Below are 57,105 nucleotides of genomic sequence, written 5' to 3'. Positions count from 1 at the left end.
TTGTCATCGTATTTGAAGGCCAAGCCGGCCTCCGCGAGGATGATCCCCCTTGCCCTGAAGCGACGGGACCCTAGTTGGGGCCGTTCGCCGCAGCCGGGTCGACCCGAGCCGGTCCTGCAAGAAATCACCGTCACTGTGACCAAAGCAGATTGCGAGGCTTGATCCCGTGCATTCGCCATTGGACCGCATTCCGGTATCGATCATCATCCCCAACTACAATTACGAACGATTCCTGGGACGTGCCATCGACAGCGCGTTGGAGCAGGACCACCGAAATGTCGAGGTCGTGGTCGTCGACGACGCCTCGACGGATGCGTCGGTGGCCGTCATCGAATCCTATGGCGACAAGATCCGTCCATGCCTCAGGCGCAGGAATGGCGGGCATGGTGCGGCCTTCAATACCGGGTTCGAGGCGAGCACGGGGGAGATCATCCTTTTCCTCGACGCCGACGATTATCTCTATCCGAACGCCGTCTCCGAGGTCCTGGACGAGTGGGACGCGGATGTCGCCCAGGCGCAATTCAGGCTGCATCTCGTCGATGAGGACCAGCAGATCAAGGATGTCTTTCCGCCACCAGAACAGCCGTTCGATTCGGGCGACGTCATTCCGGAATTGCTGCGCAAGGGGCGGTACCGGACGACGGTGACTAGCGGGCTTGCATTCGACCGCGAGGCGTTGGAACCGATAATGCCCATGCCTGAAGGCGATTTCCGGCAAGGCGCCGATGGCTATCTGGCGACACTCGCGCCGCTGCACGGAGAGGTGAAATCCATCGACACCTGCCTTGGTGCCTACCGCATCCATGGCTCCAACCATTCGGTCTTTGCCGAAAAGCTTGCCGAGCGGGCGCGCTGGCGCGTAGAGCATGACTTCCGGCGCCTCGAGGCCTTGTCCGACCGGGCGGCCGAGATCGGCTTGACCGTGCCGCCGGATGCCGGCCTTCACGATCCGGTGCATCTTGAAGAGCGCTTGGCTTCGCTCTGCGTCGACGAGCCCCAGCATCCGGTTGAAACCGACTCCCGGCTGGGACTGGCAAGAGCGGGCGCCACCGCCAGCCTGGAAATGAACGCATCCTGGCGGCGGCGGGCTGCCCTGGCGGCCTGGTTCCTCAGCATCGGAATCCTGCCGCGGCGCATGGGCAATGCCCTCCTGGCGTGGAAGCTGGTCGCATCGTCCAGGCCGGCATTTCTCACGCGGCTGTCGAAAACCATCCGTCGCGTGACGAATTAGGTCCGAGATTGGACATGCCGACCGGTGACGTCGGCTCGTTTGGATTTTCGAGCGCGCTCTTAGGATTGTAACCGTTTCCGGTTTGTTCACATTTCGCTGGCATCGCTTGCCGCCGAGATTAAACTTGGCGCATGGGGGAAACGATTCGCATCATCGGCATCGATCCGGGCCTGAGGCGCACCGGTTGGGGCATTATCGACAGCGTCGGCAATTCGCTGCGCTTCGTCGCGTCCGGCACGGTGCGGTCCGACGAAAAGGAGTCGCTGGCGATAAGGCTCTGCCAGCTGCATGACGGCTTGGCCGAGGTGCTGCACCAGGCGATGCCGCACGAGGCAGCGGTCGAGCAGACTTTCGTCAACAAGGATGCGACCGCGACGCTGAAGCTCGGCCAGGCACGCGGCATTGCCATGCTGGTGCCGGCGCGCGCCGGCCTGGTGGTCGCCGAATATGCTCCCAATGCCGTCAAGAAGGCCGTGATCGGTGTCGGCCACGGCGAGAAGAAGCAGATCCACATGATGGTCAAGGTGCTGATGCCGAAGGCCATCTTCGATACCGACGACGCCGCCGACGCTCTGGCCATCGCCATCTGCCATGCGCATCACCGACCGAGCGCCGCCTACCGCATGGCGGCACTGGCCGGGTAGCGTTGTTCTTGACTTGTTCTCATTTGCACAGTAAGTAATACTTTGAGGTATTACCATGCGTGTGACCACCAAAGGGCAAGTCACGATCCCCAAACAAATAAGGGACCATCTCGGTATAGGGCCGGGTTCTGAGGTCCAGTTCGTGGCTACGGACGAGGGTGCCCGGCTTGTCGCCGTCAACGAAAACATTTCGGAGGAGGAAGCTGACCGCAAATTCAGGGAGGTCCTCGACAAGATGGAGGGAACGCTGGATTTGGGCGGCATGACGACAGACGAGTATATGGAGTGGTTGAGGGGACCGCGTGAAAATCTCGACGTTGATTGACACAAATGTGCTCATTGACGTCTGGGGTCCGGCTGGCCCGCTGACGGAATGGTCATCGTCCGCGATTATCCCCTGCCGACGCGATGGCGCGTTGGTCATCAACAGCATCGTCTGGTCCGAGCTTGCTCCTCTGGTCGCTTCCGAAGCGATTCTGAGGAAAGCAGCCGAAAGACTCGAAATGGACCGCGAGTTCTTGCCGTGGGAAGCCGCATTCCTGGCTGGGGTGACACATTCCCGCTATCGGCGGGCCGGCGGTGTTCGGGAGCGGACTTTGCCCGACTTCTTCATCGGCGCGCATGCAGCCGTTGCCGGGCATCGGCTGTTGACGCGCGACGCGCCTCGCTACCGCGGCTATTTCCCCGATCTCGAAATCATCTCTCCGGAAACGCATCCATGAAGGCCAAGCCATGATCGGCAAGCTGAAAGGCACGCTGGACGAGATCGACGAGGATAGCTGCGTCATCGATGTGCACGGCGTCGGCTATGTCGCGCATTGCTCGGCGCGCACGCTTGCCGCGCTGCCATCCCCGGGCGAGGCGGTGGTGCTGTTCATCGAGACCTATGTCCGCGAGGACATGATCCGGCTTTATGGTTTCCAGACCGGACTGGAACGCGAGTGGTTCCGCCTTCTGATGAACAATGTGCAGGGCGTCGGCGCCAAGGTGGCGCTGGCGGTGCTGTCGACGCTGGCGCCGGCCGATCTTGCCAATGCGATCGCGCTGCGCGACATCGCGATGGTTTCCCGCGCGCCCGGCGTCGGCAAGAAAGTGGCTGAGCGCATCGTCACCGAATTGCGCAGCAAGGCGCCTGCCTATGCGGGCGCGGCCACCGGCACGATCGGCCTCAAGCAGGAGCTCGGCGAAGGGGTCGCGGCCGCGCCGATCACCGATGCGGTATCGGCGCTCGTCAATCTCGGCTATTCGCGCGATATCGCCGCGAACGCGGTTGCGGCGGCGCTGAAATCGGCCGGCGAGGGCGCGGATGCGTCCAAGCTGATCCGCTTCGGCCTGAAGGAATTGGCGCGGTGAGGCAGCGCTTGTCCCGCCACCGGTCCTATGCAAGGAAGGCGGCATGACCCTTTCGCCCCGCCTCATTGCCCCCGACAAGCGCGGCGAGGACGCCGACCAGTCGCTGCGGCCGCAGTCGCTCGACGAGTTCGTCGGCCAGGCGGCGGTTCGCGCCAATCTCAAGGTCTTCGTCGACGCCGCGAAGAGCCGCGGCGAGGCGCTCGACCATGTGCTATTCGTCGGCCCGCCCGGGCTCGGCAAGACGACGCTGGCGCAGATCATGGCGCGCGAGCTCGGCGTCAACTTCCGCTCCACCTCCGGCCCGGTCATCGCCAAGGCCGGCGATCTCGCCGCGCTGCTCACCAATCTCGAGGAGCGCGACGTCCTCTTCATCGACGAGATCCATCGCCTCAATCCGGCGGTCGAGGAAATCCTCTATCCGGCGATGGAGGATTTCCAGCTCGACCTCATCATCGGCGAGGGGCCGGCGGCGCGCTCGGTCAAGATCGACCTTGCCCGTTTCACGCTGGTCGCGGCGACGACGAGGCTCGGGCTCCTGACCAATCCGCTGCGCGACCGTTTCGGCATCCCGGTGCGGCTCAATTTCTACACGGTCGAGGAGCTGGAGCAGATCGTGCGCCGCGGCGCCCGGATCCTGTCGATGCCGCTCGGCGACGACGGCGCGGTAGAGATCGCGCGCCGCGCGCGCGGCACGCCGCGCATCGCCGGCCGGCTGCTGCGCCGGGTGCGCGACTTCGCCAGCGTCGCGGGTGCCGCGCATGTCGACAGGAAGATTGCCGACGAGGCGTTGACCAGGCTGGAGGTCGACGCGCTCGGCCTCGACGCGCTCGACCGCCGCTATCTGTCGATGATCGCGCGCAATTTCGGCGGCGGCCCGGTCGGCATCGAGACGATCGCGGCCGGGCTCTCCGAGCCGCGCGACGCGATCGAGGACATCATCGAGCCCTATCTCATCCAGCAGGGCTTCATCCAGCGCACGCCGCGCGGCCGCGTGCTGACCGCCAATGCCTGGCGCCATCTCGGCCTCGACCCGCCGAAGGATATCGCCCAGCAGCAGATCAGCCTGTTCCAGGAAGAGTAACGCAGATTTGTTCGCCGTTTCGGCGGCGCAATGCCCCATCTGCGCAGAATCTGCGCGCCTCGGCCTAGCTCAGGGCGCAATTGCAGCCTTTAAGCCAGCTTACCTGATGCAATCCCGAGGGCTTGGGGCGATCCATGATCACCAGACGCGCTTTCCTGCGCCTTGTCGGCGGCTCGGCCTTTTCCCTGGTGTCGCTCGGCGCCTATGCGGTCGGCATCGAGCCGATGCTGCTGACCCATGTGAAGCGCTATGCGCTGACGCCGCCGCATTGGCCGGAAGGACTCAAGCTGCGTGTTGTGGCGCTTGCCGACATCCACGCCTGCCGGCCCTGGATGACGCCGGAACGGATCGCAGCACTTGCCGAAGAGGCCAATGCGCTGCAGCCGGACCTTATCGTTCTGCTTGGCGATTACACCGCAGGCACCAAGATAGTGACAGGTTCGGTGCGCGTGGCGGAATGGGCCGAGGCTTTGTCCGGGCTGAAGGCGCCGCTCGGCGTGCTGTCAATCCTTGGCAATCACGACTGGTGGACCGATTTCTTTGCGCAGCGCGCGGAAGCCGGCCCGACCCAGTCGCGCAAGGCGCTCGAGCATGTCGGAATCCCGGTGCTCGAAAACGATGTCGTGCGGCTGGCGAAGGACGGGCATGGTTTCTGGATCGCCGGGCTCGCCGATCAGCTCGCGCTGCTGCCGAACAAGGCCAAGGGACGCGACAGTTTCCAGGGCTTCGACGATCTCCCAGGCACCTTGGCCAAGATTCAAGGGAGCGAGCCGGTCATCCTGCTCGCGCATGAGCCGGACATTTTTCCGAAAGTGCCATGGCGGGTTTCGCTGACGTTGTCCGGGCACACGCATGGCGGGCAGGTACGGCTGTTCGGCTATTCACCGGTGGTGCCCTCGGACTATGGCAACCGCTTCGCCTATGGCCATGTCGTGGAGAACGACCGCAACCTGATCGTTTCCGGCGGGCTCGGTTTCAGCATCCTGCCGGTGCGCTTCGGCGTGCGGCCGGAGATACTCCAAATCGATCTCGGCTAAGGCGTACCGACATTCAGGTGAGGCCGGCCTGCGAATGCCGGCTTCCTGCGCTTCCGGTGCTCGCGTACTTTAAGTACGCTCCGCTCCGGTTCTCGGAACCCGCCATTCTCGACGCGGCCTGACCTGAATCTCGATACGCCTTGGTTTGCTGCCTTACCGAAGCGATCTGATCATATCCATCACGTCGGGTTCCGCCTTCTCGCCGTCGAACGCATCGACGATGCCGAAGGCGCCGCCATAGCTCCATACCGACCAGGAAAAGCCATGCGCCTCGGCGCGGGCGATCATGTCGCGCACATAGGCGGCGCGGTATGCCGCCGGCATGACGAAGCCGTTGCCGTATTCCTTGCGGATCATGCCGAATTCGCCGAGCGTGATATCCTGCGACTTGACGCCGTTGGCCTTCGCCCAGGCGTCGACCGTCGCGAACGGCGCATCCATCACGCCAAGCAGCTTTTCGGGGCTGTCCATTGTCGCCACCTGCTCGTCGAGATAGGCGAGCAGACCACTCCGTCGCGCCCAGGGCGCCTCGGCCCTGATCCGGTCGCGGATCGTGTCCAGCGTCATATCCAGCTGTGCCTTCGGAACGGCCGTCAGCGGATAGGGCAGGCCGGTGACATAGGGGATGAAGTCGCCGGCCCAGCTTGCGCCCTGATGCGTCAGAAGGAACGGATCGTAGGAGTGGAAGGCCCAGATGATGTTGTCGTCCGGGATCGCTTTCGGGTCGACCTTCGCCAGGGAGGCGGCGTTCGAATAGCAGCCGCCGGTGAGCACGAGCGTCAGCCTGGTGGCGGAAGACCGCGCGGCCGCGAACAGCTTTTTCTGGCGCTCGGGCCAAAGGCTGGTGCCGTTCGCCTCGCAATCGACCAGCGGCTCGTTCATCAGTTCCAGCGCGACCTGATTGGGGTCTTCCTTGGCCAGCGTCCGCGCCATGCTGCGCACGACCTCGGCGTAGGCATCGAAGGCGGCCGGGTCGTCCATCACCTGCCCCATGCCGATCTTGCGATTGCTGCCGGCGGGGATCAGATGCAGGTCGACGATCACCTTCAGGCCGGCGCGGTTGATCATGCGCGCCGAGTCGAGGACGCTGGCATAGAGGTCGCCGCGAAGGGCCGTGGTCCGATCCGAAAGAAAGGGCGAGGGATCGACCGGCATGCGCAGGAAATCGAGACCGGCATTCTTGAGCGCCCTGAGATCGTCCTCCTTGATGAATTTGCGCCACTCGGGATAGGGCAGGATCGCCTGGCGCTCGCCCCATTTGTCCTCGGCCGGCCAGGTCACCCACTGGTCGAGATTGAGGCCGCGTTTCATTGAGAACGTCGCTGCCCCAGCCGGCAATGCCAACGCGCCGAGCGCAAGCAGCACCGCCATCAAGGTCTTGATCATAGTGCCCAACAGTGCGATCCCGTTCCCGCGCGAGAAACAGTGCGTGTCGCCGAAAAGTGTGCAGCGGTTTTTGGGACAACGACACGCACAAAAAAATGCCTAAAGCCCGCAGGCTTTAGGTGCCTGTTCAGGCCAGAAAAGGAAAGCGCGATGGATGATCGTGGTGAATCGGCGGCGCTCAGCGCCGGGCTTTCCGGAGCGCTGACGGATTTCGGGCACCGGCTGATGGCCAGGGTCTACTATGCCGACACCGATTTCTCCGGCGTCGTCTATCATGCGCGCTATCTCGAATTCCTCGAACGCGGCCGCTCCGACTATCTGAGGCTGACCGGCGTCCACCATACCGAGCTGCTGGACGGCAAGCATGGCGAGCGCATCGTGTGGGTGGTCCGGCGCATGGAGATCGACTTCCGCTCGCCGGCGCGTATGGACGACATCCTCACCATCGACACGCGCACCGACGATATTTCCGGCGCCCGCATCTTCATGGGCCAGCAATTGAAACGCGGCGGCAATGTGCTGGTCGAGGCAAAAGTCGAAGCGGCGATCGTCGGCGAAAGCGGCCGCCCAAAGCGTTTCCCGAAGGAGTGGATTGCCGCTTTTATGCCCAAGGGGCATTGATATTCAGGTGAAGCCGGCCTGCAAATGGCGGCTTCCTGCGCTTCCGGTGCTCACGTACTTCAAGTTCGGTCCGCTCCGGTTCTCGGAAACCACCATTTTCGACTCGGCCTGACCTGAATCTCAACGCCCCTCGACGCCAGCGCCTCGGCACGATGCGCGGCAATGCGCCGCGCCTTACGTCCTAACCCATCCTTAACCATAACGGTTCATGAAGGATTTGGTGAAGATTGGCGCAATTCCTGCGCCTTCCTTTCACCAATATTTGCCTCGAAAAGGCCGCGAAACGGTGCATTCGGGGCTTATCCCGCAAGCTTCAAGCTTCGCGCGATCGGACCAAAGGGATGCCATGGGCCAGCCGCCAGCGATGCCCGGAAAATCTTAAGGACTTAAGTCATGGAAAACATCGCACTCGCCGATCCGGCAGCGCATCTGTCGATCTGGGCCTTGTTCATGCAGGCCGGCTGGGTGGTCAAGCTGGTGATGATCGGCCTGCTTTGCGCCTCCATCTGGACCTGGGCGATCATCATCGACAAGCTCGTCGCCTATAGCCGGATGAAGTTGGCACTGAACCGCTTCGAACAGGTCTTCTGGTCCGGGCAATCGCTTGAGGAACTCTACCGCACGCTGGCCGACCGCAAGACGACCGGCATGGGCGCGATCTTCGTCGCCGCCATGCGCGAATGGAAGAAGAGCTTTGAAAAGGGCGCGAAATCGCCGCTGGCGCTGCAGACGCGCATCGACAAGGCCATGGACCTGGCATTGACGCGCGAGATGGAACGGCTGGAGGGACGGCTCGGATTTCTTGCCACCACCGGCTCGGCCGCGCCCTTCATCGGCCTGTTCGGCACCGTCATCGGCATCATGACGTCGTTCCAGGCGATCGCCGCCTCGAAAAACACCAGTCTCTCGGTGGTGGCGCCCGGTATCGCGGAAGCGCTGCTCGCGACCGCGATCGGCCTTCTCGCGGCCATTCCGGCGGTCATCGCCTATAACAAGCTGTCATCGGATGCGAACAAGCTCGCGGTGCGCATGGAAGGGTTCTCGGACGAGTTCTCCGCCATACTCTCGCGCCAAATCGATGAAAAAGTAGCCCAGAAGGCCTGAGGAACGATCATGGGGATGTCTGCTGCTGGCGCAGGTGGCACGGGGCGAGGCGGGCGTGGCCATAGGCGCCGCGGCCGTCACCATGCCTTGATGTCCGAAATCAACGTCACGCCGATGGTCGACGTGATGCTGGTGCTTTTGATCATCTTCATGGTCGCGGCGCCTCTGCTCACCGTCGGGGTTCCGATCGACCTGCCGGACACGCAGGCCAAGGCGATGAATGTCGACACGCAGCCGATCACCGTGTCGATCAACGCCGCCGGCCAGATCTATCTGCAGGAAACCGAGATCCCGATCGAGGAGCTGGTGGCGAAACTGCAGGCGATTTCCAAGACCGGCTATGACGAGCGCATCTTCATCCGCGGCGACAAGTCGACGGATTACGGCACCGCGATGAAGGTCATGGCCCGCATTTCGGCGGCGGGCTACAAGAATATCGGCCTGGTCTCGCTGCAGGAACAGGATCAGTAGGCGCGCCAGATGCGGACCGGTCTCACCTCTTCGGTGATCTTGCATGCGGTGGCGCTGGCCTTCGGGCTGTTCACGCTGTCGTCGCCGCCGGCCATGCCGGCCTCCGACGTGGAGTCGGTGGCGGTCGACATCGTGCCGATGGAAGCCATCGCGCAGACGCTGCAGGGCGACAAGAAGGCGGTCATGCATGACAAGCCGGCGCCTGTTCCGACGAAGCGCCCGGATGTCGTTCCCAACGCTCAGAAAGTCGGCGAGAACACCGTCGATACCGACAAGCCGGTGACGGACGAAGCCAAGCCGAAGCCGGTCGAGAAGACGGCGGCGCCGCCGCCGGCGCCGACGCCGACCGAGAAGCCCGCGGTCGAGGACGTGCCGAAGCCGCATGAGAAGCCGAAGCCGACGCCTGCGACGGAAGTCGCGCCGGCACCGACGCCGAAGGAAGAGGTCAAGCCCGAGCCGGTCAAGCAGACGGAGCCGAAGCCGACGCCGGCCAAGGAACCGAAGCCCGCGCCGCAGCCGGACAAGACCGCGGCCATCCAGAAAGAAGAAATCAAGCCCGACGCGGTGGCCGAGGCGATCTCGCAGGATCAGCCGACGGAGGAAGCAAAGCTTCCGGATTCCGCGCCGGCGCCGGAAGCGCGGCCGAAGCCGCAGCCGGCGCAGGCCGAGAGCGCCAAGGCGCCGGATCGTAAGGATGCGGAAAAGCCGGTGAAGGAAGCCTCTTCCAAGAAGAAATCGGACGAGAAGCAGTTCAACGCCGACGAGATAACGGCTCTGCTCGACAAGCAGAAGCCCTCCGGCGGCGGCGCCAAGCGCTCGACCCAGCAGGCTTCGCTCGGCGGCGAAAAGGATCAGGGCCAGAAGCTCTCCAGCTCGGAGCAAGGGGCGCTGGAGGACCAGCTCGGTGGGTGCTGGACCCTTCCCGTCGGCCTCGAAGGCTCCGAGAACTTCACCGTGGTCGTCCGCTTCAACCTGAATGCCTCCGGCAAGCTGGAGGGCCGCCCGATCGTCGAGAAGTCCAGCGGCAACCCCCAGTTCGACGCCAGCGCGGTTCGCGCCGTGCAGAAATGCGATGTCGCCGGGCTGCAGGTTCCCGCCGGAAAGCAAGACATCTGGTCTGACATTCGCGTCAACTTCGATCCGAGAGCGATGCTTGGCCTGTAGCCTGAGCGTCCAAAAATCAGCAAGAGAAGCGAGAAGACATGAAATCCATCCTCAAGCCGCTCCTGATGGTCGCCGCGATGGCGATGGGCATGAGTTCCGTCGCGATCTTGCCTGCCCAGGCAACTCTCGAGCTGAACGTCAACAAAGGCAATGTCGAGCCGATGCCGATCGCCATCCCTGACTTCCAGGGGGGGCTTGGGCCGCAGATATCGGAGATCGTCACAGCCGATCTGAAACGGTCGGGACTGTTCGCGCCGATCGACAAGGCCGCCTTTGTCGAAAAGATCACCAATCCGGATGCCACGCCCCGTTTCGATGACTGGAAGGTGATCAACGCGCAGGCGCTGGTCACCGGCAGCGTGAGCAAGGAGGCGGACGGCCGCATCCGGGCCCAGTACCGCCTGTGGGATATTTTCGGCAACCAGCAGCTGGCCGGCGAGCAGTTTTTCGCCAACGACGCCAATCAGCGCCGTGTCGCGCACATCATCGCCGATGCGATCTATGAGAAGATCACCGGCGAAAAAGGCTATTTCGACACACGCGTCGTCTTCGTCGACGAATCCGGCGCCAAGAACGCGCGCAAGAAGCGCCTCGCCATCATGGACCAGGACGGCGCCAATGTGCGCTACCTGTCGGACGGCCGCTCGATCGTGCTGACGCCGCGCTTCTCGCCGAATCGGCAGGAAATCACCTACATGTCCTATGAGAGCGGACAGCCGAAGGTCTACCTGCTGCAGATCGAGACCGGCCAGCGCGAGCTGGTCGGCAATTTCCCGGGCATGACGTTTGCGCCGCGCTTTTCGCCCGACGGCCAGAAGGTGATCATGAGCCTGCTGCGCGACGACGGCAATTCCAACATCTTCGCCATGGACCTGAGGAGCCGCTCGACGACGCGGCTGACCGACTCGACCGCGATCGACACCTCGCCCTCCTATTCGCCGGACGGCTCGCAGATCGTCTTCACCTCCGACCGTGGCGGTGGCAGCGGTCGCTCGCAGATCTATGTCATGGGCGCGGACGGCTCCAACCCGCACCGCATCTCCTTCGGCGATGGCGTCTATTCGACGCCGGTTTGGTCGCCGCGCGGCGACCTCATCGCCTTCACCAAGCAGAGCGGCGGCGAATTCCAGATCGGCGTCATGAAGACCGACGGCTCGGGCGAGCGCATCCTGTCCTCCGGCTTCCAGCAGGAAGGCCCGACCTGGGCGCCGAACGGTCGCGTCTTGATGTTCTTCCGCGACTCCGCCGGCGGCCCGAAGCTGGTCTCGGTCGATCTCACCGGCCGCAACGAGCAGCAGATCCCGACGGCAAATTACGCTTCCGACCCGGCTTGGTCGCCGCTTCTCGAGTAGGGGATCGAAAAAGGGAAATCGAAGAACTAATGAATTGAAGAACTGAAGAATGGAGAAAGAGGGCAGCTACATCAAGCGTGCGAAGGACTTGGAAGTCTATAGGCGCGCTTATGCAGTTTCCCTTGACGTTCACAGAGCCACGCTCGGCTTTCCAAAAATCGAGCAATATGCGCTGGCCGATCAGATGCGTCGATCCAGCAAAGCGATTTGCGCCAACCTGGCTGAAGGCTTTGCCAAGCAGACCCATTCCAGGCCCGAATTCGCGCGGTTCATTTCGATGGCTCTGGGGTCGTGCAGCGAAATCGAAACGTGGATCTCTTACGCGTTCGATCTTGGCTATGTCACACAGCCGCAGCGCGACGAATGGCTGCAGTTTTATGTCCACATCTATGGGATGCTGGTAAATCTGAGGGAGAGGCTGAAGTGACCCTTTTCCTCAATTCTTCAATTCCTCAGTTCTTCAATTCCCCTTTTTCACAGCCCAGTCGCGTTTTGGCCGCATTTCTGCCTACGGTCCGCACGCAATCCCGCCCTTGGTAAATGCGTGGGCAAAACGGCCGCGGACGGCGGCTCGAAACCAAAAATTAACCCTGTTTCTTGAACGGTGGTTAACCCAAACGTGGTTACTGGGTGATCAACGAAATCACTCATATGCGAAGGAGAGAGGCGGCATGGGCCGTATCGCAGCACTTACCAGAAATCCGGCGATGATCGCGCTGGTGGCGGCTCTCGCCATCACCGGTTGCGCCTCGAAGAAGACCCCGAACAGCGCGGCCGAGCTCGGCCTCAACGGTGCAGGCGCAGCCACCCCCGGTTCGGCGCAGGACTTCACCGTTAATATCGGCGACCGCATCTTCTTCGACACCGATTCCTCGTCGATCCGCGCCGATGCCCAGACCACGCTGTCGCGTCAGGCGCAGTGGCTCAACCAGTATCGTCAGTACGCGATCGTCATCGAAGGCCATGCCGACGAGCGCGGCACGCGCGAGTACAATCTGGCGCTGGGCGCACGCCGCGCCGCCGCCACGCGCGACTTCCTGATCTCCAAGGGCGTCTCTGCCAGCCGCCTGAAGACCATCTCTTACGGCAAGGAGCGTCCGGTCGCGGTCTGCGACGACATCTCCTGCTGGTCGCAGAACCGTCGCGCCGTCACCACGCTGTCCGGCGCCGGCTCGTAGGAGCCGGGTCCCGCTGCCGCCGTTTTGGCGCGACGCCGCAGGCGACAAAAATACAACATCGCAAGGATCAAAGGCGGCCTCAGGGCCGCCTTTTTCATTTGCAACATCCGGAAACAAAATTTGGCCGAAGTCTCGCGTCCTGCTATGAGCGCGAGGGCGCTTGCTCCCCTATTTTGATTTGGAAAGGCGCATCAGGCCAACACACCCACCGCGAGAGACAGAATGCATTTCAGAACGGTCCTGAGCGGCACGCTTGCGCTGCTGCTCGTATCAAGCCTTCCAAGCCTTGCCGCGTCGGCCGACAGCGCCGGGCGGGCTTCCGACAGCGGCTTCACCTTCCATCTGCCGACACTCGGCATCTTCGGCGACAAGAAGAAGCCGGAGCAGGCGCAGATCGCGCAGGATAACAGCGGTGGCATGACCGGTCTGGAAGACCAGTTGCGCCAGTTGAACGGCAAGGTCGAAGAGCTCAATTTCCAGATCCTGCAGATGCAGGAACAGATCCGCAAGCAGCAGGAAGACAATGAATTCCGCTTTCAGCAGCTCGAGGGCGGCGCGCAAGGCGGCGCCAAGCCGGCGGGACAGAAGAAATCGGAGGCCGCGCCCCAGGACGGAAACAGCAACGGTGGCAACACCAATATCGGCGATGCCGGCACCGGAGACACCGGCGCCGGGGACGCTGCAACCGACAACAGCGTCGCCCAGGCCCCGGCGACGCATGCGCCGGCCGACGCCGGCGGGCAAAATAGCGGCGGGAAGACCGTCGGCGACGTCATCGTGGAATCGCAGACTGGCGACCCCGGCAAGCTGATCACCGGCGCGCCGCCGAAGAATTTCGGCACCATCACCGTCGACAAGAACGGCAATGTGGTCAATGCCGAGTCCAACCCACAGGCCAGCGCGCCGGCGCAGGCTCCGATGGCAAACGCACCTTCCGCCGAGACGCCGGCCAGGAAGAACAAGGCCGGCGGCACCGAAGTCGCGGCCCTGCCGTCGACCAACAATCCCGACGAGCTCTACCGCAATTCCTACCAGTTCATCCTGTCGGGCGATTACCCGACCGCCGAGCAGGGCTTTCGCGACCACATTTCACGCTTCCCCAAGGACGCCAAGGCGGCGGACGCGCATTATTGGCTGGGCGAGTCGCTGCTCGGTCAGCAGAAATACCGCGATGCGGCCGAAGTCTTCCTCGCCGCCAGCAAGGACTATCCGAAGGCCAAGAAGGCGCCCGACATGCTGCTCAAGCTCGGCGTTTCGCTGGTCGGCCTGAAGCAGAACGACGTCGCCTGCGCCACCTTCAACGAGATCGGCAAGCGCTATCCGGACGTTTCCGGCGCGCTCAAGGAGCGCATCAAGCAGGAAAAGGCGCTGGCGTCGTGCTGACGCCCGATACCGAAGCTCACCTCTCGGACCGCCTTTTCTCAGACCTGGACTTTTCGAGCGGCGCCGTTGCAGCCGTGTCCGGCGGCAGCGACTCGACCGCCCTTCTTCTCCTCCTCAAGGATCACCTCGACCGGACCGCATCGGGCGCCAGGCTGCTCGCGGTGACGATCGATCACGGCTTGAGGCCGGACTCGGCCGTCGAGGCGCGGCAGGTCGCCAAATTCTGTGGCGAGCGCGGCATCGCGCATCGCATTCTCGCCTGGCGCGGCGACAAGCCTGCCACCGGCCTGCCGGCCGCCGCGCGCGAAGCGCGCTACAGGCTGCTTGCGCAGGCAGCCGATGCCGAACATATCAAGCTGATCCTGACCGGCCACACTGCCGACGATCAGGCCGAGACGGTGCTGATGCGGCAGGCGCGCGACGATGACGGCCGCGGCCTCGCCGGCATGGCGCCCGCCACGCTGCACGACTGGCGGACATGGATCGTCCGGCCGCTGCTCGGCACAAGGCGCGCGGCGCTGCGCGACATGCTGCGCCATCGCGATATTGGCTGGATCGAGGACCCGACCAATGTCGATGCCCGGTTCGAGCGGCCGCGCGTGCGGGCGAAGCTTGCGCAGGGCGAAGGCGAACGGCGCATCGCGGAAGCGTTGGCGCGGTCGCGCCAGGCGGCTCGCGAACGCCAGGACATCGGTCGCCGCGCCGCCATGCTCATCGACGCCTTTGCCGACCGACCAGGTCCGGGTCTCATCCGTCTCGATCGCGATTTAGCCGGGCATGAGGACAGCGAGGCGGCTGTCTATGCGTTGCGCATCCTTTTGGCTGCTGTCGGCGGCCTGTCCTTTCTCGCCGACGAGGCGCGCTGTGCCGCCCTGTTTTCCCGTCTGCGCCTGGGATCACTTTGCGCTACATTGTCGCGGACGGTGGTCGATGCGCGCCGCACCGGCATTTTCCTGCACCGCGAAAACCGCAACCTGCCCGCCGCCGCGCCGCCGGACAACCAGCTTTGGGACAACCGCCGCCGCATCACTTTGAAAGACGGACCGGGCGATTTGGTGATCGCGCCGCTGGGGTCCTCCGCCGCCAGGCAAGCATCCTTGAGCAAGGATGTTCCGCAAAGCCTCTCGCGCGCGGCGCTGGCCGCGGAGCCCGCATTATGGCGCGGCGCCGAACACCTTGATTTTACAGGCGATGATGCCAGATCGCCGGCGATCTCGATGGTTCCGGTGGTGGCTCCTTTCGCGCGCTTCCTGCCGTCCTTCGATCTCGCGCCCGCCATCGCCATGGCGGCGCTTGTCGGTGCACCGCCGCCGCCGGCGCCGCCATTCCTCGGCCATGATGGCGGCCGCGGGTGGGCGAAAGCTTAACCGATACATGCTGTTCTGCTTGGCAAGGGGAGGCGCTCTCCCTATGTTAGGCCCAAGCTCCTCCATCATCGCGGGTCCGCGCGCGGACCCCAACGGGACAATAGATGAATCCGAATTATCGTAACCTCGCGCTCTGGGCGATCATAGCCGTCCTGCTCATCGCCCTGTTCAATCTGTTTCAGACGCCCCAGACGCGCGGTGCCACGACGGATATCGCCTATTCGCAGTTCCTGCAGGATGTCGCCTCCGGACGGGTCAAGAGCGTGACCATCGCCGGCGCCCGCATCTACGGCAACTACACGGACAACGCCAACGGCTTCCAGACCTATTCGCCTGGCGACCCGTCGCTGGTTTCGAGGCTGCAGGACAAGAACGTCACCATCACCGCCAAGCCCGAGACCGACAGCTCCAATTCGCTGTTCGGCTACCTGATCTCGTGGCTGCCGATGATCCTGATCCTCGGCGTGTGGATATTCTTCATGCGCCAGATGCAATCCGGTTCCGGCCGCGCCATGGGTTTCGGCAAGTCGAAAGCCAAGCTACTGACGGAAGCGCATGGCCGCGTCACCTTCCAGGATGTCGCCGGCGTCGACGAGGCCAAGGAGGATCTGGAGGAGATCGTCGAGTTCCTGCGCGATCCCCAGAAGTTCCAGCGCCTCGGCGGCAAGATCCCGCGCGGCGTGCTCTTGGTCGGTCCGCCCGGCACCGGCAAGACGCTGCTCGCCCGCTCGGTGGCCGGCGAGGCCAACGTGCCGTTCTTCACCATTTCCGGCTCGGACTTTGTCGAGATGTTCGTCGGCGTCGGCGCATCCCGCGTGCGCGACATGTTCGACCAGGCGAAGAAGAACGCGCCCTGCATCATCTTCATCGACGAAATCGACGCGGTCGGCCGCCATCGCGGCGCCGGCCTCGGCGGCGGCAATGACGAGCGCGAGCAGACGCTGAACCAGCTGCTGGTCGAGATGGACGGCTTCGAATCCAACGAGTCGATCATCCTGATCGCCGCCACCAACCGGCCCGACGTGCTCGACCCGGCGCTGCTGAGGCCCGGCCGTTTCGACCGCCAGGTCGTGGTGCCGAACCCCGACATCGTCGGCCGCGAGAAGATCCTCAAGGTGCATGTGCGCAACGTGCCGCTGGCGCCCAATGTCGACCTCAAGGTGATCGCGCGCGGCACGCCGGGCTTCTCCGGCGCCGACCTGATGAATCTCGTCAACGAATCCGCGCTGATGGCGGCGCGCCGCAACAAGCGGCTCGTCACCATGGCCGAGTTCGAGGACGCCAAGGACAAGATCATGATGGGCGCGGAGCGCCGCTCGTCGGCGATGACGCAGGCCGAGAAGGAGCTGACCGCCTATCACGAGGCCGGCCACGCCATCCTGGCGCTCAACGTGCCGACAGCCGATCCGCTGCACAAGGCGACCATCATCCCGCGCGGCCGCGCGCTCGGCATGGTCATGCAGCTGCCCGAAGGCGACCGCTATTCGATGAGCTACAAATACATGATCTCAAGGCTGGCGATCATGATGGGCGGCCGCGTCGCCGAGGAGTTCAAGTTCGGCAAGGAGAACATCACCTCGGGCGCCTCCTCCGACATCGAGCAGGCTACCAAGCTGGCGCGCGCGATGGTTACGCGCTGGGGCTTCTCCGACAAGCTCGGCCATGTCGCCTATGGCGACAACCAGGAAGAAGTCTTCCTCGGCCATTCGGTAGCGCGCCAGCAGAATATCTCGGAAGAGACGGCGCAGATCATCGACGCCGAGGTGCGGCGGCTTATCGACGACGCCTATTCGACCGCGAAGTCGGTGCTGACCAAGAAGAAGAAGGATTGGATAGCGTTGGCCGAAGGGCTGCTCGAATACGAGACGCTGTCTGGCGACGAGATCAAGCAACTGATAGCCGGGCACAAGCCCGCCCGCGATCTCGGCGACGACACCCCGCCCAGCCGCGGCTCGGCCGTGCCGAAGGCCGGCACGGGCGGCCGCCGCAAGAAAGGCCCCGAGCCCGAAGGCGGCATGGAGCCTCAGCCGCAGAGCTGAGGGTTGGCAATCGTTACAAACAAACGCCGCGGATCAAACCGCGGCGTTTTCGTTTGGAGGATCCAGGCCGGCTGCCGACCTTACCAACGTGGCGATCGGCGAAGTCGGCGTGAGGGCCGATGTCCCCCACGGAGCGCGAAGATTGGCAGCTTCGCCGACCGCGCTTCCTTGCAGCGTGGATGTCCCTTGAACCACCCCAAACAAAAACCCGCGCACCTTGCGATGCGCGGGCCCATCTCGGAAGATGTGATTAAAAGGTCAGCTCTTCAGCTTGGCATTGCAGAGGCTGTAGTAACCGCCGCCCTTCTGGATCCAGCGAAGGCCGTTCAACGTACCCGCCTCCTTGTTTTCGTGGTAGCCCTGCAGGCAGGTCTTCATCCGGGCCTTCGCGGGCGTTTCGGTCTTGAATTCTGCGGCGAGGGTAGTCGGGAATGTCACGCCCGCCGGCGCTACAGTGGGGATGACCGCCGCGCTGGTTTCCTTTTTCTGCTGCTCCGCGGTTTTGACAGTATCCGCGCTGTCACTCTCCGCGGCCGACGTCGCGCATTTCTCCTTGCGGAAAGCGGCCCAGTCCATGCCGTTCAGAGTGCCGCCTTCCTTGGCTGCCCGATAGGTCTCGCCGCATTCCTTCATCGTCAGTGCGCTTGCAGGCGCGGCGTTCCAAGCGACCAATACCGTCGCAGCCAATGCCGCCGATTTCAAACTGAACATAAGACCCTCCTGATTGATGGTAAGCTCAACCTCCTTTGTATACTGTTTGTTCCCTATATGTTCAAATGGAATCTTTGCGAACTACCGATAAGCCTGGCGATGGCAGTATGGGCGAGTCGATGACGCCGACAGTTCCCCCGATACCCAGATGCGAGCAAGGCCGCGGGCGTCTTCGCCTGCAACAAAAAGCCCGCGCATCTTGCGATGCGCGGGCTTTTTTCTTCGAATAATTAGGCGATCAGCCCTTCAGCTTGGCATTGCAGAGGCTGTAGAAGCCGCCACCCTTCTGGATCCACTTCAGACCGTTCAGCGTGTTGGCGTCCTTGTTGGCATAGTACTGCTCGAGGCAGGTGTGCATGCGACCCTTGGCCGGCGTCTCGTTGGCGAATTTGGGCGAGATGGCGGTCGGGAAAGTGACGCCCTTCGGAGCGGCCACAGTCGGCTTGGCCGGTTCCTTCGTGAAAGTCGCCTCGGTCGGAGCAGGCACGGTTTCGTCATCGGCGGCGCTGGCGCCGCACTCGGCCTTGCGGAAGTCGTTCCACTTCATGCCGTTCAGCTTGTTGGCCGTCTTCGCGGCCTGATACTTGGTGCTGCACTCGGCCATGGTCAGGCCCTTGCCGCCGTCGGCAGCGGCGGTCGAGGTCTGGGTCGTGGTGGCCGGGGCGGCGGCAGCCGCGGCGGTTGCGCCAGGACCGCACTCGGCCTTGCGGAAGTCGTTCCACTTCATGCCGTTGAGCGTGCCGGCGGATTTTGCAGCCTGGTACTTGGCGCTGCATTCCTTGGAGCTCAAGCCCTTGGCTGCATCGTCGGCAGCAGCGGCCGTCTTTGCCTTCTTGGTCGTCTTGGTGTCGGCGGCCTTCGTATCGGTCGCCGCCTTGGTGTCGGTGGCCGCTTTAGTGTCGGTCGCGGCGGAAGCATCGCTGCCGCACTGCGCCTTGCGGAACTGGTTCCAGGTCTGGCCACCGAGCGTTCCCGCGTCCTTGGCCGCGTTATACTTGGTGCTGCACTCGGCCATGGTCAGCGCGTTGGCCGGCGCCGCCATGAACAAGGTTGCGACGGCGAGACCCGTCAAAGCTGCAAGTCTATGAATAAGCATGGCGTTTTCTCCCTTGCTGCCGCCATTAAGTGTCCCTATGCCAAATCAATAGCTCTCAATGTCCGGTTGCGCCAGATGCTTCGAGCGCGGGACCCGTCACAAAGTATGTTGCTCCCGATGGGATGATGAATTGCTTACCGGATCGCCGCGAGCCAGGCCTGCCGGTGGATAGGGGCGCCGAAAAGCCTTGCGCGCGCAGGTCTAGAGCCGGCAGGCCGAAGGTGGTGATAGGCTGCCGAATCACTTGCACCGCCAGCGACAATGTTTTTCTAAGGATTGGTAATATATAATCACGAAATTTGATGATCGGACGCAGCTCAATTGTGGCAATACGGGCGGCTGAAAAACCGACGGGGACTGTAGGCACATGGCAGGTCAGTATTTCGGCACGGACGGTATCCGCGGACGCGCCAACAAATTTCCGATGACGGCCGAGGTCGCCATGCGCGTCGGCATGGCCGCCGGGCTCTCGTTCCAGCGCGGCAATCATCGTCACCGCGTCGTGCTAGGCAAGGACACGCGGCTTTCCGGCTACATGATCGAGAACGCCATGGTCGCGGGCCTGTGCGCCGCCGGCATGGACGTGTTCCTGCTCGGCCCGATCCCGACGCCCGCCGTCGCCATGCTGGTGCGCTCGCTGCGCGCCGACATCGGGGTGATGATCTCAGCCTCGCACAATCCCTATTACGACAACGGCATCAAGCTATTCGGTCCCGACGGCTACAAGCTCTCCGACGAGATCGAGGAGCGCATCGAGGGCATGCTCGAGAAGGATATCGAGCTGGCGCTCGCCGATTCCGACGGGCTCGGCCGGGCAAAACGCGTCGACGGCGTACATGACCGCTATATCGAATTCGCCAAGCGCACGCTGCCGCGCTCAATGTCGCTTTCGGGCCTGAGGATCGTCGTCGACTGCGCCAACGGCGCGTCCTACAAGGTGGCGCCCGAGGCGCTGTGGGAACTCGGCGCCGAGGTGGTGGCGATCAATGTCGAGCCGAACGGCTTCAACATCAACAAGGAGTGCGGCTCGACCCATCCGGCCGGCCTGCAGAAGAAGGTGCACGAGGTGCGCGCCGACATCGGCATCGCGCTCGACGGGGACGCCGACCGCGTCGTCATCGTCGACGAGAACGGAGCGATCGTCGACGGCGACCAGATCATGGCGCTGATCGCCGAATCCTGGCACCAGAGCGGCCGCCTGGCCGGCGGCGGCGTCGTTTCCACCGTGATGTCCAATCTTGGCCTGGAACGTTTCCTCGGCGGCATGAAGCTGCAGCTCCATCGCACCAAGGTCGGCGACCGCTACGTGGTCGAACATATGCGCGCGCATGGCCTGAATGTCGGCGGCGAGCAGTCCGGCCACATCGTGCTTTCCGATTTCTCGACGACCGGCGATGGCCTGGTCTCCGCCTTGCAGGTGCTGGCCTGCATCAAGCGGCAGAACCGACCGGTCAGCGAGCTGTCGAAGAAGTTCGAGCCGGTGCCGCAGCTTCTGAAGAATGTCCGCATCTCGGGCGGCAAGCCGCTGGAGGAAGCATCGGTCAAGGCGGCGATCGAGGAAGGACGCAACCGGCTCGGCACGTCCGGCCGCCTCGTCATCCGGCCTTCCGGCACCGAGCCGCTCATCCGCGTCATGGCCGAGGGCGACGATCCGCAACTGGTCGAAGCGGTTGTCAACGACATCGTCGGCATCCTCCAGGAAACCCGCAGCGCCGCCTGACCCCGGTCGCGCGCAGGCTCCTCTAAACCCGCAAGCCCGCCGCCAGGCGGGCTTTTTCGTGCCGGGCGGGCCGTTCGGGACAACGGCGCTCTCCCTAAAATTGTATAGATTCGTGGTTAATCGGTACGGTTAAACGGCTTTTAACCTTTGCAATTCATTATCCACACCCGAGGCAACCATCTTCGGGCGTCGTCGTCCCGAGGCTTCCTAGGGGTGACAGCATGTTCAATATAAAGAGAATGGCAGTGCTTGCCGCGCTGTTCGCGGGGCTAGCCGGCCCGGCGCTGGCGGCCGATATCGCGGAACCGCCTCCCGTCGAGGAAGCTCCGCCGCCGGTCGTCGAAGCGCAGCCTGTCGATGTCGGCGGATGGTATATCCGCGGCGACATCGATTATCACTGGTCGCGCTTCGGTGGCGCGGATTACATTACCTATGGTGCTGCGCCTCAGACCCAAGGCAGCTTCGCCACCGGCTCCCTGAAGGGCGCCTTGTCAGCGGGCGCCGGCATCGGCTACCAAGTGAACCAGTATTTCCGCACCGATCTCACCGCGGACTGGATGAGCAAGTCGAACTTCCGCGGCTCGACCGTCGGCTTCTGCGGCGGCGGCGTGCCCTGCACTTCCGTCGACACCTCCTCCTATTCGGCGCTGCTGCTTCTGGCCAACGCCTATGTCGATATCGGCACCTGGCATGGTATCACGCCCTATGTTGGCGCCGGCATCGGCGGTGCCTGGGTCAAGTGGGATACGCTTCATAACAGCGATCTCGACGGCGACTTCTTCCATCGCGGCGGCAAAGGCTGGCGCTTTGCCTATGCTCTCATGGCCGGTGCCTCCTACTGCCTGACCGACCGCGTCAAGCTGGACGTCGGCTACCGCTACAGCCACATCAATGGCGGCAAGATGTTCGAATACGCCTCGGACAGCAATGTCGGCCCCGGCTACGATCGTGGCATCAACGTGCATGAAGTGCGCGGCGGTCTCCGCTACCAGTTCGGCGGTCAGTCGGACTGCGCTCCGCCGCCGGAGCCTTATGTGCCGGAACCGGAACCGATCTACACCAAGTAATCGCTTCCTAGATCCTCGAATTCAAAGCCGCCCGGCGCCAGCCGGGCGGCTTTTCGTTTGTGCGACGCCGGTAAATATCGATCGAAATCAATTCGGTAACTGGCTGTTATCCTTAACCGGCACTTAACCACTATGGTTAACAATGGCTCCTTGAAACGGCGCCCGCGTTTTGCGGCTGGCGCCAATTTCAGGAGCCGGGGACCATGATATCCAGATCGCGTATCGCGTCAGCGCTTACCGCAATAATCCTGCTGCCGATGACGCCGGCGCTGGCGGCGGACTACGATCCGCCGATCTATGTCGACCAGGCGCCGGACTACCAGCCGGTCGAGGTCGGTTCGGGCTGGTACCTGCGCGGCGATGTCTCCTATCTGGCGCAGAAGAGCTTCAAAAATGGGGATTTCACCTTCCCGTCGACGATTGCCAGCGAAAGCTTTGGCGAGAGCGAGGACGCGTATTTCGCGAGCATCGGCTTCGGATATCATTTCAACGATTACCTCCGCGCCGATCTCAACCTCGGCTACCTGCCCGGCAACAAAGCCAGCTTCAGCTATGATGACACAGCGACCGCGACGCCGTCGGCCGTGGGGTTCGGAAACCTGAAGAACTATGCGATCTCGGGCATACTCAACGGTTATGTCGATCTTGGCACGTATGTAGGCATCACGCCTTATGTTGGCGCCGGCATCGGTGTTGTTCGCAGCACGCGCAAGCTTTCGGCCAGTTACACCGATATCAATGACTCCGCCAATAGCTTCGCCGTCGAGGATAATAAATCTCGGTACTCTCTCGCCTATACGTTGAATGCTGGCTTTGCCTACCAGGTATCCAAGAACGTGCTGATTGACCTCGGATACCAATATTTCTCTGCTCCCAATGCGGAATACGTTACCGCCGAAAGTCTAACCTCCTTCCCTGTCCACAAAGGCATCAGCAATCATCAGGTCAAGCTCGGGCTGCGCTACGATCTCTGGTAGCCACGCCCCGCGAAGAGGTTCCGACTGCGGGTGCTGAACGGTCCGCCGCTTTCCTTTCGGATCGAGCACCGGTTGAGCGAATATCCCGCCAGCGACAAAAACTTTGCTCTTGACGCCGAAGCCTCGAGCGCATATCGCCGTCCGTGGGCCACCCCTCCCCAACGAGGGGCTACTATCTGGAAGGATAGACCACGATGACGACACCTACCAAGCCCGGACTCCGTCCGGCAAATCCCAATTTCTCTTCAGGTCCCTGCACAAAACGTCCCGGCTGGTCGGCCGAGGCGCTGAAAGCCGCCGCGCTCGGGCGCTCGCACCGCGCCAAGATCGGCAAGGCCAAGCTCGAACAGGCAATCGAGCTGACGCGCGAAATCCTCAAGGTTCCCGCGAATTATCGCATCGGCATCGTGCCGGCGTCGGACACGGGCGCGGTCGAGATGGCGCTGTGGTCGCTGCTCGGCGAGCGCGGCGTCGACATGGTCGCCTGGGAAAGCTTCGGCTCCGGCTGGGTGACCGATGTGGTCAAGCAGCTCAAGCTCGCCGACGTGCGCAAGTTCGAGGCCGGCTACGGCAAGCTGCCCGACCTGACGCAGATCGATTTCGATCGCGACGTGGTCTTCACCTGGAACGGCACGACCTCGGGCGTACGCGTGCCGAACGGCGATTTCATTCCCACGCACCGTAAAGGTTTGACCATCTGCGACGCCACCTCGGCGGCATTCGCGCAAAGGCTCGACTTCGACAAGCTCGATGTCGTCACCTTCTCCTGGCAGAAAGTGCTGGGCGGCGAGGGCGCGCATGGCATGCTTATCCTGTCGCCCCGCGCCGTCGAGCGGCTGGAGACCTACAAGCCGGCCTGGCCGCTGCCGAAGATCTTCCGCCTCACCTCGGGCGGCAAGCTGATCGAGGGCATTTTCAAGGGCGAGACCATCAACACGCCGTCGATGCTGTGCGTGGAGGACTATCTCGACGCACTCCACTGGGCGACGTCGATCGGCGGTCTGGAAGCGCTGATCGCCCGGGCCGACGCCAATGCCGCGGTGCTCGACCGGTTCGTGGAAAGGTCGCCCTGGCTCGGCCATCTCGCCGTCGATCCGGTGACGCGGTCCAACACGTCCGTGTGCCTCTCCTTCACCGATGCGCAAGTGGCGGCGCTCGACGCCGACGGCCAGGCGGCTTTTGCCAAGGGGATCGTGTCTTTGCTCGACAAGGAAGGCGTCGCTTACGACATCGGCTCCTATCGCGATGCCCCGCCCGGCCTGCGCATCTGGTGCGGCGCAACCGTCGAGACCTCCGATCTCGAAGCGCTGCTGCCCTGGCTCGACTGGGCCTTCGCCATGCAGAAGGCGTCGCTCAAAGCAGCGGCCTGAGTTCCGTGGTGGCCCGCAGGCCGCCATTTCCCGACACAGTCCATTTCCACGTCAAGGAGGCCGCAATGGCGCCCCGCGTTCTCGTTTCGGATAAACTTTCAACCACCGCCGTGCAGATCTTCAAGGATCGCGGCATCGAGGTCGACTATCTGCCCGATCTCGGCAAGGACAAGGAAAAGCTCGCCGAGGTGATCGGCCAGTATGACGGCCTCGCCATCCGCTCGGCGACCAAGGTTACTGAGAAGCTGATCAATGCCGCCGGCAGGCTGAAGGTCGTCGGCCGCGCCGGCATCGGCGTCGACAATGTCGATATCCCGGCGGCAAGCCGCAGGGGTATCATCGTGATGAACACGCCCTTCGGCAATTCGATCACCACGGCGGAGCATGCCGTCGCCATGATCTTCGCCCTGGCGCGCCAGATTCCAGAGGCCAATGCCTCGACTCACGCAGGAAAATGGGAAAAGAACCGCTTCATGGGCATCGAGATCACCGGCAAGACGCTGGGCGTGATCGGCTGCGGCAATATCGGCTCGATCGTCGCCACGCGCGGCGTCGGCCTGAAGATGCATGTGATTGCCTTCGACCCGTTCCTGTCGGACAGCCGCGCCGAGGAGCTCGGCGTCGAGAAGGTCGAGCTGGACGAGCTCTTCGCCCGCGCCGACTTCATCACCTTGCACACGCCGCTGACCGACAAGACGCGCAACATCATCGATGCTGCCGCGATCGCCAAGATGAAGGACGGCGTGCGCATCATCAATTGCGCCCGCGGCGGATTGGTCGTCGAGGCCGACCTGGTTGCCGCGCTGAAGAGCGGCAAGGTGGCCGGCGCGGGCATCGACGTCTTCGAGGTCGAACCGGCGGAGAACAACCCGCTGTTCGGCATGGAGAATGTCGTGGCAACCCCGCATCTCGGCGCCTCGACTACCGAGGCGCAGGAGAATGTCGCGCTGCAGGTCGCCGAGCAGATGAGCGACTATCTCATCAAGGGCGCGGTCTCGAACGCCATCAACATGCCTTCGATCACCGCCGAGGAAGCGCCGCGGCTGAAACCCTTCGTCAAGCTCGCCGAGGTGCTCGGCGCCTTTGTCGGCCAGGTCACAGAGGACCCGATCAAGGAGGTCGAGATCCTGTTCGACGGCTCGACCGCGACGATGAACACGCGCGCGCTGGTGAGTGCCGCCCTTGCCGGCCTCATCCGGCCGCAGGTTGCCGACGTCAACATGGTGTCGGCGCCCATCATGGTGAAGGAGCGCGGCATCATCGTCGCCGAGGTCAAGCGCGACAAGTCGGGCGTGTTCGACGGCTATATCAAGCTCACCGTCAAGACCGAGCATATGACGCGCTCGATCGCCGGCACCTGCTTCTCCGACGGCAAGCCGCGCTTCATTCAGATCAAGGGCATCAATCTCGACGCCGAGGTCGGCCAGCACATGCTCTACACGACCAATGCCGACGCGCCCGGCATCATCGGCCTGCTCGGCACCGTTTGCGGCGAGAACGGCGTCAACATCGCCAACTTCCAGCTCGGCCGCAACCGGCCTGGCGGCGATGCGATCGCGCTGCTTTATCTCGATGCGCCGTTCCCGGAAAAAGTGTTGGAGCAGGTGCGGGCGCACAAGTCGATCGATTCGGCGAAGCGGCTTCGCTTCGATGTCGGCGCCGAGTGAAGCCTGACATGAGGAAAGGCCCGCCGGCACCAGTCGGCGGGGCGTTGATGAGATAGCCGTCACTGATGGTTGTTTGGCGCGTGACGAGAACCATCATCCCGTTTGCAGCGCTACTCGGCTGCCGCTGTATTCGGCGAGCGCAATGCCGCCAAGGACAAGCGCCAATGCGAGGGCCTGATAGGGTTGAAACCGCTCGCCGACGATCATCACCGAAAGCAGCGTGCCGAAGATCGGCACAAGGTTGATGAACAGCCCGGCGCGGTTGGCGCCGATCAATTCGTTACCCTTGATGTAGAGAACCTGGGAGACGACCGAAGCGCCCAGCGCCGTGTAGAGCGTCAGCGCCCATCCATACGCGTCCGGCATGACGGCGCGGCCGGCCGTGATCTCCCAGACGAAGAAGGGCACGGATGTCAGCAGCGCGGCGATCGACAGCGCCAGCATGAAACTTTGCCAGCGGATTGCCGGCTTGAGGCGCAGCCCCACCGAATAGAGGCTATAGCAAAGCACCGCGACAAGCATGATGGCGTCGCCGAAGTTGAGATCGAGCTTCAGCAACTGGCCGAGGTCGCCATGGCTGGCGGTCAGCGCGACCCCGACGATGGTGAGCACGACGCCGACGATCTGCAGGGGCCGCACCCGCAGCCTGAACAGCAAGAAATTGGCAAGGATGATGACGATCGGGATGGCTGCCTGCTCGATCGAGACGTTGATGGCGGTCGTATAGTTGAGCGCGGTGTAGAAGATGACGTTGAAGATGGTGAAGCCGCAAGCGCCGAGGCCGGCAAGCAGCTTCCAGTGTCTGCGCGCTTCGGGCCAATCCTCGCGCAGTGTCCGCCATCCGACGGGAAGCAGGATCAGCACGGCCATGACCCAGCGCAGGAACACCAGCGTCATCGGCGAGACATGGCCGACGGCAAGCTTGCCCGCCACTGAATTGCCGCCCCACAAGAGCATGGTCGACAGAAGGAACAGATAGGCGGCTCGATGCATGGAGGATCCGGCCCTGCAGGGTATTCGAGGGTTCAGACCGGCCTAGAGCGCCGGCGGCGGCAAGTAAATGATGCGGAAGGCGGAATTTGTTGTGCCTGGACCGAGGTAGACGTCACGCCGGTGGCGTCATTTTGGTCCGGCTCCTGGCTGGAGCATGGTCGCTTCCGAAAGCCGGCACCCGCTTTTGCGTCGCCGACCTTCGGGTCGGGGGATCATGCTCCAAGGATGGTTTCGGCGGCAAAGAAAGGGTCGCGCGGGCCGGCGCTTGACGCTATAGAGGCCTGTCGTTTCAGGCCGCTCGCGCGGCATTTCAAGGGAAAAGAACATGGCCAATGTGGTGGTCGTCGGCTCGCAGTGGGGCGACGAAGGCAAGGGCAAGATCGTCGACTGGCTGTCGGAACGGGCCGATGTGGTCGTGCGCTTCCAGGGAGGCCACAATGCCGGCCATACGCTGGTCGTCGACGGCAAGGTCTACAAGCTGTCGCTGCTGCCCTCAGGCGTGGTCAGGCAGGGCAAGCTTTCGATCATCGGCAATGGCGTGGTTTTCGATCCGCATGCCTTCGTCGCCGAAGTCAAGAAGCTCAAGGAGCAGGGCGTGGAGGTCACGCCGGAGCGCCTGAAAATAGCCGAAAACACCGCGCTTATCCTGTCGCTGCACCGGGAGCTGGACGGATTCCGCGAAGACGCCGCCTCGAATTCCGGAACCAAGATTGGCACGACCCGCCGCGGCATCGGCCCCGCCTACGAGGACAAGGTGGGCCGGCGCGCGGTGCGGGTGATGGATTTGGCGGATTTGGAAACGCTCCCCTTGAAGGTCGACAGGCTGCTGACGCATCACAATGCGCTTCGCCGCGGGCTCGGCCATCCGGAGGCGACGCATGAGGCGATCATGCAGGAGCTGACTTCCGTGGCCGCCGAGATCCTGCCTTACATGGACCGCGTCTGGAAAGTGCTCGACGACAAGCGGCGCGCCGGCGAGCGCATCCTGTTCGAGGGCGCGCAGGGCACGCTGCTCGACATCGACCACGGCACCTATCCCTTCGTCACCTCGTCCAATACGGTCGCGGGGCAAGCTGCCGCCGGTTCCGGCGTCGGCCCCGGCGTCATCGGCTACGTGCTCGGGATCACCAAGGCCTATACGACGCGCGTCGGCGAGGGACCGTTCCCGACCGAGCAGAAGAACGAGATCGGCGAGTTCCTCGGCACCCGCGGCCACGAGTTCGGCGTCGTCACGGGACGCAAGCGCCGCTGCGGCTGGTTCGACGCCGTGCTGGTGCGCCAGGCCGTCGCCGTCAACGGCATCAAGGGCATCGCGCTCACCAAGCTCGACGTGCTCGACGGGCTGGACGAGATCAAGGTCTGCACCGGCTACAGGCTTGACGGCGAGACGATCGATTACCTGCCGGCCAGCCAGGGCGCGCAAGCGCGGGTCGAGCCCATCTACGAGACGCTGGAAGGCTGGAAGGGAACCACGGCCGGCGCCAGGAGCTGGAACGATCTGCCGGCGCAAGCCGTCAAATATGTCCGCCATATCGAGGAACTGATCGGCGCGCCAGTGGCGCTGCTCTCCACCAGCCCCGAGCGGGACGACACAATACTTGTGACAGACCCGTTTCAAGACTAGTTTCACAGCCCTTCCCGGCGCTATGGCTGATTTGCGGCCGGCGGGAAAAGAATGCAGGTCACCTGACGCATGGCAGATTTCGTTAGTATTCTGAAAAAGCAGCTCGATAAGAAGGTGGATCCTTCGTTTGAGGTGCGCAAACAGATATACGACGGTGCCCGCACGGTGCTGGCGAAGAAGCTGGCGGAGTATTCCCCGCCGCTTGCGCCCGATGTCGTCAGCAAACAGAAGCGCTCGCTGGAAGATGCCATCTCCAGCGTCGAGCGCGACTATGTCAAACGCGTCCCGGCCGAGGATCCGCTGGCGGAGCTGGAGCATATTTTCTCCTCCATCGACCGCAACAGGAACCAGCCGAACCACTCCCGCCAACCGGCGCCGGCGCCTGCATCCGGGCCTGCGCCTGCCAAGCCGGATCCGTTCAAATCCGAACCATTGAAGCCGGCGGCTCCGCCCGCCAGGACGGAACCGAGCTGGCAAAGCGCGCCGAAGGCGGAGCCCGCGCCGCAAAGCCCTGCGAAGGCCGAACCTGCCTGGCAGAACACGGCAAAGACCGAGCCAAGCTGGCAGGCCGCGCCGAAGGCGGAGCCTGCCTGGCAGAATGCGGCGCCACCGATGCCGTCGCCGCGCGAAGACGATGTGGGCCTGGCGGACGATGCCGACGATGGCGACGTCTTTGCCAATGACGAGCAGCCGGCGGCCGACACCTTCCAGCGCCTGCGGCCACAGCCGCAGGAGCGCAAGCGCGGCTATGGCGGCTTGATCGCCGCCGTCATCGCGCTGCTGGTGCTGGCGGGCGGCGGTTACGGCATATGGCTGAACAAGAATGCGTTCGGCTCGCTCTTCGGCCTTGGCGGCGGCAGCAAGACGGTCTCGACCGAGCCGCTGGCGAAGCCGGCTCCGGCCAAACCGGCCGCCGATACGGCCGCGGCGCCGGCCCCCCCCGGCGCCAGCGAGCCTGCCGAGACGACCAAGTTTACGCAGCGCCTGACGCCCGATGGCAAGGAAACCGATCCCGGTCCCGCCGGCGGACAGGCCACGATCGGAGAAGGCGAATCCGTCGCGGCGCTGACGTCGCGGCCGCCGGCCGCGCCGGCAACGGCGCCGGCGACGATCCCGCCTGCTGCGGCAACGCAAACGCCTGGGGCGCCCGCCGGGGGAACCACGCCGGCTGCGCCGGCGACCGGCGCAGCCAATCAGACGCCGCCCGCGGCAGGAACCACACCGCCCGCGGCTGGAGCAACGCCGCCGGCCGCAGGCACGACGCCGCCCGCGCCAGCGACGGCCGAAGCGACCGTGCCGGTCGGGCAGAAGGCGATCTTCTATGAGGAGCGCACCAGCACCCAGCAGGGCACTGCCGAGCCCGGCAGCATCGTCTGGTCGCTGGTGCAGGAATCACCCGGCGGCGACCTGCCACCGGAACCGGCGATCCGCGCCGAGGCGACGATTCCCGGCAAGAATATCCAGCTGCGCATGACGATCCGGCGCAACACCGACCAGACGCTGCCGGCCAGCCACATCATCGAGATGATCTTCCTGACGCCGGAAGGGTTTGACGGCGGCGGCGTCGACAACATCCTGCGCATCGCCATGAAGAGTTCGGAGCAGGACGCCGGCAGCCCGCTGATCGGCATCCCGGCCAAGATCGCCGACGGCTTCTTCCTCGTCGCGCTCAACGATACCAAGGCCGACGAGGACGCCAATCTGACCCTGCTCAGGGGTCAGGACTGGATCGACGTGCCGGTGGTCTACAAGACCGGACGCCGGGCGCTGCTCACCATGGAAAAGGGCATCCCGGGCGAGAAGGTCTTCGACGAGGCGCTGAAGGCCTGGGCGGCGAAGACGTCGGGGTGAGGTGAGGCAGTTTAAGCCGCCGCCGCTCAGAAGCCCTGAAACAGCATGTCGAGCGCAGCGACGATCTCGTCGTGGGGGCTTATGAGATTGGTTCGATTTTCACCGAGTTCGGTCGCAGCCACTGTCGCGATCAGGTGAGTGGCCATCACCATCTTCCGCCCGTTGATCTCGAAGACCGGATGCAGCTTGCGCATCGGCGAAGGCGTCTAGGTCAGCGGCAGAGCGGAACGACGACCCTAGTCTTGAAGTGGTCGAGCAGGTCGGATTGAACGTCGAGCAAATAGCCGCCTTCGATGCCGCTGGCGAAGACATCATAGCGCGCCATCAGAATTGCCGATGCTCGGCGAGCGGGATGCCATGCTTGTCGATATAGTCGTTCCAAGCGTCCATCGTCGCGCGGTTTTCAAGCTTCCATAGCCGCGTCTTCTCGGCAGCGACCGCTTCCGCTATCCCCGCCTCCGCCGCGCGCGATACGTTCACGTTGAGTCGCTTGGCTTCCGCCATGAGCTGAGAATCGATCGACAGATTAGCCGGTTGGCGGACCGCGTTCGCTGCTATCTTGCGCATGACGGCGTCCTCATTATGCGCATATCTTATGCGCACTTGCCGCCTTTGCAACGAAGACGGTACTACCCCTCCATCTCCTCCCGCAGCATCTCCAGTTCCAGCCACTCTTCCTCGAGCGCGGCGAGCGTCGTGCGCTCCTTGTCGAGCGCGGCGATGGTCTTCTGGAAGGAGACCGGGTCTCGCTCGTAGAAGGACGGGTCGGCGATGTTGTTCTCCAGCCGCGAAATCGAGGCTGTCACCGCCTCGATCTTCTTGGGCAGGGAATCCAGCGCGAATTTCTGCTTGAACGAGAGCTTTTTCGCGGGACCCTTCGGCGCTGCCTGTTCGGCCTTCGGCGCGACCTCGGCGGCCTCGGCTTTCGGCCTCGCCTTGCGGTCTTCCAGTCTGGAACCACCGCGCTGTGCCAGCATGTCGGAATAGCCGCCGGCATATTCGATCCAGCGGCCGTTGCCCTCCGGCGCGATCACGCTGGTGACGGTACGGTCGAGGAAGTCGCGGTCGTGGCTGACCAGGATCACGGTTCCGGCAAAGCCCGCGACCAGCTCCTGCAGCAGCTCCAGCGTCTCCATGTCGAGATCGTTGGTCGGCTCGTCGAGCACCAGCAAATTCGCCGGCCGCGCCAGCACGCGGGCCAGCAGCAACCGCGCGCGCTCGCCGCCGGACAGCTCGCGCACCGGCGTGCGCGCCTGCTCAGGCTTGAACAGGAAATCCTTCATGTAGGAGACGACGTGGCGCTGTTCGCCATTGACGAGCAGGTTCTCGCCGCGGCCGTCGGTCAGGTAATGCGCCAGCGTCTCCTGCGGGTCGACGGCCTCGCGTTTCTGGTCGAGCGTCGCGATCTCCAGATTGACACCGAGCCGCACGGTGCCTGCATCCGGCGCCAACTCGCCGGTCAGCATTTTCAACAATGTCGTCTTGCCGGCGCCGTTGGGGCCGACCAGGCCGACGCGGTCGCCGCGCTGGATGCGGGTCGAGAAGCCCTTGACCACGGTGAGATCGCCAAAACTCTTGTCGATACCCTTGGCCTCGATCACCAGCTTGCCGGATTCGACGGCGTCGCTTGCCACCATGGTGGCGGTGCCCTCGGCACCGCGGTGGCTGCGGAAACGCTGGCGCATGGCCTGCAATTCGCCGAGGCGGCGCATGTTGCGCTTGCGCCTGGCGGTCACGCCATAGCGCAGCCAATGCTCCTCGCGCACGATCTGGCGGCCGAGCTTGTGCTGTTCGCGCTCTTCTTCTTCCAGCACCTGGTCGCGCCATTCCTCGAAATGGGCAAAGCCCTTGTCCAGCCGCCGCGTCTGGCCGCGATCGAGCCAGACCGTGGCGCGCGAGACGCGCTCGAGAAAGCGGCGGTCGTGCGAGATCAGGATCACCGCCGACGAGGTGCGGGCAAGCTCTTCTTCCAGCCACTCAATCACCGAAAGATCGAGATGATTGGTCGGCTCGTCGAGCAAAAGGATGTCGGGCTCGGGCGCCATGACGCGGGCAAGAGCGGCGCGCCGCGCCTCGCCGCCGGAAAGGTCGTTCGGTCGTTCCTCACCGGTGAGGCCGAGATGTTCCATCAGATAGGTGGCGCGATGCGGATCGTCGGCCGGGCCGAGACCTGCCTCGACATAGGCGCGCACGCTGGCGAAGCCGTCCATGTCCGGCATCTGCGGCAGATAGCGGACCGTGGCCGAGGGCTGACGGAAGACCTCGCCGTCCTGCGGCTCGATCATCCCGGCGGCGATCTTGAGCAGCGTCGACTTGCCCGAGCCGTTGCGGCCGACCAGCGCGATCTTCTCGCCGGCGGATGCGCTGAGCGCCGCGCCGTCGAGCAGCGGCGTGCCGCCGAAGGTCAATTTAATGCCATCGAGATTGAGGAGTGGCGGCGCCATATCAGCTTTCTGGAAGAGGATAGGGGTGGGCCAGCAGCAGCGCCCGGCCGCGCTCCAGCGCGATGCCAAGCTGCCCTTTGACCTCGTTTGATATAGTGAGCGAGGAGCCGAACGCCACCTCGACGCGGTCGAGCGGCCATTTGGCGCCGGTGACCGTCAGCCCGGCGAGCTCGGAGAAGCCGAGCACCGAAAACAAGGTGCCGTCAGCATAGTCGAAACCGGCACTGCCGGGCAAAACCGGAACGCCTTCCTGCGCGCCGCTCGTCAGGAGCACGGTGGTGCCCGCCTCGGCCAGCCGCATGGCGAGCGCCAGATGCAGGAAGGCGTGGTCGGCGCGCTTGCCGCCGAAGGCTCCGGCCAACAGGAGGCTGGTCGCGCCGCGCTGAAGCGCTTCCGCTATGGCGAGCTCTCCGTCGGTCATGTCCTTTTCGGTCGGGAAGATCTTTCGCGGAACGGCGGCCAGATCTACGGGCAGGTTCGCCGGCACCGAGTCGAAATCGCCGACCCAGAGTTCCGGCACCAGGCCAAGCATGCGGGCATGGCCGATGCCGGCATCGGCGGCGATGACGCGCGAATCCTCGATCTGGCGTTCGAGCCGGGGCGTGCGAATGAGCTCGCCGCCAAGCAGAATGGTGAATGTGCCCATGGGCGTCGCCCTTACCAGCCCACCGGGCGAAACGGAAGTCGGATGCAGTGCGCTTCGGGCCCGCGTCCTGCCTCAGAACATTAGCTGCCCGGCAAACTTCCGCTTGCGCGGCGCTTCGGCCGCGCTTATCTCTCGAAGCGCTCTAACGGGGTGCCGGACGTGATCCGGCTGAGAGGCAATCGAGCCAACCCGCTGAACCTGATCCGGTTTGTACCGGCGGAGGGATTAGACGTTTCGGACCATCCGGCGCCTCAATTCCTTGTCACTCGAACGAAGGAGGCGCCGATGCGCGCAATGCTGTCTAATCTCATTGTTGCAACCGGTCTTTTATCGCTCCTGGCCGGCGTCGCGCCTGCCGAGGCAAAGGACAAGCTCACCGTTTACACCTATGAGAGCTTCACCGCCGATTGGGGTCCGGGACCGGCGGTGAAGAAGGAATTCGAGGCCGAATGCGGCTGCGATCTCGAATTCGTCTCGGTGGCCGACGGCGTGGCGCTGCTCAACCGCGTCAAGCTGGAGGGCGCCGGCACCAAGGCCGATATCGTACTTGGCCTCGACACCAATCTTACCTCCGATGCCAAGGCGAGCGGCCTGTTCGCGCCGCATGGCGAAGTCTCGGGCATCAACGTGCCGGGCGGCTGGAGCGACGACACTTTCGTGCCTTTCGACTATGGCTATTTCGCCGTGGTCTATGACACGCAGAAGCTGAAGACGCCGCCGAAGAGCCTGAAGGATCTGGTCGAGGGTGCCGGAACCGACAAGATCGTCATCCAGGATCCGCGCACCTCGACGCCCGGCCTCGGCCTGCTCCTGTGGGTGAAGTCTGTCTATGGCGACAAGGCGCCGGAAGCCTGGGCCAAGCTCAAGTCGAGAGTCCTGACGGTGACGCCGGGCTGGAGCGAGGCCTATGGCCTGTTCACCAAGGGCGAGGCGCCGATGGTACTCTCCTACACCACCTCGCCGGCCTACCACATGGTGGCCGAGAACACCGAGCGCTATCAGGCGGCCTCTTTCGAGGAGGGCGAATACCTGCAGATCGAGGTTGCCGGCATCACGACGACCGGCGCGAAGAACCCGCTGGCACAGAAGTTCATCGCCTTCATGACCGGGCCGAAGTTCCAGGACGTCATTCCGGAGACCAACTGGATGTTCCCGGCCGGAAAGACCGACAAGCCGCTCAACCCGGCCTTCGACAAACTGGTGAAGCCGACCAAGACCCTGTTGTTCAGCCCACAGGAAGTCGCGGCCAACCGCAAGGCCTGGGTGGATGAGTGGCTGGCGGTGATGAGCAAGTAGCTGGTCTTGGTTATTATCCTTCCAAGATGATTGCTCTACGGCGCCCCCCTCTGTCCTGCCGGACATCTCCCCCTCAAGGGGGGAGATCAGCTGTCATCTCGACCTTCGCCATTCTCCAACGCCGCAGTACCGAGCGGGGCGCCAAAGCTGCCAATCTCCCCCCTAGAGGGGGGGATGTCCGGCAGGACAGAGGGGGGCGCGAAGGAACGCGGCGTTCGCTAGGTCGAACCCAAATGGTGCTGCGTGCAGCCGCGCGCTGACTCCCGCGTCACCGCCGGCGTCTTCGCCATTGCGGCCATCGCGCTGCTCATCGGCGGCGCCTTCGCCGGCCTTGCCGTCGAAGGCGCGCATGATCTTTCCGGTGCTGCCGCCGCTTTCGACGGCTACCTCCTGCGCGTCGCCCGCTTCACGCTGTGGCAGGCGGCTCTCTCGACGCTGCTGTCGGTCGCGCCGGCGCTGCTGGTAGCGCGCGCTTTATCGAGGCATCCAAGCTTCCCCGGCCGCGCCCTGATCCTGCAATTGTTCACCTTGCCGCTGGCGTTGCCGGCGATCGTCGCCGCGCTCGGCGTCTTGGCGCTCTACGGTCGGGCCGGATATTTTGCCGGCGTCTTCGCCGGGCTTGGCGGCGGCGAATGGCCGGGGATCTACGGCCTCTTCGGCATCCTGGTCGCTCATGTCTTCTTCAACCTGCCACTGGCGACGCGCCTCTTCCTCGAGGCGCTGGGCACCGTTCCCGCCGACCAGTGGCGACTAGCGAGCCAGCTCGGCATGGGCGCCCGGCCAGCCTTCCGGCTGATCGAATGGCCGGTGCTGCGCGCCGCCTTGCCGGGAATTGCGGGGCTGGTCTTCATGCTCTGCATCACTTCCTTCACCATCGTGCTGACGCTGGGCGGCGGTCCGGCCGCGACGACGCTGGAGGTCGCCATCTACCAGGCGCTGCGCTTCGATTTCGATCCCGCGCGCGCCGTGGTGCTGACGCTGCTGCAGATCGCGCTGACCTTCATCATGGTCGTCGCTCTCATGCGGCTCGGGGCCAACACGGTCGGCGACGCCAATCTGCCGGTGGCGCCGCGCCGCTACCTTTCGGCGGGTCGGCTCGAAAGCGTGCTCAACGCTGGCCTTATTGCGCTTGCCCTGCTGTTCGTCGCCGGACCGATGGCGGCGACGGTGTTATCAGGCCTGGAGGCCAACCTCGGCCGGCTGGCGGGTGAAGAGGCGGTCCGCCGCGCGACGCTCACCAGCGCCAGCCTTGCTTTCGTCGCGGCGCTGCTCAGCGTGACGCTGTCGCTGGCGTTGATTGCGGCGCGGCGCGCGCTTGCCCTGCGGCGCCGCTCGGGGAGCACCATGTCGCTGCTCGAACATGCCGCCGACACGGGCGCCGGCTTCGTGCTTGTCGTGCCGCCGATCGTGCTTGGCGCCGGCTGGTTCCTGGCGCTCCGCAACCTCACCGATGTCTTCGCCGTCGCGCCGGTCATGGTCGTCGTCGTCAATGCGGTGATGGCGATGCCCTTCGCCATCCGTGCCATCCGCCCGGCCTATGACGCGGCGAGCGAGCGCCATGAGCGGCTTTGCCTGACGCTCGGCATTTCCGGCTGGAGCCGGCTCAGCCTGATCGACTGGCCGTCTTTGAGGCGGCCCCTGGCCACCGGTTTCGCCTTCGCCATGGCGCTGTCGCTCGGCGATCTCGGCGTGATCGCGCTGTTCGGCAGCGATTCCGTGCAGACCTTGCCCTATCTGCTTTTGGCGCGCATGGGCAGCTATCGGACCGCCGACGCCGCGGGACTTGCCTTGCTGCTCGGCCTGGTCTGCCTGATGCTGGTGGTCGCCGCCGACCGGCTGGGGCGGGAAGGAAAGTGATGACGACGACCATCGACGGCACCGCAGCGCAAAAGGGCCTCACGGTCGCGCTGGATGGCGTCTCGTTCAGCTATGGCGAGTCTTCCTTCCGCTTCGATGCCGAATTCGCGGCCGGCAGGATCACCGCCATTATGGGGCCGAGCGGTTCCGGCAAGTCGACGCTGCTCAATCTGATAGCCGGCTTCGAAACGCCCGATACAGGCAAGGTGCTGATCGGCGGCATCGATGTCGGCAACGTGAGCCCTTCGGCGCGACCGGTGTCGATGGTGTTCCAGGAAAACAATTTGTTCGCGCATCTTTCCGTCGAAGCCAATGTCGGGCTCGGCCGCTCGCCGTCGCTGAGGCTCGGCGACGCCGACCGCATTGCCGTCGCCGAGGCGCTGGCGCGTGTCGGCCTGACGGGTAAGGAAAAGCGGCTGCCGCGCGAGCTCTCCGGCGGCGAGCGGCAGCGCGTGGCGCTGGCGAGGGTGCTACTGCGCGACCGGCCGGTACTGCTGCTCGACGAGCCTTTCGCATCGCTCGGCCCGGCGCTGCGTGAGGACATGCTCGACCTTGTCGCCGGCATCCATGCCGAGCGCGAAATGACGGTGCTGTTCGTCACGCATCAGCCGGACGATGCGCGCCGCATCGGCGAGGACGTGGCATTTCTCGATGAAGGCACGATCGCGGCGGCCGGGCCGGCCGACGATTTCTTCAATCGGTCTGGACCGGATGCCTTCAGGCGCTATATCGGCGATCGAGGCGGCACCGCTGCCGGATCACAACATATTGCCCGGAAGCGGACATAATTTACGGCCAAACCGGCAATGGGTGATTTGGCGTTTGCTTGCCTTGTCCGGGGGAGTGTGGCTAGGTCCGGCCATGCTGGTCCGGTTGGTGATTTGCCGAAAGATTTCGAAAGGAAGCCGATCTGTCGACCGGCACTGAGAAAGTGTGGATGAGGCCACTGGCACGATTTTTCGCGCTAGCGGGCGTTGCCGTGGCGCTGGCCAGCTGCCAAATGTTCACGCCGCCGGACGTGCAGGAGAGCGGCTTCCAGCCCTCCGACAAGCCGATCACCGTCGACAATGTCGTCGCCAACGCCAAGCTCGCCGAAATGGCGAAGGCGCAGCATCCCCGGATTCTCGCCACCTATGGCGGCGAATATTCCGATCCGAAGCTGGAACGCATGGTGGCCAAGGTCGTCGGCAACCTGACGGTGGTGTCGGCCAACCCGACCCAAACCTATCGCATCACCATCCTCAACTCGCCCAACGTCAACGCCTTCGCGCTGCCGGGCGGCTATCTCTATGTGACGCGCGGGTTGCTGGCGCTGGCCAACGATTCCTCCGAGCTTGCCGCCGTCATCGCGCATGAGATGGGCCACGTCACCGCCAATCACGGACTGCAGCGGCAGCAGCTCGAGGCCGAGGAAGGCCTGGCGACCAAGGTGGTTTCCGACGTGCTGGGCGACAGCCCGACCGCCAAGGCGGCGCTGATCCGCGGCAAGCTCAGGCTCGCACAATTCTCGCGCAACCAGGAATTGCAGGCCGACGCCATCGGCATCAAGTCGGTCGGCGAGGCGGGCTACGATCCTTACGCCGCCGGCCGCTTCCTGCAGTCGATGTCGGCCTATACGGATTTCCGCTCGGTCAGCGGCGCCACCGACGCCAGCCTCGACTTCCTGGCGACGCACCCCAACACACCGCAACGTATCGAGCTGGCGCAGCGGCTTGCGCGCAATTTCGGCCCGCCCGGCGTCGGCACGCGTGACCGCGACGCATTCCTGGCCGGCATAGACGGCCTGCTGTACGGCGACACGCCGGAAGAAGGCTATGTGCGCGGCCAGACCTTCATGCACCCCAATCTCGGCGTATCCTTCACGGTGCCGGACGGTTTCGTCATCGACAATTCGGCGGCCGCGGTCACCGCGACCGGGCCTGGCGACATCGCCATCCGTTTCGACGGGGTGGCGATCGACAAGTCGGTCTCGCTCACCGATTACATCCGCAGCGGCTGGGTGGCGGGGCTCGAAGACGCCAGCGTGCGCCAGGAGACGATCAACGGCAACGACGCAGCGATAGCGCATGCCAGCGCGCAAGGCTGGCAGTTCGACATCGCGGTGATCCGCGCCGGCGGGCAGGTCTACAGGCTGCTGACAGCGGCGCCCTCGGCCAGCACCTCGCTGGATCCGGTCGCGCGCTCGGTCAGCGGCTCCTTCCGCGTGCTGAGCCCAGCCGAGAAGGCGGCGCTGAAGCCGCTGCATATCCGGGTCGTTACCGTCCAGCCCGGCCAGACCATGGGCTCGCTCGCGGCCCAGATGGTCGGCGTCGACCGCAAGCTCGACCTGTTCCGCGTGCTCAACGCCATGTCGCCGGGCGCCAGCGTATCGGCCGGCGACAAGGTCAAGATCGTCACCGACAAGTAGGGACTCGCGAGTTCAGCCCGACCGGGCGCCGCCGGCTTGACCAATCGCCCGGTCGGGGGCCGTTGTCGTCACAAGCCGTCGCTACCGGTGCTGCCACCCTCACTTTGGCTACCACCGGTAGTGCCACCACTGGTAGTGCCGCCACCGGTGTTGCCACCCTCACTTTGGCCACCTCCGGTAGTGCCGCCGCCCGTACTGCCGCCGGCGCCACTGCCACTCCAGGGTGGCCTCCCGGTTTCCGTTGGCACCGGCTTGATCCCAGGTTTTTCCGGAACTGTCGGTGTGACGGGCTTCGGTTTCGACACGGGCACGCGGATCACCTTTATCTTCGTGATGACCTTCGGGGGCTTGCATGCCATGACCACCGGGGTGCTTCGCGCGGGAAGGCCCAGGATGCCCATCGAATACACGTTTTGCCGCTCCATGCCCGCCTTCAGGAAAGCCAGGGCGCGAGCCGGGTCGGCGGGCACGCCGTTGCGGCCTTCGTTGAAGATCACCGCAAGCTCCTTCATGGCATCGATGTGCCCCATCGCCGCTGCCTGGAGCAGCAGGTCCAGTCCCTTGCCAATGTCGCGCTCGACGCCGAGGCCGTTGAACAAAGCGCGGCCCCAGGCAGCCATGGCGTAGGGGTCTCCCTTGTCGGCCGCCTTCGAATAGAGGTCGCCTGCCTTCGGTGTGTCGGCGGCCGTCGCCATTCCGGACGAGGCGATGGAGCCGAGCGCGAACAGGGCGCGGATATGACCCTTGTCCGCGGCCTCCTGGATCGCCTGCCTGGCTTCGTGGATCCTGCCCGCCGCCAGCAGCGCCCGCCCCAGCTCGTAACGGAAACGCGCAATGTCGGGATAGGATTTCGCCGCCGCCTCGCAGGCGTCCACCGCTCCGCCGCCGATCTCGTTCGGCAACCGGCCCGGTACGACGCCCTGCAGGTCGAGCGGCTCGCCGGCGGCCTGGTCGCAAGGATCGACATTCGGCGACAGTTTCACCGTCGCCTGTTTCGCGGCGTTGCCCACGCGGATCTGGAAGCCGATGTCGACGGGAGCGGTCGAGCCGATCTGCGGCTCGTAGCGCAGATTGCCGACCTCGCCTGCCATCAGGCTCGATTGCGGCGACAGCACGCGATCCGGCAGGGACAGCGTTCCGGTCGCCGGGTAACTCGCAAGCTTGAGGCTGACCCCGGCACCCTTGGCCGGGAAATCCAGCTTCAACGGAACCGGGCCGACACCGAGCGGGACACGGATGTCGCGATTGTCTATCGCTTCGGCGGCGGCGACTTCGATCCCGCGCTCCGTCACTTGCTGGTCTTGCCCGGCGTCAGGCGGCGGCGCGGGTTGCTCGGTCCCACGCATCAGCACTACGTCGTCGATCAGCGAGGAGTTCTCCCACGGAACCTGCTTGCCGTTGGTCGCCTTGACCACATCGCGGCGCACAGCCGCCATGACCGAGCGTATCTCCTGGTTCGGCGCCCGCGCGCGGCGGGAGAAGGACGATGAAAACGGGCTGAGATCGCCGGAGCCGTCATAGGCGACCGCCCCTGGCTCGGTGGCAAAGGCAATCAGCGTGTTCTGCGAGCCTGTCACCTGCGCAAGGCCGCTGTCACCGGCGACGATCAACTGGTCGCGCAGCCAATAGTCCTTGCGCGGGAAAGGATTGTTGCGGCAGGCGTCGAGGATGATCATCTGGATCTTCGATCTCGAGCGCAGCTGCCGCAATATGTCATCGACCTTGATGGCCTGGACTTCCATGTCGGCCGCGTCTTTCAGCGACGCGTCGACCGGGATCAGGAAATTCTCGCCGCCGATCTGAAAGCCGTGGCCGGAATAGTAGACGACCGCAAGATCGGCGCCGTCGGCCGCCGCGAGATAGTTGCGGAACTTCTCTTCGAACTGAAGCCTGGTGAGGTCCTTGGCGGCGAAGACCTCGAAGCCGGCCAGTCGGAATGTCTTCGACACGTCCTCGGCATCCTTGTCCGGGTTCTTGAGGGCCGGGATTTCGCGGTATTGCGAATTGCCGATCACGAGGGCCACCCTTCGATCGGCATGCGCCTCGAACGTGGTGAGGCCCACGAGGATCAAGGCAGCAAGGAGCGCGCAGCATCGCAGCATGGCAAATCCTCCATATCTGTCTGGAGGCTTCAAAGAGGCCAATTGCGACGCAATGGTCTGTTAAAGACCTCACAATCCAGAAGTACGGATGAGGGAAAATTGCCCCGATGGCGATATTTTTCTTATTTACTCAATGTCTTATCGTCGAATTCGAGCGCTGATTGGCTTCAGGCTGCTTCCGCCAAAAATCCCGGGTTCTGTTTCACCAGGGCCAGCTTCAGCTTTTCCATGGCGCGGGCCTCAATCTGGCGGACGCGCTCCTTCGAGATGCCGAGCTGTTCGCCAAGCGATTCCAGCGTGGCGCCGTCATCGCTCAGCCTGCGCTCCTCGATGATGCGAAGCTCGCGGGCGTTGAGCGCGCCGAGCGCGCTCTTCAGCCAGACGGCGCGGCGCTGGATATCGATCCTTTCGCCGACGATTTCGTCGGGAAGCGGATCTTCGGAGACCAGGAAATCCATCCGCTCGGCGGCGCCGTTCTCGTCGGCCAAAGGCGCGTTGAGCGAGCTGTCGGGCGAGGAGAGGCGTGAATCCATCATCGCCACGTCGGCTTCCGGCACGCCGAGCGCGGCCGAGACCTCTCGGTAGAGCGAGGTGTTGGAGAGCGGCTCGGCGCCGTTGGCCAGCCGTGCGCGCAAGCGCCGGAGGTTGAAGAACAGCGCCTTCTGCGCCGAGCTGGTGCCGCCGCGCACGATCGACCAGTTGCGCAGGATATAATCCTGCATCGAGGCGCGGATCCACCAGGTGGCATAGGTCGAGAAGCGTACTTCGCGCGCGGGCTCGAAGCGGGCCGCCGCCTCGAGCAAGCCAACATGGCCTTCCTGGATCAAATCACCGAGCGGCAGGCCGTAATGGCGGAATTTCGAGGCCATGGAGATGACCAGGCGCATATGGGCGACGGTGATCCGGTTCAGCGCGTGCTGGTCGTTTTGTTCCTTCCAGCGGAGCGCCAGCACATGCTCCTCGTCGCGCTCGAGATAGGGAGCCTTCATTGCCGCCCGGACCAGCGTCCGTCCTGCCGCGTCCTCGATCATGCCGGCTCCTTTTGCGACGATTGCGCGTATGGCGGTTGAAAAGACGCCGCCGCGCCCTACAACAGCCATGCAACGTGTCAGGCGCATGGATGGTTCCGCCGCCCGAGGAGCCAGATGTTGCCGGTGGAAGCATTTGTTATCTGCCGGGAAAAGCCGCTTGGCGGATTTTTGGCCGGTTCTGAGAACCAGATTTCTGGCAGAGCCGATATTTGAAATCTGGTTCCTTATTTTGCAACCTTCTATCTGTCAGTTTCCGGCTCTCACAATCGCGCCGGGGCACCGGTCAAAACGGGATCACAGAAAAATGAAATGGCTCAAACCGCTCCTTATCGCCGGAACGCTGCAGGTTCTGGCGATCACCGCCGGCCATGCCGGCGCCAATCTTGACCAGATCAAGCAGGCCGGCGTGCTCAAGGTCGGCACTGAGGGCACCTATGCGCCCTTCACCTATCACGACGAGTCCAACGCGCTGGTCGGCTTCGACGTCGAGATCGCCAAGGCCATCGGCGACAAGCTCGGCGTCAAGGTCCAATTCCTTGAAGGCAAGTGGGACGGGCTGATCGCCGGCCTCGACGCCAACCGCTACGACGCCGTCATCAACGAGGTCGGCATCACCGATGCCCGTAAGGCCAAATATGATTTCTCCGATCCTTACATCGCCTCGAAGGCGGTGTTGATCGTGCGCGGCGACAACACCGACATCAAGACCTTCACCGACCTCAAGGGCAAGAAGGCCGCGCAGTCGCTGACCTCGAATTTCGGCAAGCTCGCCGAGAAGAACGGCGCCGAGCTCGTCGGCACCGACGGCTTCGACCAGTCGATCCAGCTTCTGCTCACCGGCCGCGCCGACGCCACCATCAACGACAGCCTGTCCTTCCTCGACTTCAAGAAGCACAAGCCGGACGCCAATGTGAAGATCGCCGCGCAGGAAGAGAATGCCGATTATTCCGGCGTCATCGTGCGCAAGGGCGATCCGGAGCTTGTCGCTGCCATCAACAAGGCGCTGGCCGATATCAAGGCCGACGGCACCTATCAGAAGATCGCCGACAAGTATTTCGGCCAGGACGTTTCGAAGTAAGGCAATCGTCCTTTTGCTTGAAAACCGGCGGGCCGTCTTAGACGGCCCGCCATTTTTGCACGACATTCGTCGGGGGCGTCTTTGACGGCCCCACGGTTCTTGCATGATAGTCGGCCCAGACGGGGGAACGCGCCGCCGTATCTGGAAGGGAGAAGCGCTCGGTGCCGCACTGGCTGCAATTGATGCTGGAATCGTTGCCGACGCTTTTATGGGCGGCGCTGATCTTCACCGTGCCGCTGACGCTTTTGTCCTTCGCGCTCGGGCTGATCGCCGGGCTGGTGACGGCGCTGATCCGGCTGTTCGGCCCGAAGCCGCTCGTCGCGCTGGTGCGCTTCTATGTCTGGATCTTTCGCGGCACGCCGCTTCTGGTGCAGCTCTTCCTGATCTTCTACGGCCTGCCCTCGGTCGGCATCCTGCTCGATGCCTTCCCCGCGGCGCTGATCGGCTTCACGCTCAACATCGGCGCCTATACGTCCGAGATCATCCGCGCCGTCATCGGCTCGGTGCCGAAAGGCCAGTGGGAGGCGTCCTATTCGATCGGGATGACCTGGAGCCAGGCGATGCGGCGCACCATCCTTCCGCAGGCGGGCCGCGTCGCGGTGCCGCCGCTTTCGAACACCTTCATCTCGCTGGTCAAGGACACCTCGCTCGCGGCAGCGATAACGGTGCCCGAGATGTTCCAGGCCGCGCAGCGCATCGTCGCCACCACCTATGAGCCGCTGATCCTCTATGTCGAGGCGGCGGCGCTCTATCTCGTGATGAGCTCGGTGCTGTCGGCGCTGCAGGCGCGGCTCGAGGTGCGGCTCAACCGCTATGGCGGCTTTTTGGAGGCCAACGCATGATCGGCCTCACCGACATCGAAAAGCGCTTCGGCGACAATCTGGTGCTGAAGGGCGTCACCGTCAGCCTGGACGAGGGCAGCGTGACGGCGCTGGTCGGCCCTTCGGGCGGCGGCAAAAGCACGCTCTTGCGCTGCATCAACCTGCTGGAGATTCCGACCTCCGGTTCCTTGCGCATCGGCGACGAGACGCTTGCCTTCCATCCCGGCGTCAAGGTGCCGGCCAAGGACATCCAGCGCATCCGCCTGCAGACCGGCATGGTGTTCCAGAATTTCCAGCTCTTCCCGCATCGCACGGCGATCGAGAATGTCATGGAAGGGCTGGTGACGGTGCTGAAATGGCCCGAGCCGCGGGCGCGCGAGCGGGCGATGGCGCTGCTCGAAAAGGTCGGCATGGCGCATAAGGCCGACGCCTGGCCGGCGACGCTGTCTGGCGGCCAGCAGCAGCGCGTGGCGATTGCCCGGGCGCTTGCGCCGTCGCCGCGCGTGCTGCTCTGCGACGAGCCGACCTCGGCGCTCGATCCGGAACTGGCGCAGGAAGTGGTCGACGTGCTCGGGCAGTTGGCCCGCGAAGGCACGACGATGGTGATGGCCACGCATGATCTGAGGCTCGCCTCCAAGATCGCGCAGGAGGTCGTCTTCCTCGATGCCGGCTCGATCGTCGAGAAGGGACCGGCTTCGGTCGTCTTCGACAATCCGGAGCGCGAGCGGACCAAGCGCTTCATCGCCTCGCTCAGGCAGGAAGAGGCGCAGAAGGAAGGGGGCGGCTGAGCCCTCGTACTTTTTGCACTTTGTGGGCCCAATCGCATAGCACGGCGCCAGCCCCTCATCCGGCCGCTCCACGGCCACCTTCTCCCCGATGGGGAGAAAAGAGCTGGCGCCGGCGCCGAAAGCCTCCTCTCCCCTCGGGAGAGGTCAGCCGAGCGAAGCGGAGGCTGGGTGAGGGGCCATATGCGAGAGTCCATAAGCAAAAAACCCGGCGCGAGGCCGGGTTCTTCGTAACTCCAAAACCGGAAAAGCTCAGGCGGCTTCTTCCTGTTCGGCTTCCTCGTTGTCGGCCTTGGCGCCGCGCTTCGGACCCTTGTTGAGGTTGACCTCGATGAGGCGCACCGCCTCGGTCTCCGACATGCGGTTCACCGCGGCGATCTCGCGGGCCATGCGATCGAGCGCGGCTTCGTAGAGCTGACGCTCGGAATAGGACTGCTCCGGCTGGTTATCGGCGCGGTAGAGGTCGCGCACGACTTCCGAGATCGAGATCAGGTCGCCGGAATTGATCTTGGCGTCATATTCCTGGGCGCGGCGCGACCACATGGTGCGCTTGATGCGGGCGCGACCCTGCACGACCTTGAGCGCGCGGTCGACATAATCCTCTTCCGACAGCTTGCGCATGCCGATCGAGGTCGCCTTGGCGACCGGAACCTTGAGCCGCATCTTGTCCTTCTGGAAGTCGATGACGAACAGTTCCAGCTTGTGACCCGCAACTTCCTGCTCTTCGATCGCCACGATCTGGCCGACGCCATGCGCCGGGTAGACAATGAACTCGCCGGTCTTGAACCCCTGGCGGGCCGCGGTGGACTTCTTCTGCGGGGTGATTGTTGCCATTACGCCCTGAACTCCTTAGTTGTGCCGCCGGCATCATGCCGGCCCAAACCGATACGATCGGCAATAGCCGACCGTTTAGCCGCGCAACAGAATGAACCCACCGGAAAAGCAGGGACCGGCAAACCGCACGAATGCGACTGCCTGCCCCAGATCGCTCTGGTCCGGATCTAAAAGCTCACCTTTCAGTGATTTGGGGCGTTAGCGCCATAAATCGACGTTGTGTCACCGGCATGTTTCGCTCATGTAACACAAAAAGTCGGAAGAATCAAGGTTTTGCTGCATTCGCTAACGCCAAGCGGCAGCGCTGCCTGTCAAGGCAGTAACTGCATCGGCTACGTTACGCCGCGTCATGGCGACATTGCCAGCCTTATGTCAATCGCCTTCGCCGGGCTCCGCCGAAAAATATTTCTCGAACTTTCCGGTCTCGCCGTCAAAGGTCTTGGCGTCCGCCGGCGGCTCTTTCTTGGCGGTGATGTTGGGCCATTTCTCGGCATATTCGGCATTGACCTGCAACCATTTGTCGAGACCGCCCTCGGTGTCCGGCTTGATCGCGTCGGCGGGGCATTCGGGCTCGCACACGCCGCAGTCGATGCACTCGTCGGGATGGATGACGAGCATGTTCTCGCCCTCGTAGAAACAGTCGACCGGACAGACCTCGATGCAGTCCATATATTTGCATTTGATGCAATTATCGGTGACGACATAGGTCATTGCAGGCTCCGGAACGTCCCATTTTGTTGGGCTTTTTGGCTGAGGTAACGCCTTTGCCCGCCGCATGCAAGGGCAGGGATTGCCGGCGGAGTCGGAGGGCCGGAATGGAATTCCGGCTGGAAGGGCAGATCGAGGTCACTGAGCCTGGCCGCTGCGCGTTTCTGGAATTTCTCCGGCCGCGCGCCCTGGGCCGGTTCTGTCTTAATCGTCGCCGAGCAGACTGTCCGTCTGCCGCCGCTCGCGTTTGGTCGGGCGGCCGCTGCCGGCCTCGCGCAGCGCCGGAATGGCGTCCGGAACCGCCCCGCCTTTGGGCGTCGGCGCCGGCGACATGTCCTCGTAGAGCAGCCGCGCTTCGTCAGCCGGGCCGCGTCGCGTTCCGCAACTCACCACTTTCCAGACCAGGATGCGGCCTTCGAGCGTGATGGTGAGCACGTCGCCGGGCTTGACCAGATCCGAGGCCTGCGCTGCTTTGTCGCGATTGATGCGCACGCGCCCGGCGACCACCACCTTCGCCGCCAGCGAGCGCGATTTCACCGCGCGCGAGAAGAACAGCCATTTGTCGATGCGCTGGCGGCCTTCTCCAACCATCGCGGCTAGCTTTGTTGGAGCATGATCTTATCCGAAAACCGGTTCCCACTTTTCGCTGACGCGGTCCTTCGGCTCGGGATCATGCTGGCTCTTTGATGGAGCATGATCTCGCCCGAAAACCGGTTCCCACTTTTCGGGATCATGCTCTAGCCTATTTCTTCAGCTGGTCGCGCAAGGCGGCGAGCTTGGCGAAAGGCGAGTCCGGGTCGAAGCGCTGCGGGCGTTCCTCGCGCGGCTTGCCCTGGAAAGCCGGCTTGCCGCCAGGAGCGTTGCCCTTGCCCTCCTGCCTGTTGCCCTTCCAGTCGGGCCGGCCCTCGCGGCGGCCCTCTTCGGGGCGCTCGCCCTGCGGCCTGCCTTCGCGCCGGTCGCCTGCATCCGGCCTCGGCTTGAACTTCGAGCGGTCGAAGCGCGGCTTGCCGGCGCCATCGCGGCGGCCTTCATGCGCCGGCTTGTCGCCGGGCTGGCCGCCGCCGCCTGCCTCGCGTGCGGGCTGGCCACCGCGCTGACGATTGTCGCGGCGGTTGTCCTGGCGATGGCGCGGGCGCTGGTGATCGAAACGCGCCTGGCGCCACAGAAGGACAGGCTTCGGTTCTTCAGCCTCGGCCGGGGCTTCGCCGGCCCTACCCTCCCCCTCGCGGGGAGCGTCGGCGGTATTGGTGCCGTCTGCGTCGCCGGCGCCATCACCCCCACCCGCGTCGCTTCGCGCCGCGATCTCCCCCATCGAGGAGGAGGTAAGGGCGTCGGCGCCTTCGGCCGACTCAAGCACTGCAGCCGCCGCAGCGGGGGCCTCCACAGTGGGAACCTCTTCCGCGACCTCGGCCGCAACTTCTGCCGGCTCTTCAACGGCAGGTTCCGCCGGCGCTTCCGAGCTGGCTTCGGTCGGAACTTCCGCGACGGCCTCAGCCGCAGCTTCGGTGGTTGCCGGCTCCGAGCTTTCCGCCGCTGCCTCCGCGACCGCGACCGCGACCGCGTCCGTTGCCGCAGCCTGCGCCTCCGTCGACTGCGCGGTGCGCGCCGCGTCTTCGGCAGCGAGCTTGGCCGCGGCCGCTTCGCGTGCGGCGGCGTCGAGCGCGTCGAGCTTCGCCTTCACCTCGGCGGCCGGCTTGGCCTCCGAGCGATAGCCGAGACCTTTCAGGATCTCCTCCATGTCGTCGGCCGTGGCGCCGAGGATCGACATCATCGGCGGCGTCACCATAAAGGCGTGGCCGTCATAGGCGCCATCCGGGCGCTGGCCGAGGCCGGGCTTCCAGTTGGTCGCCGGGCGGATGAGGTCGGCAAGCCGCTCGAGTATGTCGACGCGCACGGCGCGACGGCCGAGATTGCGGTAGCCGGCGAGCTTGTAGAAGGTCTTGTCAAAGGCCGGGTCGATGACCACCGAGGTGCGGCCCGAGGCCAGCGCATGCACAACGTCGCCGAAGCCCGGCTTGTCCTTGCCGTCGTTCTTCAACGCCCAAAGCAGCGTCACCAGTCCCGCCGGAGCCGGCTTGATCAGCGCCGGCACGAAGACGTGGTAGGCACCGAAGCGCACGCCCAGGCGGCGGAGCGCCGCGCGGCCTTCCTGGTCGAGCGACTTCATCTCTTCCGCGATGTCGCGGCGGTTGATCAGGCCGAAATGCTCGACCAGCTGGAAGGCGATGCCGCGCGCTATGCCGGTGATCTGGTCGGCATTCTTCAAGTCGACCAGCGGCTTCAAAAGCGACTCGATCTGGAAGTTGACGAAACGCTCGGCGCGCGCGGCGACCTTGTCGCGGGCAGGGCCGGTCAGCTGCTCGTCGGCAAGCAGGACCAGGCGCGGTTTCAGCGCCTCGTCGCCGGCGACCAGCGTGCCGATCGGCGCGCCGATCCAGCGCAGCACGCCGTCCGAGCCCAGCGCCAGGTCGCCATTGGCGCAAGCGGCAAAGCGTTCGGCGCGCGCGTCGAACTCGGCCGCGAGCGCCTTCTGGGCGGCGGTGCGCACCGCCTTGGCGTCCTCGCCGCCGGCGCTCTGGTCGGCGGTGAAGCGGAACCCTTGCAACTCGCCGACATGATGGCCTTCGACGAGGACGGTTCCGGTAGGGCTGATTTCGGCTTCAGGCATGGTATTTTCTCTAAGGCGCCGCATGAGGACGGAAGTCCTGCGGTCTACGAAGCGTTTCGTCAACCGCTCATGCAGCGCATCCGACAATCTGTCTTCGATTTCGCGTGTCTTTTCCTGCCAGTGTAGCTGATCGGCCAGCCAGCCCGGCCGGTTGGAGACGAAAGTCCAGGTGCGGATCTGCGCGATCCGGTGCGACAGCGTGTCGATGTCGCCGTCCGTCGTGTCGGCGCGCCGCACCTGCTCGGCCATGTAATTCTCATCAACATGGCCATGGCGCGCAAGGTCCATATAGATGGAGGCGATGAGGTCGGCATGCTGCGCGGGCGCGATCTTGCGGTAGTCGGGCAGCGCGCAGGCTTCCCAAAGCAGCGCCACCCGCTCCTTGCCGGTGGCCAAAGCGCGGATGTCGCCGTCGCGCGACAGGTGCTCCAGGGCCTGTGCGTCCACCGCCGGCAGCGCGCGGGTCAGGCCTTCGACCGGCGCGCTGGCCTCGATCGAGCGCTTCAGCGCGTCAAGGCTGGTGAAATCGAAATCGGCGGTGCGCCATTGCAGCACCTTCACCGGATCAAAATCATGCGCCTCGATCTTCTGCACCAGATCCTCGTCGAACGGGTCGACCTGGCCGGTGACGCCGAAGGTTCCGTCGCGCAGATGCCGGCCAGCGCGGCCGGCGATCTGGCCGAGCTCGGCGGCGGTCAGGTTGCGGTATTGATAACCGTCGAACTTGCGGTTCTGGGCGAAAGCGACGTGATCGAGGTCGAGGTTCAGACCCATGCCGATGGCGTCGGTAGCAATGAGATAGTCGACATCGCCGGACTGGAATATCTCGACCTGCGCGTTGCGGGTGCGCGGCGAAAGCGCGCCGAGCACGACGGCGGCACCCCCCTGCTGGCGGCGGATCAGTTCGGCGATGGCGTAGACCTCGTCGGCCGAGAAGGCGACGATCGCCGTGCGCCGCGGCAGCCGGGTGAGCTTCTTCGAGCCGGCATAGGCAAGGTGCGACAGGCGCGGCCGCGTGACCACGGATACGCCCTTCAGCAGTTTCTGCAGGATGCCGTGCATGGTGGCGGCGCCCAGAAGCAGCGTCTCCTGGCGGCCGCGCAGATGCAGGATGCGGTCGGTAAAGATATGGCCGCGCTCGAGATCGCCGGCCAGCTGCACCTCGTCGATGGCGACGAAGGCGGCGTCGGTTTCGCGCGGCATTGCCTCGACCGTGCAGACCGAATATTTCGCGCCGGCAGGCACGATCTTCTCCTCGCCGGTGATCAGCGCCACCTTGGGGGCGCCGACCTTCTCGCAGACGCGCGCATAGACCTCGCGGGCAAGCAGCCTCAGCGGCAGGCCGATGATGCCGGTTTCGTGCGCGACCATGCGCTCGATGGCAAGATGGGTCTTGCCGGTGTTGGTGGGGCCTAGCACGGCCGTCACGTCGCGGCCCGAAAGGATCAGCGGCTGGGAGTGTTTCGGCTGGATGTTCATCGGCTCGGAAATAAGACTTTCTGCCGCTTCTGGTCGGAGGCGCGGCGGCGCCGCCGCGTGTGACAGCCGACACATAGGGATTTAGGAGCCCGAGCGAAAGCGGAATGTTCTTCTGGGGGCAGGCTGGAAGCGGCAGCCGGTCAAAAACCGGCTGTCGTTAACGGCTGGAACGAGTCTGGAACGAATCGGCGACGAATCGCTGACTCGTTCTGATTCAGGTTTTGTTCACGGCTATATGTGGAGTTTTTGACGGTGAGTCTCACCACATGCTGAATCGGGGAGATTGGCCCAATTCATGCTTCGCCTTCGCTGGAGCCAGGCCGTCGTTAACCTTTGCCGGTGACCGGTCGCGGCCGGCTTGGGGTGCTTGGTCAAGATTATGAAATTGTTGAACTTTCTTAATCGCTTTTTACGATTTCAGCGATGCTCGGGCTGCTCGCCGTTAACTTTTCGGCCAAAGCCGGAACGAATCGGCGACGAATCAGCGATGCGACGGTTTTCCCGGTTTGTTCACCCCTAAATATGGTGTTATCCACAGCTCGCCCACCGATAATTCACAGGTTGTGTGGACACTTGCGCACAAGAAGTGCAGCGGCCGTTAACTTTTGCGTGCCGAATTGAGGCAAGGTGTCACGCCGGCCCGGCCGGCGGACAAAAAAGGCGGCTCCGGTGCCGGGGGCGCCCCGGCGACGAATGATGCCGAGCGAAGTACCGGGGTCAGGCGAAATACTGGCCGCCATTGGCGGTGATGGTCGAGCCGGTGATGAAGCCGGCCTCGTCGGAAGCCAGGAAGACGACGCAGCGCGCGATCTCTTCCGGCTCGCCGAGGCGGCCGACCGGGATCTGCGGGATGATGCGCTCGCTGAGCACTTTCTCGTCGATCGCCTTGACCATGTCGGTGGCGATATAGCCCGGACAGATGACGTTGACTGTGATGCCGGCGCGGGCGCCTTCCTGGGCGAGGGCCTTGGACAAGCCGATGTCGCCGGCCTTGGCGGCGGAGTAGTTGGCCTGGCCGGCCTGGCCCTTCTGGCCGTTGATCGAGGAGATGGTGATGACGCGGCCGAACTTGCGGTCGCGCATGCCGCTCCACAAAGAATGCGTCATGTTGAAGACGCCCGAGAGATTGGTGTCGATCACGTCCTTCCACTGCGCGGGCGTCATCTTGTGGAACATGGCGTCGCGGGTGATGCCGGCATTGTTGACCAGCACTCCGACCGGACCGAGATCGGCTTCGACCTGCTTGATGCCGGCGGCGCAGGCCTCGTAGTCGGCGACGGACCATTTATAGACCGGGATGCCGGTCTCGGCCTTGAATTTCTGGGCCGCCTCGTCATTGCCGGCATAGTTTGCCGCGACCGAATAGCCGGCGTTCTTCAAGGCGACCGATATCGCAGCACCAATGCCGCGCGATCCGCCCGTGACGATTGCTACCTTGCTCATGTGGTCCTCCCTTTAAAATCGGCTGAGCGAATAGGGAGTAGCGAATAGCGAGTAGGGATCTGATGTCCCGCGGCGCGACGCTTTTCTTCCCCTATTCGCTATTCCCTATTCGCTATTCTCTGAACTCACAGCGCTTCGACGCACATGGCGACGCCCATGCCGCCGCCGATGCACAGCGTGGCAAGGCCCTTCTTGGCGCCGCGGCGGCGCATCTCGTAGACCAGCGTGTTGAAGATGCGGGCGCCCGAAGCGCCGATCGGGTGGCCGATGGCGATGGCGCCGCCATTGACGTTGACGATCGAAGGGTCCCAGCCCATGCCCTGATTGACGGCGCAGGCCTGCGCGGCGAAGGCCTCGTTGGCCTCGACGAGATCGAGATCCTTGACCGACCAGCCGGCCTTTTCCAGCGCGCGCTTCGAGGCGGGAATAGGGCCCGTGCCCATGATCGCCGGGTCGACGCCGGCGGTCGCCCAGGAGGCGATGCGCACCAGCGGGGTGATGCCGCGCCTTGCAGCCTCGGCCTCGGTCATCAGCAGCGCGCCGGCGGCGCCGTCATTGATGCCGGACGCATTGGCCGCGGTGACCGTGCCGTCCTTGTCGAAGGCGGGCTTCAGCTTGGTCATCGCATCAAGCGTCGCGCCGTGACGGATATACTCGTCCTGGTCGACGATGGTGTCGCCCTTCTTGCCTTTGATGGTGACGGCGACGATCTCGTCCTTGAACCTGCCGGCCTTCTGCGCGGCCTCCGCCTTGTTCTGCGATGCCAGCGCGAACTCGTCCTGGGTTTCGCGGGTGATCTGGAATTGGCGGGCGACGTTCTCGGCGGTGTTGCCCATATGGTAGCCGTTGAAGGCGTCCCACAGGCCATCCTTGATCATGGTGTCGATCATCTTGTAGTCGCCCATCTTGACGCCGGCGCGCAGATGCTCGGCGTGCGGCGACAGCGACATCGATTCCTGGCCGCCGGCGACGATCACCTTGGCGTCGCCGGTGGCGATCTGCTGCATGCCGAGCGCGATCGCGCGCAGGCCCGAGCCGCAAACCTGGTTGAGGCCCCATGCGGTGGTCTCCTTCGGCAGGCCGGCATTGACCGAGGCCTGGCGGGCGGGGTTCTGCCCTTGAGCGGCGGTCAACACCTGACCGAGGATGACCTCATCGACTTCCGTCGCCTCGACATTCGCTCGCGCAAGCAGTTCCCTGATGACGACGGCGCCGAGCTCATGCGCTGGCGTGGCGGCGAAACTGCCGTTGAAGGAGCCGACCGCGGTGCGGGCGGCGCTGGCGACGACGATTGAATTGGAAGCGGACATTTTCTTCTCCAGGCTTCGAGGTATCGTATTTTCGAGCTCGCTTCAGGACTTTCTTGCCCGTTCGAACCCTTGAGTCAAACCGGAAATGGGCATGGCCGTCATGCGCGGCAAGCCGAGCGCGCGCCAGTCGCGGTAACGTGACGTCGGCCATGCGGCGGATTTTGCAATGGCTGCGCAGCATTAAATGATGCCGCAGTGCACAAACCGCTTGGAATTGTGACGCTTTTGCGCTTATCCTCGTTAAGGGCGCAATCGTTACCGGCCGCTTACTCCTAGAGGTGCCGGTGTCCTGGGGAGGATACGGATGGCCGCAAAAGACGACCCGATCGTCATCAAGAAGTATGCCAATCGCCGGCTCTACAACACCGGCACCAGCACCTATGTGACGCTCGAGGACCTGGCCGAGATGGTCAAGAAGGGTGAGGAGTTCACGGTCCAGGACGCAAAGACGGGCGACGACATCACCCATCCGGTGCTGACGCAGATCATCTTCGAGCTGGAAAACAAAGACGGGCAGAACATGCTGCCGATCCCGTTCCTGCGCCAGCTCATCTCCTTCTACGGCGATCAGATGCAGATGATCGTGCCGAGCTTCCTCGAACAGTCGATGATCGCCTTCTCCAAGGAACAGGAGCGGTTCCGCGAGCAGCTCAAAGGCGCTTTCGGCAAGACGCCGATGGACATGATGAAGACGCCGATGAAGGCGCTCGAGGAACAGACGCGCCGCAATGTCGAGATGTTCCAGAACGCCATGCGCATGTTCACGCCGTTCCCGCCCGCCGGCGGCAATGCCGCCGCGCCGGCCGAGCCGCCGAAGAAGGAAGAGAAATCCGACGACCTGCAGGAACTGAAGGCGCAGATCGCGGCTATGCAGCGCAAGCTCGACACGATGTCCTGACGGGTGCGCCGTCGTTTGGCGGCGGTCGCGAACGCTGGAGATTGGCGCAGAGGCCTATCCCTTCGTCATCCTCGGGCTTGACCCGAGGATCCATTCCGTGGCCGTTGCCGTAGAGTGCAGCGGTATGGAATTCTGTGATCGTTCCAACGCCTTAGCGTCACGGCATGGATTCCAGGGTCTGCGCGCGTCGCTTCGCTCCTTGCTCCGCCCTGGAATGACGACCTCAAACGCGCTCCGGTTAATCTGCAAGGCCGTCATCCCGCGCTAACAGGCCCGTCATAACGGGCGCGCGGCCTGATCGGCCGGTTGCTGGTCACCTGCTCGATGGCGTGCGCCGTCCAGCCGATGCTGCGGCCGAGCGCGAACAGGCGGAACGGGGCGTCGGCCGGCAGGCACAGGCTGCGCGTCATGGCGGCCAGCGCGAAATCGATGTTGGGACGCAGGCCGGTCGCGGCAAGGACCGCCTTCCGCAGCCGCAGCAGCCCGTCGTCGATTCTGAAATCGGCGAACAGACCCTCGGCGCGCGGATCGCCTTCCGGATAGAGCGGATGGCCGAAGCCGGGCAGCGGGCGGTCATGGGCGAGCCAGCGGGCGATCGCCTCTTCTGGACCCAGCCGCTCCGCGTCCTCGACCAGCGCGATCGCCGCGGCACCCGCGCCGCCATGACGCGGGCCGGTGAGCGTCGCAAGGCCAGCAAGCAGGCAGGCGGCGACCGGCGCGCCGGTGGAGGCCGCGACGCGAGCGGCGAAGGTCGAGGCGTTGAGTTCGTGATCGGCCAAAAGCACCAGCGCCTTGCGGATGAGATCGGCGCCGGCGGCTTTCACCGACCAGCCCTGCGCCAGCCTGATGTGCACGGGTTCGGAGCCTGGCGCCGCGCCGAGCGCGGTTGCCAGCGCGCTGGTCGCGGCGGCACCGTCCTGCTGCAGCATGGCCGGCCTGCGGCCAAGCGAAGACCAGCCTTCGGCCGCAAGCGCGGAGAGCCTGGCGAAGGCGGTCGGCGTGCCGCTTTGCCGGGCGGCCGATGCCGTCAGCGAGGCGAAGGATACCGGACGGCCGGAAGCCCACAGCAGTGCGGCGGTCTCCTCGAGCGTCGCCGTCGCCGAAAATTCCACCGCGTCCTCGCCGCGATAGATGAGGCGGCCATGCAGCACAGTCGAGATAGAGGTGGCGATCGCCGGTTCGCCCCAGGCGATGGCGCTTTCGGCGATCGCCTGTGGGCTCCTTCCGCGGTCGCGGCGCGTGGCGAGTGCTGCGATGTCGTCAGCGCGGTACCGGCTGCGGCGCGGGTCGGCGTCGTCCGGCTTCATGCCGATGCGGCCGCGGCTGACATACGCATAAAGCGTCTGCGGCCGCACGTTCAGCCGCTCCAGCGCTTGCTCCCGCGTCAGCCATTCCGTCATTTGCCGCCTTACATTGATTATCTTGATCAAGATTGATGCATTGATTGGCGAGCATTAATTGCAAAGCACAAAAGGTCAAGGAGACGATCATGGCGAATGGGCTCGATGATGTTGTAGCGGCCGACACGGTGCTTTCCGATGTCGACGGTGCGGGCGGGCACCTTACCATCCGGGGACATTCGTTGGCGGAGCTCGCCGGCCGTTGGCGCTACGCGCAAGTGGTGCGCTTGCTGTTCGACGGTTTCTTCGACGATCTTCCCGGCGATGCCGAACTGGAAAAGGCGATCGGCAAGGCGCGGGTTGAAGTATTTGATCACGTGAAACCGATGCTCCCCCAGCTTGCGCCGCTCGACATCTACAGCGGCATGCGGGCCGGCATGGCCGTCCTGCCGGACGGCGACGGGCTCGCCGACGCGCTCAGGCTGATCGCGGCGCCGGCGGTGCTGACGCCGGCCTTGCTGCGCCTTGGCCGGGGCGAGATGCCGGTCGCCCCGGACGAAGAAACCGATCACGCCGCTGATATGCTCAGGATGCTTGCCGGTACCGCCTCGCCGGCGCTTGCCAAGGCGCTCCACAGCTATCTGGTGACGGTGTGCGATCATGGGCTCAACGCCTCGACCTTCGCAACACGCGTGGTGGCTTCGACGCAGGCCGGGCTGACCTCGGCGATCCTGGCTGGGCTCGGCGCGCTGAAGGGCCCGCTGCATGGCGGCGCGCCGGGGCCCGTGATCGAGATGCTGGACGCCATCGAATCCAGCGGCGACGCCAGCGCCTGGCTCCGCAACGAGATCGCGCATGGCGAGCGCATCATGGGCTTCGGCCATCGCATCTACCGCGTGCGCGATCCGCGCGCCGACGCGCTCAAGGCGGTCGTGCGGCAGCTCGGCTCCCGCAACGAGGCAAGCAGCAAGGAGATGGGCAGCCGGCTGGCCTTCGCCGAGACGGTGGAACAGGCGGCGCTCGAGGTGCTTCGCATCGCCAAGCCGCAGCGCTCGATCCAGACCAATGTGGAATTCTACACCGCGCTTCTTCTGGAAGCGGTCGGGTTTCCGAAGGAGGCGTTCTCCAACGTCTTTGCCGCCGGCCGCGTTGCCGGCTGGATTGCGCACGCCCGCGAGCAGCAGGCGACCGGACGGCTCATTCGGCCGCAGTCGCGCTATGTCGGGCCGGTGCCGGATCTGGTGGCTTGAGAAGCAATTCCTCGCCCCACCTTCGGCTGCGGCATGCACACATTCCAAGCGGCTGGTCTTTGGCGATAGCGTTGCTGACAGCCTGGCGCATGCATTTTCTTATGTAGCGCTGGTCGACCCCCACTCCGTCTCGGCTTCGCCGATCCACCTTGTATCTCCACGAGAGAGATTTCGTGGGATTGAAGCGATTGAGCCAAGATCCGGCTGGCCAGCCGGATCTT

The 57,105-nt window shown here is 64.2% G+C and carries 51 protein-coding genes and 1 riboswitch; of the genes, 33 read left to right on the top strand and 18 right to left on the bottom strand.

The window, feature by feature from the left end; all coding sequences use genetic code 11:
• The first annotated feature begins 166 nt into the window (after positions 1-166).
• From P9273_RS27675 to P9273_RS27645, 7 genes are all read left to right on the top strand, one after another.
• Positions 167-1,231: a glycosyltransferase family 2 protein gene (locus P9273_RS27675; protein ID WP_278051612.1), complete on the top strand. Its 1,065-nt coding sequence runs from the start codon at positions 167-169 to the stop codon at positions 1,229-1,231.
• A 131-nt stretch (positions 1,232-1,362) separates the two neighbouring features.
• On the top strand, positions 1,363-1,875 hold the full coding sequence (ruvC, locus tag P9273_RS27670; protein ID WP_278051611.1) for a crossover junction endodeoxyribonuclease RuvC: 513 nt from the start codon (positions 1,363-1,365) through the stop codon (positions 1,873-1,875).
• A 55-nt stretch (positions 1,876-1,930) separates the two neighbouring features.
• Positions 1,931-2,200 carry an AbrB/MazE/SpoVT family DNA-binding domain-containing protein gene (locus P9273_RS27665; protein ID WP_278051610.1) on the top strand — a complete coding sequence of 90 codons (270 nt, stop codon included), beginning with the start codon at positions 1,931-1,933 and terminating at the stop codon, positions 2,198-2,200.
• Positions 2,178-2,597: a type II toxin-antitoxin system VapC family toxin gene (locus tag P9273_RS27660; protein WP_278051609.1), complete on the top strand. Its 420-nt coding sequence runs from the start codon at positions 2,178-2,180 to the stop codon at positions 2,595-2,597. The genes P9273_RS27665 and P9273_RS27660 overlap by 23 nt, the downstream gene beginning before the upstream one ends.
• A 10-nt stretch (positions 2,598-2,607) precedes the next feature.
• The gene (gene ruvA, locus P9273_RS27655; protein WP_278051608.1) at positions 2,608-3,228 is read left to right on the top strand and encodes a Holliday junction branch migration protein RuvA; all 621 of its coding nucleotides are present in this window, start codon (positions 2,608-2,610) and stop codon (positions 3,226-3,228) included.
• A gap of 43 nt (positions 3,229-3,271) precedes the next feature.
• The gene (gene ruvB, locus P9273_RS27650; RefSeq protein WP_278051607.1) at positions 3,272-4,309 is read left to right on the top strand and encodes a Holliday junction branch migration DNA helicase RuvB; all 1,038 of its coding nucleotides are present in this window, start codon (positions 3,272-3,274) and stop codon (positions 4,307-4,309) included.
• Between the two features lie 134 nt (positions 4,310-4,443).
• The gene (locus P9273_RS27645) at positions 4,444-5,346 is read left to right on the top strand and encodes a metallophosphoesterase (protein ID WP_278051606.1); all 903 of its coding nucleotides are present in this window, start codon (positions 4,444-4,446) and stop codon (positions 5,344-5,346) included.
• 153 nt (positions 5,347-5,499) lie between these two features.
• Here P9273_RS27645 and P9273_RS27640 read toward each other — a convergent pair whose 3' ends face one another.
• Positions 5,500-6,750, bottom strand: a complete 1,251-nt coding sequence (locus P9273_RS27640) for a glycoside hydrolase family 5 protein (protein WP_278051709.1) — start codon at positions 6,748-6,750, stop codon at positions 5,500-5,502.
• A gap of 132 nt (positions 6,751-6,882) precedes the next feature.
• Between P9273_RS27640 and ybgC the strand changes: the two genes are divergently transcribed.
• The 10 genes from ybgC (at position 6,883) to ftsH (ending at position 17,411) form a co-directional block, all read left to right on the top strand.
• Positions 6,883-7,353: a tol-pal system-associated acyl-CoA thioesterase gene (ybgC, locus tag P9273_RS27635; protein ID WP_278051605.1), complete on the top strand. Its 471-nt coding sequence runs from the start codon at positions 6,883-6,885 to the stop codon at positions 7,351-7,353.
• 393 nt (positions 7,354-7,746) lie between these two features.
• Positions 7,747-8,457, top strand: coding sequence for a protein TolQ (gene tolQ, locus P9273_RS27630; protein WP_278051604.1), 711 nt, complete (start codon positions 7,747-7,749; stop codon positions 8,455-8,457).
• Positions 8,458-8,466: 9 nt separating this feature from the next.
• The gene (gene tolR / locus P9273_RS27625; protein ID WP_140752704.1) at positions 8,467-8,928 is read left to right on the top strand and encodes a protein TolR; all 462 of its coding nucleotides are present in this window, start codon (positions 8,467-8,469) and stop codon (positions 8,926-8,928) included.
• A gap of 9 nt (positions 8,929-8,937) precedes the next feature.
• Positions 8,938-10,092, top strand: coding sequence for an energy transducer TonB family protein (locus tag P9273_RS27620; protein WP_278051603.1), 1,155 nt, complete (start codon positions 8,938-8,940; stop codon positions 10,090-10,092).
• 38 nt (positions 10,093-10,130) lie between these two features.
• Positions 10,131-11,444 carry a Tol-Pal system beta propeller repeat protein TolB gene (tolB, locus tag P9273_RS27615; RefSeq protein WP_442920264.1) on the top strand — a complete coding sequence of 438 codons (1,314 nt, stop codon included), beginning with the start codon at positions 10,131-10,133 and terminating at the stop codon, positions 11,442-11,444.
• Between the two features lie 49 nt (positions 11,445-11,493).
• The gene (locus tag P9273_RS27610) at positions 11,494-11,871 is read left to right on the top strand and encodes a four helix bundle protein (protein ID WP_278051602.1); all 378 of its coding nucleotides are present in this window, start codon (positions 11,494-11,496) and stop codon (positions 11,869-11,871) included.
• 244 nt (positions 11,872-12,115) lie between these two features.
• The gene (gene pal / locus P9273_RS27605) at positions 12,116-12,622 is read left to right on the top strand and encodes a peptidoglycan-associated lipoprotein Pal (protein WP_041004709.1); all 507 of its coding nucleotides are present in this window, start codon (positions 12,116-12,118) and stop codon (positions 12,620-12,622) included.
• 222 nt (positions 12,623-12,844) lie between these two features.
• Entirely contained in the window at positions 12,845-14,005 is a 1,161-nt protein-coding gene (gene ybgF, locus P9273_RS27600; protein WP_278051600.1) for a tol-pal system protein YbgF, read from the top strand.
• Complete coding sequence (gene tilS / locus P9273_RS27595; RefSeq protein WP_278051598.1) at positions 13,999-15,372, top strand: tRNA lysidine(34) synthetase TilS; 1,374 nt, start codon at positions 13,999-14,001, stop codon at positions 15,370-15,372. Before ybgF ends, tilS begins: the two co-directional genes overlap by 7 nt.
• 104 nt (positions 15,373-15,476) lie before the next feature.
• Complete coding sequence (gene ftsH / locus P9273_RS27590; protein WP_278051597.1) at positions 15,477-17,411, top strand: ATP-dependent zinc metalloprotease FtsH; 1,935 nt, start codon at positions 15,477-15,479, stop codon at positions 17,409-17,411.
• Positions 17,412-17,669: 258 nt separating this feature from the next.
• Here the strand turns inward: ftsH and P9273_RS27585 are convergent, their stop codons facing one another.
• Entirely contained in the window at positions 17,670-18,122 is a 453-nt protein-coding gene (locus P9273_RS27585) for a hypothetical protein (protein ID WP_278051595.1), read from the bottom strand.
• Positions 18,123-18,360: 238 nt separating this feature from the next.
• Entirely contained in the window at positions 18,361-19,218 is an 858-nt protein-coding gene (locus tag P9273_RS27580) for a hypothetical protein (RefSeq protein ID WP_278051594.1), read from the bottom strand.
• Between the two features lie 367 nt (positions 19,219-19,585).
• On the opposite strand from P9273_RS27580, the gene glmM reads away from it, so the two are divergent.
• From glmM to serA, 5 genes are all read left to right on the top strand, one after another.
• Positions 19,586-20,938 (top strand): phosphoglucosamine mutase, encoded by a 1,353-nt coding sequence (glmM, locus tag P9273_RS27575; RefSeq protein WP_278051593.1) that lies wholly within the window; start codon positions 19,586-19,588, stop codon positions 20,936-20,938.
• Between the two features lie 221 nt (positions 20,939-21,159).
• On the top strand, positions 21,160-22,005 hold the full coding sequence (locus P9273_RS27570) for an outer membrane protein (protein WP_278051592.1): 846 nt from the start codon (positions 21,160-21,162) through the stop codon (positions 22,003-22,005).
• A gap of 203 nt (positions 22,006-22,208) precedes the next feature.
• Positions 22,209-22,982 (top strand): outer membrane protein, encoded by a 774-nt coding sequence (locus tag P9273_RS27565; protein WP_278051591.1) that lies wholly within the window; start codon positions 22,209-22,211, stop codon positions 22,980-22,982.
• 194 nt (positions 22,983-23,176) lie between these two features.
• Positions 23,177-24,352, top strand: a complete 1,176-nt coding sequence (locus P9273_RS27560) for a phosphoserine transaminase (RefSeq protein ID WP_278051590.1) — start codon at positions 23,177-23,179, stop codon at positions 24,350-24,352.
• 65 nt (positions 24,353-24,417) lie between these two features.
• Complete coding sequence (serA, locus tag P9273_RS27555) at positions 24,418-26,019, top strand: phosphoglycerate dehydrogenase (RefSeq protein ID WP_278051589.1); 1,602 nt, start codon at positions 24,418-24,420, stop codon at positions 26,017-26,019.
• Between the two features lie 93 nt (positions 26,020-26,112).
• On the opposite strand, the gene P9273_RS27550 is transcribed toward serA, so the two are convergent.
• On the bottom strand, positions 26,113-27,012 hold the full coding sequence (locus tag P9273_RS27550; protein ID WP_278051588.1) for a DMT family transporter: 900 nt from the start codon (positions 27,010-27,012) through the stop codon (positions 26,113-26,115).
• A gap of 325 nt (positions 27,013-27,337) precedes the next feature.
• Here P9273_RS27550 and P9273_RS27545 point away from each other — a divergent pair, with 325 nt between their 5' ends.
• Positions 27,338-28,636 (top strand): adenylosuccinate synthase, encoded by a 1,299-nt coding sequence (locus P9273_RS27545; protein WP_278051587.1) that lies wholly within the window; start codon positions 27,338-27,340, stop codon positions 28,634-28,636.
• Between the two features lie 69 nt (positions 28,637-28,705).
• Entirely contained in the window at positions 28,706-30,487 is a 1,782-nt protein-coding gene (locus P9273_RS27540; RefSeq protein ID WP_278051586.1) for a hypothetical protein, read from the top strand.
• A gap of 26 nt (positions 30,488-30,513) precedes the next feature.
• Here the strand turns inward: P9273_RS27540 and P9273_RS27535 are convergent, their stop codons facing one another.
• The 5 genes from P9273_RS27535 to P9273_RS27515 all read right to left on the bottom strand — a co-directional run bounded on the left by P9273_RS27535 (position 30,514) and on the right by P9273_RS27515 (position 33,577).
• Positions 30,514-30,681 (bottom strand): CcdB family protein, encoded by a 168-nt coding sequence (locus P9273_RS27535; protein WP_278051585.1) that lies wholly within the window; start codon positions 30,679-30,681, stop codon positions 30,514-30,516.
• 17 nt (positions 30,682-30,698) lie between these two features.
• Complete coding sequence (locus P9273_RS27530) at positions 30,699-30,812, bottom strand: CcdB family protein (RefSeq protein WP_278051584.1); 114 nt, start codon at positions 30,810-30,812, stop codon at positions 30,699-30,701.
• Positions 30,812-31,054 carry a type II toxin-antitoxin system CcdA family antitoxin gene (locus P9273_RS27525; RefSeq protein ID WP_278051583.1) on the bottom strand — a complete coding sequence of 81 codons (243 nt, stop codon included), beginning with the start codon at positions 31,052-31,054 and terminating at the stop codon, positions 30,812-30,814. The genes P9273_RS27530 and P9273_RS27525 overlap by 1 nt, the downstream gene beginning before the upstream one ends.
• A gap of 62 nt (positions 31,055-31,116) precedes the next feature.
• The gene (locus P9273_RS27520; protein ID WP_278051582.1) at positions 31,117-32,931 is read right to left on the bottom strand and encodes an ABC-F family ATP-binding cassette domain-containing protein; all 1,815 of its coding nucleotides are present in this window, start codon (positions 32,929-32,931) and stop codon (positions 31,117-31,119) included.
• Position 32,932: 1 nt separating this feature from the next.
• Positions 32,933-33,577 (bottom strand): thiamine diphosphokinase, encoded by a 645-nt coding sequence (locus tag P9273_RS27515; protein WP_278051580.1) that lies wholly within the window; start codon positions 33,575-33,577, stop codon positions 32,933-32,935.
• A 136-nt stretch (positions 33,578-33,713) separates the two neighbouring features.
• Positions 33,714-33,819, top strand: a riboswitch (TPP riboswitch).
• Positions 33,820-33,871: 52 nt separating this feature from the next.
• Here P9273_RS27515 and thiB point away from each other — a divergent pair.
• From thiB to P9273_RS27495, 4 genes are all read left to right on the top strand, one after another.
• Entirely contained in the window at positions 33,872-34,873 is a 1,002-nt protein-coding gene (thiB, locus tag P9273_RS27510; RefSeq protein WP_442920265.1) for a thiamine ABC transporter substrate binding subunit, read from the top strand.
• Positions 34,874-35,116: 243 nt separating this feature from the next.
• Positions 35,117-36,730: a thiamine/thiamine pyrophosphate ABC transporter permease gene (gene thiP / locus P9273_RS27505; protein WP_278051578.1), complete on the top strand. Its 1,614-nt coding sequence runs from the start codon at positions 35,117-35,119 to the stop codon at positions 36,728-36,730.
• Complete coding sequence (gene thiQ / locus P9273_RS27500) at positions 36,730-37,518, top strand: thiamine ABC transporter ATP-binding protein (RefSeq protein ID WP_278051577.1); 789 nt, start codon at positions 36,730-36,732, stop codon at positions 37,516-37,518. The genes thiP and thiQ overlap by 1 nt, the downstream gene beginning before the upstream one ends.
• A 149-nt stretch (positions 37,519-37,667) precedes the next feature.
• Positions 37,668-39,137, top strand: coding sequence for a M48 family metalloprotease (locus P9273_RS27495; protein WP_278051576.1), 1,470 nt, complete (start codon positions 37,668-37,670; stop codon positions 39,135-39,137).
• A 68-nt stretch (positions 39,138-39,205) separates the two neighbouring features.
• On the opposite strand, the gene P9273_RS27490 is transcribed toward P9273_RS27495, so the two are convergent.
• The gene (locus tag P9273_RS27490; RefSeq protein ID WP_278051575.1) at positions 39,206-41,239 is read right to left on the bottom strand and encodes a caspase family protein; all 2,034 of its coding nucleotides are present in this window, start codon (positions 41,237-41,239) and stop codon (positions 39,206-39,208) included.
• Positions 41,240-41,406: 167 nt separating this feature from the next.
• Positions 41,407-42,270, bottom strand: coding sequence for an RNA polymerase factor sigma-32 (locus P9273_RS27485; RefSeq protein WP_278051574.1), 864 nt, complete (start codon positions 42,268-42,270; stop codon positions 41,407-41,409).
• A gap of 304 nt (positions 42,271-42,574) precedes the next feature.
• On the opposite strand from P9273_RS27485, the gene P9273_RS27480 reads away from it, so the two are divergent.
• From P9273_RS27480 to P9273_RS27470, 3 genes are all read left to right on the top strand, one after another.
• Positions 42,575-43,348, top strand: coding sequence for an amino acid ABC transporter substrate-binding protein (locus P9273_RS27480; RefSeq protein ID WP_041004750.1), 774 nt, complete (start codon positions 42,575-42,577; stop codon positions 43,346-43,348).
• Positions 43,349-43,509: 161 nt separating this feature from the next.
• Positions 43,510-44,190 (top strand): ABC transporter permease subunit, encoded by a 681-nt coding sequence (locus P9273_RS27475; protein ID WP_041004752.1) that lies wholly within the window; start codon positions 43,510-43,512, stop codon positions 44,188-44,190.
• A complete protein-coding gene (locus P9273_RS27470) occupies positions 44,187-44,957 on the top strand; it encodes an amino acid ABC transporter ATP-binding protein (RefSeq protein ID WP_278051573.1) in 771 nt (256 codons plus the stop codon). The genes P9273_RS27475 and P9273_RS27470 overlap by 4 nt, the downstream gene beginning before the upstream one ends.
• A 249-nt stretch (positions 44,958-45,206) precedes the next feature.
• Here P9273_RS27470 and P9273_RS27465 read toward each other — a convergent pair whose 3' ends face one another.
• From P9273_RS27465 to P9273_RS27440, 6 genes are all read right to left on the bottom strand, one after another.
• Positions 45,207-45,779, bottom strand: coding sequence for a CarD family transcriptional regulator (locus P9273_RS27465; protein ID WP_278051705.1), 573 nt, complete (start codon positions 45,777-45,779; stop codon positions 45,207-45,209).
• A 381-nt stretch (positions 45,780-46,160) separates the two neighbouring features.
• Positions 46,161-46,499 (bottom strand): ferredoxin FdxA, encoded by a 339-nt coding sequence (gene fdxA / locus P9273_RS27460; RefSeq protein WP_041004757.1) that lies wholly within the window; start codon positions 46,497-46,499, stop codon positions 46,161-46,163.
• Between the two features lie 201 nt (positions 46,500-46,700).
• A complete protein-coding gene (locus tag P9273_RS27455; protein WP_041004759.1) occupies positions 46,701-47,087 on the bottom strand; it encodes an RNA-binding S4 domain-containing protein in 387 nt (128 codons plus the stop codon).
• A gap of 151 nt (positions 47,088-47,238) precedes the next feature.
• A complete protein-coding gene (locus tag P9273_RS27450) occupies positions 47,239-50,643 on the bottom strand; it encodes a helicase-related protein (protein WP_278051572.1) in 3,405 nt (1,134 codons plus the stop codon).
• Between the two features lie 717 nt (positions 50,644-51,360).
• Positions 51,361-52,086: an acetoacetyl-CoA reductase gene (phbB, locus tag P9273_RS27445; protein ID WP_278051571.1), complete on the bottom strand. Its 726-nt coding sequence runs from the start codon at positions 52,084-52,086 to the stop codon at positions 51,361-51,363.
• 125 nt (positions 52,087-52,211) lie between these two features.
• Positions 52,212-53,396: an acetyl-CoA C-acetyltransferase gene (locus P9273_RS27440; RefSeq protein ID WP_278051570.1), complete on the bottom strand. Its 1,185-nt coding sequence runs from the start codon at positions 53,394-53,396 to the stop codon at positions 52,212-52,214.
• A gap of 304 nt (positions 53,397-53,700) precedes the next feature.
• Between P9273_RS27440 and phaR the strand changes: the two genes are divergently transcribed.
• Positions 53,701-54,294 carry a polyhydroxyalkanoate synthesis repressor PhaR gene (gene phaR / locus P9273_RS27435; protein WP_278051569.1) on the top strand — a complete coding sequence of 198 codons (594 nt, stop codon included), beginning with the start codon at positions 53,701-53,703 and terminating at the stop codon, positions 54,292-54,294.
• Positions 54,295-54,548: 254 nt separating this feature from the next.
• Here phaR and P9273_RS27430 read toward each other — a convergent pair whose 3' ends face one another.
• A complete protein-coding gene (locus tag P9273_RS27430) occupies positions 54,549-55,694 on the bottom strand; it encodes a citrate synthase family protein (protein ID WP_278051568.1) in 1,146 nt (381 codons plus the stop codon).
• Between the two features lie 89 nt (positions 55,695-55,783).
• Between P9273_RS27430 and P9273_RS27425 the strand changes: the two genes are divergently transcribed.
• Positions 55,784-56,884, top strand: coding sequence for a citrate synthase/methylcitrate synthase (locus P9273_RS27425; RefSeq protein WP_278051567.1), 1,101 nt, complete (start codon positions 55,784-55,786; stop codon positions 56,882-56,884).
• Positions 56,885-57,105 lie beyond the last annotated feature (221 nt).

The organism is Mesorhizobium sp. WSM4935, from assembly GCF_029625735.1.
Classification (GTDB): Bacteria; Pseudomonadota; Alphaproteobacteria; order Rhizobiales; family Rhizobiaceae; genus Mesorhizobium.
This window is presented reverse-complemented; position numbering and strand designations above follow the sequence as displayed.

Bases quoted from the DNA above. Each gene is read 5' to 3' on its own strand.
- ruvC (WP_278051611.1), top strand. From the start codon at position 1,363: ATGGGGGAAACGATTCGCATCATCGGCATCGATCCGGGCCTGAGGCGC.
- P9273_RS27665 (WP_278051610.1), top strand. From the start codon at position 1,931: ATGCGTGTGACCACCAAAGGGCAAGTCACGATCCCCAAACAAATAAGG.
- ruvA (WP_278051608.1), top strand. From the start codon at position 2,608: ATGATCGGCAAGCTGAAAGGCACGCTGGACGAGATCGACGAGGATAGC.
- ruvB (WP_278051607.1), top strand. From the start codon at position 3,272: ATGACCCTTTCGCCCCGCCTCATTGCCCCCGACAAGCGCGGCGAGGAC.
- P9273_RS27645 (WP_278051606.1), top strand. From the start codon at position 4,444: ATGATCACCAGACGCGCTTTCCTGCGCCTTGTCGGCGGCTCGGCCTTT.
- ybgC (WP_278051605.1), top strand. From the start codon at position 6,883: ATGGATGATCGTGGTGAATCGGCGGCGCTCAGCGCCGGGCTTTCCGGA.
- tolQ (WP_278051604.1), top strand. From the start codon at position 7,747: ATGGAAAACATCGCACTCGCCGATCCGGCAGCGCATCTGTCGATCTGG.
- tolR (WP_140752704.1), top strand. From the start codon at position 8,467: ATGGGGATGTCTGCTGCTGGCGCAGGTGGCACGGGGCGAGGCGGGCGT.
- P9273_RS27620 (WP_278051603.1), top strand. From the start codon at position 8,938: ATGCGGACCGGTCTCACCTCTTCGGTGATCTTGCATGCGGTGGCGCTG.
- tolB (WP_442920264.1), top strand. From the start codon at position 10,131: ATGAAATCCATCCTCAAGCCGCTCCTGATGGTCGCCGCGATGGCGATG.
- P9273_RS27610 (WP_278051602.1), top strand. From the start codon at position 11,494: ATGGAGAAAGAGGGCAGCTACATCAAGCGTGCGAAGGACTTGGAAGTC.
- pal (WP_041004709.1), top strand. From the start codon at position 12,116: ATGGGCCGTATCGCAGCACTTACCAGAAATCCGGCGATGATCGCGCTG.
- ybgF (WP_278051600.1), top strand. From the start codon at position 12,845: ATGCATTTCAGAACGGTCCTGAGCGGCACGCTTGCGCTGCTGCTCGTA.
- ftsH (WP_278051597.1), top strand. From the start codon at position 15,477: ATGAATCCGAATTATCGTAACCTCGCGCTCTGGGCGATCATAGCCGTC.
- P9273_RS27585 (WP_278051595.1), bottom strand. From the start codon at position 18,122: ATGTTCAGTTTGAAATCGGCGGCATTGGCTGCGACGGTATTGGTCGCT.
- P9273_RS27580 (WP_278051594.1), bottom strand. From the start codon at position 19,218: ATGCTTATTCATAGACTTGCAGCTTTGACGGGTCTCGCCGTCGCAACC.
- glmM (WP_278051593.1), top strand. From the start codon at position 19,586: ATGGCAGGTCAGTATTTCGGCACGGACGGTATCCGCGGACGCGCCAAC.
- P9273_RS27570 (WP_278051592.1), top strand. From the start codon at position 21,160: ATGTTCAATATAAAGAGAATGGCAGTGCTTGCCGCGCTGTTCGCGGGG.
- P9273_RS27565 (WP_278051591.1), top strand. From the start codon at position 22,209: ATGATATCCAGATCGCGTATCGCGTCAGCGCTTACCGCAATAATCCTG.
- P9273_RS27560 (WP_278051590.1), top strand. From the start codon at position 23,177: ATGACGACACCTACCAAGCCCGGACTCCGTCCGGCAAATCCCAATTTC.
- serA (WP_278051589.1), top strand. From the start codon at position 24,418: ATGGCGCCCCGCGTTCTCGTTTCGGATAAACTTTCAACCACCGCCGTG.
- P9273_RS27550 (WP_278051588.1), bottom strand. From the start codon at position 27,012: ATGCATCGAGCCGCCTATCTGTTCCTTCTGTCGACCATGCTCTTGTGG.
- P9273_RS27545 (WP_278051587.1), top strand. From the start codon at position 27,338: ATGGCCAATGTGGTGGTCGTCGGCTCGCAGTGGGGCGACGAAGGCAAG.
- P9273_RS27540 (WP_278051586.1), top strand. From the start codon at position 28,706: ATGGCAGATTTCGTTAGTATTCTGAAAAAGCAGCTCGATAAGAAGGTG.
- P9273_RS27535 (WP_278051585.1), bottom strand. From the start codon at position 30,681: ATGCGCAAGCTGCATCCGGTCTTCGAGATCAACGGGCGGAAGATGGTG.
- P9273_RS27530 (WP_278051584.1), bottom strand. From the start codon at position 30,812: ATGGCGCGCTATGATGTCTTCGCCAGCGGCATCGAAGGCGGCTATTTG.
- P9273_RS27525 (WP_278051583.1), bottom strand. From the start codon at position 31,054: ATGCGCAAGATAGCAGCGAACGCGGTCCGCCAACCGGCTAATCTGTCG.
- P9273_RS27520 (WP_278051582.1), bottom strand. From the start codon at position 32,931: ATGGCGCCGCCACTCCTCAATCTCGATGGCATTAAATTGACCTTCGGC.
- P9273_RS27515 (WP_278051580.1), bottom strand. From the start codon at position 33,577: ATGGGCACATTCACCATTCTGCTTGGCGGCGAGCTCATTCGCACGCCC.
- thiB (WP_442920265.1), top strand. From the start codon at position 33,872: ATGCTGTCTAATCTCATTGTTGCAACCGGTCTTTTATCGCTCCTGGCC.
- thiQ (WP_278051577.1), top strand. From the start codon at position 36,730: ATGACGACGACCATCGACGGCACCGCAGCGCAAAAGGGCCTCACGGTC.
- P9273_RS27495 (WP_278051576.1), top strand. From the start codon at position 37,668: ATGAGGCCACTGGCACGATTTTTCGCGCTAGCGGGCGTTGCCGTGGCG.
- P9273_RS27490 (WP_278051575.1), bottom strand. From the start codon at position 41,239: ATGCTGCGATGCTGCGCGCTCCTTGCTGCCTTGATCCTCGTGGGCCTC.
- P9273_RS27485 (WP_278051574.1), bottom strand. From the start codon at position 42,270: ATGATCGAGGACGCGGCAGGACGGACGCTGGTCCGGGCGGCAATGAAG.
- P9273_RS27480 (WP_041004750.1), top strand. From the start codon at position 42,575: ATGAAATGGCTCAAACCGCTCCTTATCGCCGGAACGCTGCAGGTTCTG.
- P9273_RS27470 (WP_278051573.1), top strand. From the start codon at position 44,187: ATGATCGGCCTCACCGACATCGAAAAGCGCTTCGGCGACAATCTGGTG.
- fdxA (WP_041004757.1), bottom strand. From the start codon at position 46,499: ATGACCTATGTCGTCACCGATAATTGCATCAAATGCAAATATATGGAC.
- P9273_RS27455 (WP_041004759.1), bottom strand. From the start codon at position 47,087: ATGGTTGGAGAAGGCCGCCAGCGCATCGACAAATGGCTGTTCTTCTCG.
- P9273_RS27450 (WP_278051572.1), bottom strand. From the start codon at position 50,643: ATGAACATCCAGCCGAAACACTCCCAGCCGCTGATCCTTTCGGGCCGC.
- phbB (WP_278051571.1), bottom strand. From the start codon at position 52,086: ATGAGCAAGGTAGCAATCGTCACGGGCGGATCGCGCGGCATTGGTGCT.
- P9273_RS27440 (WP_278051570.1), bottom strand. From the start codon at position 53,396: ATGTCCGCTTCCAATTCAATCGTCGTCGCCAGCGCCGCCCGCACCGCG.
- phaR (WP_278051569.1), top strand. From the start codon at position 53,701: ATGGCCGCAAAAGACGACCCGATCGTCATCAAGAAGTATGCCAATCGC.
- P9273_RS27430 (WP_278051568.1), bottom strand. From the start codon at position 55,694: ATGACGGAATGGCTGACGCGGGAGCAAGCGCTGGAGCGGCTGAACGTG.
- P9273_RS27425 (WP_278051567.1), top strand. From the start codon at position 55,784: ATGGCGAATGGGCTCGATGATGTTGTAGCGGCCGACACGGTGCTTTCC.